Raw genomic sequence first — 55,208 nt, 5'->3', positions numbered from 1 at the left:
ACTGCCGGGCCAGTTCGTAGCCGATCCCGCTGGAGGCTCCGGTGACGACAGCGAATTCGTTCGTGGTTGTCATGGTCGACGGATGCCCCGCCGGGGCGCGGATAACCGCGCCCCGGCGGGTAGGTCACGCGACCGTCACCGGGAACCGTTCCCAGACCCGGTGCGAGGCCATCAGCTGCTGGACGGACTGGAAGACAGTCCCGTCCTCGGCGGCGACCACACCGGGGGTCCCGGCGACGCCGGCGGCCTCCAGCACGGCCGCGCCGCCGCCCCAGGCACCGATCGCCTTGGCGTGCCGCCAGCACTCCTGCACCATCAGGATCACGCGGGGATCGATCGCCGCGGTACCCGGCGCACCGGCCTTCTCGTCACGGCCGGGCAGGGCGTCCGGCGCGGGGACCGGCGCACCGGCCACGATGAGGGCGTCGAACTCCACCGAGCGGGCCGTCGCGAACGTGCGCTGCACCGGCATGCCGCCGACCGTGCCGCCGTGCGGTGCGATGAGCAGCGGGACCATGCCGGCGGCGAAGACCGCCTGGCGTACCTCGGCGAGGTCGCTGTCCAGGTGGTCCGGGTCGACGACGATGCCGACCATGCGGCCGTCACCGGGCCACTGCCTGCCGACCTGGGACAGCACCGGGCTCGGCGTGACCTCGGGCAGCGGCACCGTCGGCTGCGGCACGGGCAGGCCCAGGCCGGTGGCCACCTGCTCGCACAGCACCGGGTCGATGTTGGCCAGGCACTGCAGCTGCCGCTCCTTGATCGCCTGCTCGTAGCACTTGCCGAGCTCGAACGTGTACGCCCGGATGATGTGTTCCTTCTCGACCGGGCTCATGCTCTCCCAGAACAGGCGCACCTGGCTGTAGTGGTCGTCGAAGGAGACCGGGTTCGCCCGGATCTTCGGTGCCTCGGCGACCATCACCGGCACGTCGAGGAACGCGTTCTCCGCGTCGCCCGCCTCCGACGGGTTGCCGCCGTCGAGCGAGTTCGGGCGGTAGGGCGCGACACCCGCGTGCACCGCCTGCTGGTGGAAACCGTCGCGGAGCATGTCGTTGACCGGCGCGTGCGGGCGGTTGATCGGGATCTGGCCGAAGTTCGGCCCGGCCAGGCGGGTGAGCTGGGTGTCGAGGTACGAGAAGAGCCGTCCCTGCAACAGCGGGTCGTTCGTCACGTCGATGCCGGGCGGCAGGTGCCCGAGGTGGAACGCGACCTGCTCGACCTCGGCGAAGAAGTTCGTCGGCGTACGGTCGAGCACCAGCTTGCCGATCGCCTGGACCGGCGCCAGCTCCTCCGGCACGATCTTGGTCGGGTCCAGCAGGTCGATGCCCGCGAAGGTCTCCTCCGGGGTGTCCGGGAAGATCTGGATGCCCAGCTCCCACTCCGGGTACGCCCCCGCCTCGATGGCGTCGTAGAGGTCACGGCGGTGGAAGTCCGGGTCGATGCCGCCGAGCATCTGCGCCTCCTCCCACGTCAGGGAGTGCACGCCCAGCTTCGGCTTCCAGTGGAACTTGACCAGGACCGTCTCACCGGCCGCGTTCACCAGCCGGAACGTGTGGACGCCGAAGCCCTCCATGTGCCGGTACGAACGCGGGATCCCCCGGTCCGACATGTTCCAGATCGTGTGGTGCTGCGCCTCGGTGTGCAGCGAGACGAAGTCCCAGAACGTGTCGTGAGCGCTCTGCGCCTGCGGGATCTCCCGGTCCGGGTGCCACTTGGCGGCGTGGATGACGTCCGGGAACTTGATGGCGTCCTGGATGAAGAAGACCGGCATGTTGTTCGCGACCAGGTCGAACGTACCCTCGTCGGTGTAGAACTTGGTGGCGAAGCCGCGGGTGTCCCGGACCGTGTCGGCCGAGCCCCGCGACCCCAGCACGGTGGAGAACCGTACGAAAACCTGGGTTTCCTTGCCCTTGGCCAGGAACCCGGCCCGGGTGACGCCGTCGGCCGTGCCGTAACCGGTGAACGTGCCGTGCGCGCCGGCGCCGCGGGCGTGCACCACCCGCTCCGGGATCCGCTCGTGGTCGAAATGCATGATCTTCTCGCGGAAGTGGTGATCCTGCATCAGGATCGGGCCCCGCGGCCCCGCCTTCAGCGAGTGGTCGGTGTCGCGCAGCCGCGCACCCTGTGCGGTGGTCAGGTAGGCACCCTGCTGCGACTTCGCCGGAGCCGGCAGGCCGGTCTCGGCGCCGGTCGGGGTACGGGTGTCCGGCGTACCCTGCTCCCGCTTGGGCGGCAGCGGCTCGATGGGTGTTGTCGGCTCCTCGACGGTGGGAGTCCCACTGCCCGGGGAGCCCGGTACTCGGTCGGTCAGGCTGTCGGCGATCTCGGCGACCTTGTGAGCGGCCGCCTCCACCGCGTCCTTCACCACACGACCCGGCTTGCTGTCCATCTGTGTCAGGCCTCCTGTAGCGATCATCGGCAGTCGCCGACGAGTACCCCGCTCCGGCCCGGCATAACGTGCATCCCGCGACCAAACCGGCGTCAGCCCGCCGCCCTCTTGACCAGCTCGGCGATCCGGGCCTCGTTCTCCGCGGTCAACTCGGTCACGGCGAACGCCGTCGGCCACATCGAGCCGTCGTCGAGCAGCGCGTCCTCGTTGAAGCCGAACGTCGCGTACCGGGACTTGAACTTCTCGGCGCTCTGGAAGAAGCAGACGACCTTCCCGTTGTCGCCGGCGTAACCGGGCATGCCGTACCAGGTCTTCGGGGTCAGGCCCGGTGCGTTCTCCTTGACGATGGCGTGGATCCGCTCGGCCAGGACACGATCGGTACCGGACATCTCGGCGATCTTCGCGAGGACGTCGGCCTCTCCGTCCGCCTTCTTCCCACCACGGCGGGCGGCGGCGCGCACCTCCTTGGCACGCTCCTTCATCGCGGCCCGTTCCTCTTCGGTGAAGCTGGTGTCGGTCATCTCGGTTCCCCTTCGCCGTCGCTCGTTCCGTTTGCTGCTCCAGCATGGCGACCAGGCACCACGGAGCGCATCCGTACTCACCACGGAAAGAACTCCGTGGCCCAGCCCGCCGAACCAGCTGGCCCTCAGCGGTGCCCGAAGACCGAAAACACCCCGCTCACGCCCAGCCCACCGAACCAGCTGGCTCTCAGGGGTGCCCGAAGAGCGAAAACACCCCGCTCACGCCCAGCCCGCCGAACCAGCTGGCTCTCAGGGGTGCTCGAAGAGCGAAAACACCCCGCTCACGGCCAGCCGGGCGGCCAGACCGGGCGGCCAGACCGGGCGGCGGAACCGGGCGGCGGAACCGGGCGGCGGGACCCGGGCGGCGGGACCCGGGCGGGCTTGATCTTTTGCGGCGCCGGGGGGCTGTTTCGGGGAAGGCCGGTAGGGCATGCAGGCGGCATGACGACGCTGAAGGCACTTGTGCTTTGCTGCTCCCTCAAGCCCTCGCCCGCACCGTCGAGTTCGGAACTGCTCGGGCGTGAGGTGCTCACCGCCCTGGCCGACCACGACGTGGACGGGGAGGTCGTCCGCATCGTCGACCACGATGTGCGGTTCGGCGTGTCCACCGACGAGGGGGACGGTGACGAGTGGCCGGCGATCCGGGAGAAGATCCTGGCGGCGCAGATCCTGATCGTGTCGACGCCGATCTGGATGGGGCAGCCGTCGAGCGTCTGCAAGATGGTGCTGGAGCGGCTCGACGCGGAACTGTCCGAAACCGACGACCAGGGCCGGCTGCTCACCTACGGCAAGGCCGCAGCCGTGACGGTCGTCGGCAACGAGGACGGCGCGCACCACGTCACGGCCGAGGTCTTCCAGGCGCTCAACGACGTCGGTTTCACGATCCCGGCGGCGGCGTCGACCTACTGGGTGGGCGAGGCGATGGGGTCGGTCGACTACAGCGACGCCGGACCGAAACCTGACACCACCGGCAAGGCAACGGCCACTCTGGCCACGAACGTGGCACATGTAGCCCGCCTGATGGCCACGCAGCCTTACCCGGCCTAGTAGCGTGACGGGAATGGATCGTGTTCTGGTGATGGGCGGGCATGGCAAGGTCGCGCGGCTTCTTCTGCCGCTGCTCGTCGCGTCGGGGCGGGAGGTGACCGCGGTCTTCCGGAACCCCGACCATCTCGGGGACGTGGCGTCGACCGGCGCGGTGCCGCTTGTCGTCGACATCGAGCGGGCCGGCATCGACGAGCTGGCCGAGCTGCTCAACGGGCAGGACGCGGTCGTCTGGTCGGCCGGTGCGGGCGGCGGTGATCCTTCGCGGACCTATGCGGTCGACCGTGACGCCGCGATCCGTTCGATGGAGGCCGCGGCGGTGGTCGACGCCCGCCGCTACGTCATGGTCTCCTACTTCGGTGCCAGGCCCGACCACGGCGTTCCGCCGGACAATCCCTTCTTCGCGTACGCGGAAGCCAAAGCCGCCGCCGACCAGCACCTGACGTCCACGTCTCTGGACTGGACGATTCTCGGCCCGAGCCGGCTGACCGACGACCCGCCGACCGGCCGGATCGAGACCGCCGGGCAGGGCGCCACGGCCGGCTCGGTGAGCCGCGCGGACGTGGCCGCCGTGGTCCTGCAGGTCCTCGATGACCCGGCAACGATCGGCCACACGATCCGCTTCAACGCCGGCGCCACACCGATCCCCGAGGCCGTCCGCCCCTGAGATTCCGCTCATAGGATCGCCGCATGGCACTGCGACCTGTTCAGGTGAACATCAAGGCTCTTGACGCGCCGGCGATCGGCCGGTTCTGGGCGGCGGCGCTCGGCTGGACCGCGCACCAGCCCGGCGTCACCACCTATGTCGGACCCACCGCGGACCTCGTCTGGCCGGATCCGGTAGTCGTCGGCATCGACGTCGTCCCTGTCCCGGAAGCCAAGACACCTGTCCCGGGAGCCAAGACACCCGTCCCGGGAGCCAAGACACCCGTCCCGGGAGCCAAGACCGCAGCGAAGAACCGGGTGCACCTCGATCTCGCCACCACCTCGGCCGCCCATCAGGCCGAGTTGATCGAGCGCCTGAGGGATCTCGGCGCCACACGCGCCGACGTCGGCCAGGGCGACGTGCCGTGGACGGTCCTCGCCGACCCGGAGGGCAACGAGTTCTGCGTGCTGGAGCCGCGGGAGATCTACCAAGACACCGGGCCGATCGCCGCCATCGTCGTCGACTGTGCGGATCCGCGGGCGATGGCCCAGTTCTGGGGTAGGGCGATCGACTGGACCCCGCACGAAGCGACCGACGGCGCGGCGGTCTTCCGTTCCGCCAAGGGCTCCGGGCCGTACCTCGAATTCCTGCGCACGCCCGGCGCGAAGTCAGCGCCGGACCGGGTCCATCTCGACCTCCTGCCCTACCCCGGTGACGACAAGGAGGCCGAGGTGACCCGGCTGCGGGCCCTCGGCGCCGCAGACCTCGACCTGGGCCAGGGTGACGTCCCGTGGACGTGCCTGTCCGATCCGGACGGCCACGAGTTCTGCGTCCTGGGCCCGTCCTGATGATCGCCGCGGGCAGACTGACGCGACCGGATAGCCGGCTGCGTCAGACCTGACGCGGGAGATCACCCCACAGCGCCCGGGTGGCAATGGCCTGCCGCCACGGCCGGACAGCCTTGGGCGGCAGGCCGACGGCGAGAGCACCGACCAGCCGGCCGTCCCTGCGGTAAGCGGCAAGGAACCGCCGTGACCCCAGATCTCCCTCGACGATCTCCACCAGGTCGTGGTCGCGGAGGTGGCCGAACGCCTGGATCCGCAGGTCGTACTGGTCGGACCAGAAGTAGGGCACCGGCGCGAACGGCTTGCGCGCGTGCGGGTTGAGCAGGTTGCGGGCGGCGGCCATGCCCTGTTCGGCGGCGTTGGTGCGATGCTCGACGCGCATGTCCACACCGAACAGCGGGTTGTGCCAGCGGGCGACGTCGCCGGCGCCGTAGACACCCGGTGCCGCCTCGCTGTACCGGTTGCAGACGAGGCCGTCGTCGACGGTCAGGCCGCTCCCGGCCAGCCATTCCGTGTTGGGTCGCGACCCGATCGCCACCAGCACCTCGTCGGCGTCGGCCAGCACGGGGTCGCCGAGGTCGTGGACCATGACGCCGGTGCGCAGATCGACGCCGTTCTCCCGGTGTGCCGCGGCGAGCATGCTGCCGATCCGCGTGCCGACGGCGTGGGCGAGCGGCACCGCGGCGGGTTCGAGCAGGACGACCCGGCAGCCGAGACCGCGTGCGACGGCGGCGCATTCCGCGCCGAGGAACCCGGCCCCGACGATGGTCAACCTGGTGCCGGGACGCAGGCTCCTTCGCAGATCAAGAGCATCTTTGATCGTACGCAAGAAGTGCGCTCCTGACCCGGATAGTCGCCGCGGCCGAACTCCCGTCGCAACGATCAGCCCGTCGTAGGGCACCTCGGTCCCGTCATCAAGACGCACCACCCGACCGGCGAGGTCGAGCCCTGCCGCACGAACACCGAGACGCAGGTCCAGCCGGAGCGCGGTCAACTGCTCGAGGGTGCGCAGCGCCAGCCGCTCGGCGTCCCACGTCGACGCGAGTATCTGTTTGGAGAGCGGCGGACGGTCGTACGGAAGATCGATCTCCGCACCGATCAGCGTGACGGTGCCCGCGAAGCCCTCCCGGCGCAGGGTTTCGACGGCCGCGAGGCCGGCCGCCGACGCACCCACGACGACGATCCGGTTCACGGCTCCACCAGCCCAATGACCGCGGCCGGGCTCACTGCTCCACCAGGCGGATGGCCGCCGCCGGGCACACGGCTGCCGCCTCACGCACCGCCTCATGGTGCTCAGGGCCGGGAGCCTCGTCGAGGACGATCGCGACACCGTCGTCGTCACGCTGGTCGAAGACGTCCGGCGCGACCATCGCGCACTGGCCGGCGGCGACGCACTTCGGCTCGTCGAACTCGATCCGCATGATCGTCCCCTTCACCACGTGACCGGAAGTGATTTGAGCCCGTAGGCGACGCCTTCCATCGCGAACTCGACCTCCTCGAACGGCACAGCGAGGGCCAGCGCCGGAATCCGCCGGTAAAGGGTGCCGTAGACGACCTGCAGCTCGACCCGGGCGAGCGACTGACCGAGGCACTGATGGGCGCCGAACCCGAACGCGTGGTGCGATCGGGCGGGCCGCGCCAGGTCGAGGCGGCCGGGATCGGGGAACTCGGTGGCGTCCCAGTTCGCGCCGGAGAGGTCGAAGATGACGCCGTCGCCGGCCCGGATGACAGTGCCGTGCAGCTCGATGTCCTCCACCGCGATCCGGCGGATGCCGCTGTGCACGATCGTCAGGTAGCGCAGCAGTTCCTCGGCGGCACCCGCGACGAACCGGGAATCGTCGCTGCGCTCGCGGAGCAGGGCCAGCTGGTCGGGATGCCGCAGCAGCGCGAGCGTGCCGAGCGAGATCATGCTGGCGCTCGTCTCGTGCCCGGCGATCAGGATGGCGCTCGCCATCGTGACGGCCTCGGCGTGGGTCATCTCGCCGGCCCGCACCTTGGCGGCCATCTCGGAAAGGACGTCGTCGGCGGGGTCGCCCATCTTCTTGACGAGCAGGTCGCTGAGGTATTCGCCCAGTTCCTGGCCGGCCCGGGCGCCCTCCCGCGGGTCGGTCTCGTGGCTGATGGCGCGGTGGCTGGCCTCCTGGAAGAACAGATGATCCTGGTACGGTGCGCCGAGAATCTGGGTGATCACGAGCGTGGGCACCGGCAGTCCGATCGCCTGCACCAGGTCGGCCGGTTTCGGGCCGGCGAGCAGGTCGTCGATCAGGCCGTCGAGGATGTGCTGGATCCGGGGGCGTAACGCCTCGACCCGTTTGACCATGAAAGGCGCGTTCACCGTACGGCGTAGGCGGGTGTGCTCCGGCGGGTCGGTGTTCGTGATCAGCGCCGGGATGTGCGGTGCCATCGCGGCGCGGCTGCGGGTCATGTGCGGGTAGCCGGGCTTCTTCTCGTCGATGCTCAGCCGCGGGTCGTTCAGCAGGGCGCGCTGGTCGGCGTGTCCCGCGACGAACCACGGGGTGCTGCCGTCCCAGATCCGTACCTTGCCGACCGGCGGCATGTCGCGAACCTCGGGAGCGGGCGCGAACGGGCATCCGGCTTCCCGCTGCATCGGGTAATACGGCGTTTCAGGCATGAACCGATGCAAACAGAGGAACCTGACCACTGCCGGACGCGAACCTGACAGGAGCCTGACGTGGCCCAGGTCACACCAGCTGGTAGCCGTCACACCAGCTGGTAGCCGTCACACCAGCTGGTAGCCGAAGCCGCGGTGGGTCTGAATGAGCGCCGGCGGCGTCTCGTCGACCTTGTGCCGCAGCCGGGAGACCAGGCGCTCCACGGCGTTGACACCGCGGGCCTCGCCCCACACCTGCCAGGCCAGCTGCTCCTTGGACAGCACCTGACCGGCATTGATCATCAGATGGCGCAGCAGCCGGTACTCGGCGGGCGTCAGGTTCAGCGGCCGGTCACCCCGCCGGCCCCGGCACACGATCTCGTCGAGGAACAGTTCCCCGTGCCTGACAGCGGCGGGCCGGGCGGTCCGGTCACGCAGGAGCACCTGTACGCGGGCGAGCAACTCGGCACCGTGGAACGGCTTGGTGACATAGTCCTCGACCTCGGCGCCGAGCGCGGGAACCAGCGTCCCGAGAAACTCGCACGCCGTGACACAGAGGACCGGCGGCCGGTCGGCGAACGCCGGGCGATCCCGGGCCAGCGCCTGCAGGTCCGGGATCTCCACGTCGACGACGATCAGGTCCACATGGTGCTCACCGAGCAGCCGCACGGCAGCGGCGCCGGTGGCGGCGGAGGTGACCAGATAGCCGGCCGAGCTGAGTTGCGCCGTCAGCGAGCCGCGAACGTCAGGTTCGGGGGCGACCACGAGAAGACGCGACTCGTACGGCATCGCCCGACCCTCTCACAACGCGGGCGCGGCTCGCGTTCCCAGAAATGCCGCAGCCCAGTCAGCCGGCGTGACTCAGATTCTCGCGGCCCAGTCAGCGACCGTGACGACGTCCGCCTGCATCGGGAACACCTTCTCGGTCAGGACCCGGTGCACCTCCGGGTCGTTGTCGAGGCAGGCGTCGGACAGAACGGTGAGCCCGAAGTCCAGGTCAGCGGCCTGCCGCAGGGTGGACAGAACAACACCGCTGGTCGCGATGCCGGTCAGCACCAGATGATCGATGCCGCCCGCACGCAGCACCACGTCGAGATCGCTGCCGGCGAACCCGCTGACCCGGCGCTTGGTGACCACGATGTCTCCGTCGGTGGGCGCGACATCCGGGTGAATCCGCATACCCTCCTCGGCCGCGGGGTGAGCAGGCTGCCCGGCGAGCCTGCCGAACATCCGGTTGCGGGCACTGACCTCCGGCGCCCCCGGCCGGAACCCGACCACCACGTAGATCACCGTCAGCCCGCCGGCCCGCGCCGCATCGATCGCGGTCCGCAACGTGGGCAGGTAGCCGGGGTCGGCATAGCGCGCCACAACGGCCATCTGAACGTCCATCACAAGAAGTGCGCTTACGGGGGGACGCTCGTTGATCACCGTCTCCCCTGGTCCAGCCACTGTTTCCGAACTCACGGACACCTCCACTAGATCGCTTAGGTGCGACACTATGCCGCCCTACATCCAGGCCCTCGTCCACGGTGATCGTCCGCGCGACCTGAACCGTCTATTGTTCGATCATGAGCGATGCGGAGTGGGTGGTGATCCTGTCCAGCGCCGGCGACATGCCGCAGCGCGAGTGGCACCGGGCCTGGCAGGGTTGACTGCGAGGCTGGGGGATCGACTGGAGCCCCTTCGACGCCACTGAGATCCGCATCGACCAGTACCGCATCCGCAAGCCCGACGGAACCATCGGCTGCCATCGCGTCTGCCGAGTCCGGGCCACCGCCCTCCACCGCCTCGGCATCCACCCTCCGAGCCACCCGACCAACAGCTCCGGACACAAGGCGCGGTTGGGTACCTCACCGACGGCTGAGGCGACGCAGCCGTAGCCGCGACACGTAATCGCCGGCGCATTCGGTGCCTGAGCGACGGCCGGGGCCGGGCATTGGCGCCGTCAGCGGCGGAGGCGCCTAGCTGTCGACGCTGACGAGGCCTGGGTGGTCGACGAGGAAGGGGGCGATGCGGTCCTGGGCGACCGCGGCGAAGAACGGGCCGACGGCTGGGGGGAACTGCTCGCCGCGGTACCTGCCGTCTTCGAAGAGCGGCCCGCCCGGCAGGCCGATCGTCGTCATTTCCCTGACCCGGAGGTCGTTGAGTTCGGCAGCCCAGTCCACAGCGGTGCGCCCGCCGCCGACGAAGGTGAAGGAGCTGCCGGCGGAGGCCGTGACCTTCAGCAGGTAGCCCGGGTCGGAGCGCAGGGACCAGCGCAGTTTCTTCGCCATCGCCCTCACGAACTGCCTCTGGTGACGCTGGCGGTCGTAGTCGGACCGGGGCAGGCCGTAGCGCTGACGGACGAAGTCGAGGGCTTCCCAACCTTTCAGGCGTACGGGAGAAGTGCTCTTGGGGTAGGTCTTCTGAGGTCCGGTGTAGGGCCGGAGGCAGTCGCTGTGGACCGGACACTGCGGCAGGCGATCCCGGGGCGTGCCGTCGGGCTTGCGGTGCTCGGACACGACGTCCTGGTCGACGGCCACCTTGACGCCGCCCATCGTTTCGACGACCTTCTTGAAGCCGCCGAAGTTCAGGATCGCCCCGGCGTCGAACCGCGGGATCCCGGTCACCCCGCCGACCGTCCTGGCCAGCAGTTCGAAGCCTTGCGCGGCGCTGTACCGGCGGTCGCCGGTGCGGCTGCCGAGCGCCATCGCCGCGTTGATTTTGGCGCGCTGGGCGACCGTGCCGTTCGTCGCGAAGGCCGGGATGTGCACCACCAGGTCACGGGGCAGCGAGAACAGGTACGCGCCCTGCCGGTTCGCCGGGATGTGCGCCACGATGATCGTGTCGGCGAGCGGGGCGGTGTGTTCGTCGCGCGGATCGATGCCGACGAGCAGAATGTTGACCGGGCCGGTGGTGCCGGCCCGCACCGCCCGCTCGGCGACGAGGGTGCCGCCGGCCGGGATCAGCAGGAGGCATCCCGCGGCGACACCGAGCCGCGCCCACAGCGGCGCACGACGTTTTCCGGACCTGACCACTTGATCTCCACCCCCGCTACCAGCCGACGAAGCGGATGATCGCACGGTCGCGGGCGTTATCACCGCATAATAGACGGGAAGTACGCTGATGCCCGATCGCATCGTCGACTGGAACGCCGCCGAGCTGTCCGCCGCGATCCGCACCCGCGCGGTGAGCTGCGCCGAGGTGATGGCCGCCCATCTTGATCACATCGACCGGGTCAACCCCGAGGTCAACGCCATCGTCAGCTTGCGCCCGCGCGCCGATCTGCTCGCCGAGGCGACCGAAAAGGATCGCCTTTTGCGCGAGGGCACCCACCAGGGCTGGATGCACGGTTTCCCGCACGCGGTCAAGGACCTCGCCGACGTGGCCGGCCTGCCCACCACGGCCGGGCTGATCCCACTCACCGGTCTCGAGCCGGCCACGACCGACTCGCTCTTCGCCGAACGTCTCCGTGCGGCCGGCGCGATCTTCATCGGCAAGACCAACGTGCCGCAGCTGGGACTGGGTTCACACACCTACAACACCATCTTCGGTACGACCGGAAACGCCTACGTTCCGACCAGGTCGGCCGGTGGCAGCAGCGGCGGAGCGGCGGTGGCCACGGCCCTGCGGATGGTCCCGGTCGCCGACGGCAGCGACTTCATGGGCTCCCTGCGCAACCCGCCCGGCTGGAACAACGTGTACGGACTGCGCCCCTCCCCCGGCCGCGTGCCCTCGGACGGCGGCGAGCTGTTCGTATCCCAGGCCGGCGTCGCGGGCCCGATCGCGCGCACTGCCACCGACCTGGCCCTGCTCCTGCACACCATGGCCGGGTACGACGACCGCGCTCCCCTCTCCCTGCACGGCGCCCCGGCGTCCCCTCGCGGCAAGCGGATCGCCTGGTTCGGTGACCTCGGCGGTTACCTGCCGATGGAACCCGAGGTCCTCGACGTCACGACCCGGGCGCTCGGCCACTTCACCGCGCTCGGCATGACCGTGACGACCCTCGACGACCTGCCCTCATCCGGTGCCTTCACCGGCAAGCGGGATCTCTGGCCGGCCTGGCTGACCTACCGGCACTGGCTCGCCGGCTCCAGCATCAAGGCGGTCCACGACATCCCCGAGTTGCGCCCGCTGCTCAAACCGGAGGCGATCTACGAGTACGAGGGCCTGACCGGGCTCACCGCCGCCGACGTCTTCAAGGGGTCCGCGCTGCGCAGCGACATGTATCGCGCGTTCCGTGAGCTGTTCCGGGCGTACGACTTCGCGGTGCTGCCGACCGCCCAGGTCATGCCGTTCGACGCGAGCCTGCACTGGCCGGACCGGATCGGCGGCACCGCGATGTCGTCCTACCACCGGTGGATGGAGGTGACCGCGATCGGCACCCTGATCAACGCGCCGGTCCTGGCCGTCCCCGCCGGCTTCGGCGCGTCCGGCCTGCCGATCGGCCTGCAGGTCATCGGCCGCAACCACGACGACGAGGGGCTGCTCGACCTGGCCCGCGCCTGGGAGACGCAGACCGGCCACCTTCAGCGGATACTGCCACCGCTGCTGGGCCTCAGCTGACGGCGGCGCGCAGCCACTCCCCCGCCGGTGTTCGCACTTCGAGGCCCACCACCGCCTCGCCCTCGCGGACGAACCGCACGTCGGGGCAGCCGTCCACCACCGGCTGCCAGCCGCCGGCCGGGTCGTGCACCGCGTGGCGGCGGCAGTGCTCCTCGTCGACGTAGCCCCAGGCCATCAGCACCTCCCGCCCCCGGTAGGTGTAGTGGCCGACGGAGGCGATCCGCTCGCCGTCGGCACGGCGGTAGAAGTCGGCGCGCAGGCCGGGCACCGCCGTGCCCTCGAAGTCAGCGTCGGGGTTCGTGCGGTGCGGCGTGTACGCCGTGAGGTCGGGAAGGGACACCGTTGTTCCTTGTCAGCCGGGACTCGGATCGGCGCCGTCCGGCGGCGCCACTCGATCAAGTCGTCCGGCGGGCCCGGTTGGTTCCCAGGTTCACTCTGATCTCTGCTTCAGACGCGTCGGCGGACATCGCGGACATCGCCCGCCGATTGAGAGCCGAGTGAGAGCCGGGTGCGAGGCGGTGAGGCGCGCCGGGCGTCACCGTCGCACCGCTTACCCAGTTGAGCCGCGCTGAGGACGTCGCCGCAGATGAGCGGCATCGGCGATGGCGTACAGCGGCAGGTGCCTGCCATGATCGAGGTATCGGCGATAAAGCGGGGCTCGCGGCATTGGCGCGGGAAAACTGGGCAGAGAGTGCGGTCATGACGGGCTGGAGTATGCGGCGTCCGCCGAGCTTCGACGAGGAGCTCGCGCGCTGGACGCTGGGCGAGGCCCCCGAACTGCATGCGCTGCGCGCCGCACTGCAGAAGGTGGTGGCGGAGCGGCTGACCGATGCCGCCGACCGCCAGGACCTGACCGAACGGCTCACGATAGTCGCCACCGAACTCGCCGGGAACGCGCTGCGGCACGGCCGCCCGCCGGCGGTGGTGATGCTCCAGCGCTCGGACGGCAAGCTGGTCATCGACGTTCTCGACACCGGCCGTGAATCCACTCCGGCGGTCGACGACCGGCGGCCCGTCGGCGGCCTCGGGCTGGTCCTGGCCCAGCGTCTCGCCAAGGAGGTCGGCTGGTACCCCACCGAGGGTGGTAAGCGGGTCTGGGCGACGTTCGAGATGGCGTGATCCACGTGGGCTGAGTCACACCGCATGCCTATCCGATCGGGATTACCCGATCGGGTGGGTTTAGAACCCTGTCCACCGTGGCATTACTTGCCTCACAGCAAATTTGGCCTCAGCGCCGAGCCGGTAGCAAATGCAAGGAGCCCCATGACCGCCACTGCCGTTCCCGTCAGCCGTACGCAGGTCAAGCCCGACTCCACAGCGACCGCCGACCGGGCGAGCGAGCTGATCGCGGCGATGACGGCTCTGCCGGAAGGGCACCCGTCGCGGCCCGCGCTGCGGGACCAGGCGATCGAGGCGTGGCTCCCGCTCGCCCGCCACCTGGCCAACCGGTACGCCGGCCGCGGCGAGCCGTTCGACGACCTCCAGCAGGTCGCCGTGATGGGACTCATCAAGGCCGTCGACCGTTTCGACGCCGAGCGCGGCTTCGAGTTCGCCGGGTTCGCCATCCCCACCATCGTCGGTGAGCTGAAGCGGCACTTCCGCGACCGCACCTGGTCGATCCGGGTGCCGCGCCGCCTCCAGGAGCTGCGGCTGTCGATCACCGCGGCCAACAGCACCCTGCACCACACGCTGGGCCGCTCCCCCACGGTCGCCGACATCGCCACCCACCTGGAGATCTCCGAGGAAGAGGTGCTCGAGGGCCTCGAGGGTGCGCGGGCATACAACTCGACGAGCCTCTCCACGCCGGCCAACGCCGAGGGCAGCATGACGCTCGGCGACACGCTGGGCGAGGAGGACTACGGTTTCGCCCTCGCCGAGATGCGGTTGGCTCTCGGTCCCGCGATGGCCAGCCTCGACGAGCGCGAGCAGAAAATCGTCAGCCTGCGCTTCTACGGCAACCTGACGCAGACCGAAATCGCCGACCAGGTCGGAATCTCCCAGATGCACGTCTCCCGCCTGCTCACCAAGGCTCTGGCTAAACTGCGCAGGCAGATCGACGGCGTCGCGGCCTGACCCGTCGAGCAACCGAGCGATAACGAGGTGGCGGTCTTGGTGAGTGTCCGGGCTCTTGACGTTCTGGTCGTCGACGACGACGACGCGGACGCCTTGATGATCGAAGAGGCACTCGAGGGGTCCGCGGTTCCGCCCGTCGTGCACCGGGTTGCCGACGGCAGCCAGGCCCTGGAATACCTGCGGCGCGAAGGCGACTATGCCGGGGCGAAGCGGCCGGACCTGATCCTGCTCGACCTGAACATGCCCCGCATGGGTGGTCGCGAGGTGCTCCTCGAACTCAAGGGCGACGCCGAGCTGACGGCGATCCCGGTGGTCGTGCTGACCACCTCCAACGCCGTGCCGGACATCGTCTCCAGCTACGCCGGCCACGCCAGTGCCTTCGTCACGAAGCCGCTCGACCTGGTCGACTTCGAATCCGCCGTCCAGAAGATCAACAAGTTCTACGGCGACATCGCCACCCTCCCCTGAGCGGATCGGCACAGACAGGCGAAACGGCCGGGACCACATGGTCCCGGCCGTTTGCCGGCCTGAGGCGTGTTTCACCGGGGATGGCGCCTCAGAAGTCGTCGTCGAAGGTCACGGTTCCGGTTACGCCGACCTGGTAGGCGGAGACGCGGCGTTCGAAGAAGTTCGACAGCTCCTGGACGTCCTGCAGTTCCATGAAGGCGAACGGGTTGCTACTGCCGTAGACCGGTGCGATGCCGAGCGCCGTGAGCCGCCGGTCCGCCACATGCTGGAGGTATTCCCGCATATCGGCCGGCGACATTCCGCTGACGCCCTGGTCGAGCAGGTCGGCGGCGAACTGCACCTCACATTCGACAGCCTCGGCGAGCATGTCGCGCACCTGCTGTTCCATCTCGGCGTCGAACAGATCCGGCTCCTCGGCACGGACCTGGTCGACCACGTCGAAGGCGAAAGCCATGTGCATGGATTCGTCACGGAACACCCAGTTGGTCCCGGACGCCAAGCCTTGGAGAACACCGCGGGACCGCAGGAAGTACACGTAGGCGAAAGCGCCGTAGAAGAACAGCCCTTCGATGCACGCCGCGAAGCAGATCACGTTGAGCAGGAACGCCCGCCGGTCCTGTTTCGTCCGCAGGGCGCGCAGTTCGAACACCGAGTCGATCCACTTGAAGCAGAACTCGGCCTTGCGGGCGATCGACGGGATGTTCTCCACCGCCGCGAACGCCGCGAACCGTTCCGCCTCGTCGGGGACATAGGTGTCGAGCAGGTTCAGATAGAACTGGACGTGCACGGCCTCCTCGAACAGCTGCCGGGACAGATAGAGGCGGCCCTCCGGCGAGTTGATGTGCTGATAGAGGTTGAGCACGAGGTTGTTCGCCACGATGGTGTCACCGGTGGCGAAGAACGCGACGAGCCGCGACACCAGGTGCTGCTCGGCGGGGGTCAGCCTGGCCAGGTCGGCGAGGTCGGAGTGCAGGTCGACCTCCTCGACGGTCCAGGTGTTCTTGATGGCGTCCTTGAACCGGTCGAAGAAGTGCGGATACCTCATCGGCCGCAGGGTCAGGTCCATTCCGGGGTCGAGCAGCATCACTGGCAGGCCTCACACGATTCGGGGTTCTCCAGGGAGCAGACTTCGGCGGGTGTCATCGCGGGGATGAGCGACACCGTCGCCTGCTGAATGCGCGTCGCGGGGCGCGACCGCAGGTAGTACGAGGTCTTCAGGCCGGCTTTCCAGCCGTAGAGGTACATCGACGAGAGCTTGCCGATGGTGGGTGCGCTGAGGAACAGGTTCAGCGACTGCGACTGGTCGATGAACGGTGCCCGTGCGGCGGCCAGATCGATCAGAGCCTTCTGCGGCAGTTCCCAGGCGGTGCGGAACAACTCGCGCACCTCCGCGGGCAGTTCCGCGATCGCCTGCACCGAACCTTCGGCGCGCCTGATCTGCTCGCGAATGGCGGCGGTCCACAGATTTCGGGCCTTGAGTTCCCGTACCAGATAAGTGTTGATCTGAAGGAACTCGCCGGACATCGTCTCGCGCTTGAACAGGTTGGAGACCTGCGGCTCGATGCATTCGTAACAGCCGGCGATGGACGCGATCGTGGCCGTCGGCGCGATCGCGACGAGCAGCGAATTACGCAGACCGTAATCGGCGATCTTCGATCGCAGCGCATTCCAGCGCGCGTTCTGCGAGACCGTGGCACCCCACAGGTCCGGATGCAGGTCACCCTTGGCGGCACGGGTTTCGGCGTACGCGGGATGCGCCCCGAACCGTTCCGCGAGGGTGGCCGACGCCTCCAGGGCGGTGAGGAAGATCTCCTCCTGCACCCGGGTGGACAGCTCGCGCGCCGCCTCCGAGTCGAACGGCAGCCGCAGCGTGAAGAACGCGTCCTGCAATCCCATCAGCCCCAGGCCGACCGGCCGCCAGCGCGGGTTCGACGCTTCCGCCTGCCGCGACGGGTAGAAGTTGATGTCGATGACCCGGTCGAGGAAGGTCACCGCTGTGCGTACCGTTGCCCGCAGTTTCTCCCAGTCCACGCCGCCCGCGGTGACGTGCGCGCCCAGGTTGATCGAGCCGAGGTTGCACACCGCCGTCTCGTCGTCGGAGTTGACCTCGAGGATCTCGGTGCACAGGTTCGACAGGTGGATCACGTTGCCGGCCGCACCGGTCTGGTTCGAACACGCGTTGGAGCGGTCCTTGAACGTCATCCAGCCGTTGCCGGTCTGCGCGAGCGTGCGCATCATCCGGCCGTACAGGTCCCGGGCCTTGACGGTTTTGACCGCCTTCTTCTCGGCCAGCCGGTAGGCCTCGTCGAACGCCGCACCGTAGAGATCCGGCAGCTCCGGCGCGTCGGACGGATCGATGAGCGACCAGTCGCCGTCGGCCTCGACCCGGCGCATGAACTCGTCGGGGATCCAGTTCGCCAGGTTGAGGTTGTGGGTACGCCGGGACTCCTCCCCCGTGTTGTCCCGCAGCTCGAGGAACTCCTCGATGTCCGGGTGCCACGGCTCCAGGTAGACGCAGGCCGCACCCTTGCGCCGCCCGCCCTGGTTGACCGCCGCCACACCCGCGTCCAGGGTCTTCAGGAACGGGACGATGCCGTTCGACCTGCCGTTCGTGCCGCGGATCAGCGCACCCCGGCCACGCACCCGCGACCAGGAGATGCCGATGCCGCCGGAGAACTTCGACAGTCTCGCCACCTGGTGGTACCGCTCGTAGATCGAGTCCAGCTCGTCCTTCGGCGAGTCGACCAGGAAGCACGACGACATCTGGGTGTGCCTCGTGCCGGAGTTGAACAGGGTCGGTGAGCTCGGCAGGTAGGCGAGCGACGACATCAGGCGGTAGAAGCCGATCGCCTCGGCCGCGGTCTGCGACAGGCCGCAGGCGACGCGCAGCAGCCAGTACTGGGGTGTCTCCACGACGATCCGCTGCTGGGGGTGGCGCAGCAGGTAGCGGTCGGCGACCGTACGCAGGCCGAAGTATTCGAACCGCAGGTCACCGGAGACGTCGACGGCGTCGTCGAGCTTGCGGGCGTTGCCGGCCACGAAAGCGGCGGTCTCGTCTCCGATCAGGCCGAGCGCGTGGGCGTACCGGATCGACTGGCTGAAGCTCGCCACGCCCTGCCCGCGGACCTCCTTGTCGACGAAGGCCGCCAGCAGCCGGGCCGCCAGCCGCGAGTACTGCGGCTCCTCGCTGATCAGCTCGGCGGACGTCTGGATCGACAGCCGGTCCAGTTCGGCGGTGCTCGCGCCGTCGTAGAGCCCGCTGATCGTCTTCGTGGCGACCCGCAGCGGGTCCACCTCGTCCAGGTCGGCGACCCAGAGCTCGACCGCCCGTACGATCTTGTTGACGTCGACCGGTTCCAGGTCCCCGTTGCGTTTACGGACCTGCATCGCGTGCCGGCGTTGCTCCGGCACCGTGGTCTTCTCCGGTGTGACCGTCACGGCCCACTCCTCCATGCCCTCTCGACAGGGCCGAAAGACACGCGGGGTGACGCCACCGGCCCGCGCGGGGCGGCCGGTTCCGTGGCGTCAGCCGTCCCACGCGGCCTTCGACCGCCGCACGCGGTACGTGCGGCGCGCTGGCAGGTCTTCGGACTCGTGGGCGTCCCGCTCGCTCCTACTGGCCGTCGCTTCCCAGGCCGGGGCCCAGTGCTTCGTTGACGGCTGTCGTTCCCACTCACCGCTGCGGGGCAGTCCCGGTATCACACCGGGTTCCCTGTTGCCTCGGCCGGGCCCTTGAGCGGACCGGCCGAACCAGCTGCGGGGCACACCATATATGGACGGCAGAGACGAAGTCACACCCATATGGTGTGTCGGATAAAGATCACTCCCCAGAGCGCAGCGCGGCGGCCCAGGTGCGGAGCCGGGCCGGTTCGGGGGTCAGGACGCAGTCGCCGCACGTGCCGCCGCCGGGGATCCGGTAGTAGAGGCAGCAGTTGTTGCGGACCAGGAACCAGCGTGCCTTCGCCGGGTCGGGACGGATCAGCCGGGCGGTACCCCGCAGCGGCTCCAGGTCGAGCACAGCCTCCACAACGGACGCGGCGCGCTCGGCGCAGGAGGGTGCGGCGTCGGCGATCATGCCGGCGGCACCGCCCAGGGCTGACGCGACGTTGCCCCACAGCACCTGGGGCGACAGGGCGAACCGCTCGCGGAAGACGTCGAGCACCGGTTCGACCAGGCCCTGGATCGCGGTGCGGGCGAGCGTCGGCGCCGCGCCCACGCGGGTTTGTTGTGCCGTCAGACCGCGCGCGGCGATCGGCATCGGGCCGCCCTCAACCGGGCGCCACCACATCCGCTCCCGGTCGGGGATCGGCAGCGCACCGCCGACCGCCACTGCACCGAGCACGGGTGAGAGCAGCCGGGACGCGAGGCCGAGGAAGATGATCGAGGCGGCGGCGCGTTCCTCGATGTCGCGGGGCGCGAGGCCACCCATTCTCGCCAGGGTCCGCCGGCCGGCGCCGACCCGCTCCGCGATCACCGTGGGGTCGAGCAGTGTCCGCAATGGCCGCCAGCCGGGCCCGTCGTCATACGGTTCCCAGGTGAAGTAGGGCCCGAGCCGCGCCGCCGACCGCAGAGCGGAGGCGGCGGCATCGTCGTCAGGCACAACCTCGACGGTACGCGGGTGCTCAGAGGGACAGCAGGTCGGACACCTGTGGCGAGTAGGTGGCGTAGAGCACCAGGGCCGCCGCGCCCACCACCGCGGCGTCGGCGCCGAGCGGGGAGGACTCGACCTTCGCCGTCCGGATGTTGCGGGCCAGCGTACGGGTGGCCAGGGCGTGTTCGGTGGCGCGGCGGAAGCGGTCCTCGACGTGGCGCAGGCTGTGCCCGCCGAGGATGACCAGGTCGACGTCGAGGATGTTGACTATGTCGACCACCGCGGTGGCGAGCCAGCCGGCGGCGGTCTCGACCACCTCGATCGCGAGCTGGTCACCGGCGGCCGCGGCGAGGCGTACGGCGGTGTAGTCGACAGCGGCCGGATCGTTGCGGAACAACCTCTCCAGCTCGGAGCTCTGCCCGTCGGCGAGGCGCCGCCGGGCGTCGGCCGCCAGGGCGAGTGGGTTGATCAGGCTCTCCAGGCAGCCGGTGTTGCCGCAGTAGCACTGCGGCCCGTCCGCCTTCATCGACGTATGGCCGAACTCGCCCGCGTTCATCGAGCCGCCCCGATAGATCTGGTGGTTCAGCACCAGGCCGCCGCCGACACCGGCGCCGAAGAAGAAGTACGCGAAGTCCGCCACCCCCCGGCCGGCACCGGCCCACCGCTCCCCGATGGCGGCGGCGGTGGAGTCGTTGTCCAGCGTGACCGGCAGTCCGGTGGCCTCGGCCAGCATTTGTTTGAGCGGCACACGTTCCCATCGGGTGAGCTGTGGTGGCCCCACGAGGACACCGAGCGAGTGATCGATCGGCCCGGGTGTGGCCAGGCCCAGCCCGAGCACCTTGTCGCGCGGGACCCCGGAGGTCAGCAGAACCTCGTCGACGAGTTCGGCGATGGCCTCGGTGACCCGCTCCGGCCCGGCCAGAGGCGGGGTCGGCCGATGCATCGCGACCAGCGGTTTTCCGTTCAGGTCGACAACGACGCAGGACAGTTCGAACGGGTCGAAGTGCACGCCGACGGCGAGCCCGGCGCCGGCGTTGATGCGCAGCAGGGTGCGGGGCTTGCCACCGGTGGATGCCTGCGAGCCGTCCTCGCGGACGATGCCCTCGTCGATGAGCCGGCGGACGATGCCGGACACGCTCTGCGGGGTGAGCCCGGAGTGCTCCGCGATCTCGATGCGGCTGATCCCGTCGGCCAACTGGATCTGGTCGAGCACGACGGCACGGTTGTACAGGCCGACCTTGGGGAGATTTGTCCCTGTTCGTCGCACGTGATCAGCCCTCCATGGTTCCGTAACCTCAATGATGCGAAGATCGATTGACTTATTAAAACAATTAGATTTACAGTCCCAACACACGGGCGTTACATACGAGACTCATCGATTCGTCCCGGTTTGGAGGCGAACATGGAGGGTGCACCTCCACTGCTCGAGATGCGGGCGATCACCAAGGAATTTCCCGGCGTCAAGGCACTGTCGGACGTCAACCTGGCGGTCCGGGCCGGCGAGATCCACGCGATCTGCGGGGAGAACGGCGCCGGCAAGTCGACACTGATGAAGGTGCTGAGCGGGGTCTACCCGTACGGCACCTACGACGGGTCGATCATCTATCAGGGCTCGGAGGCTCGGTTCGCCGACATCCGGGCCAGTGAGCACGCCGGCATCGTGATCATCCACCAGGAGCTCGCGCTGGTACCCGGCATGTCGATCACCGAGAACATCTTCCTCGGCAACGAACCTCGCCGGTTCGGGCGCATCGACTGGAAGGCGGCGAACCATCAGGCTCTCGAGCTGATGGCCAGGGTCGGTCTCGACGAGGACCCGGACACGCTGATCAAGGACATCGGTGTCGGCAAGCAGCAGCTCGTCGAGATCGCCAAGGCGTTCGCCAAGGACGTCCGGCTCCTGATCCTCGACGAGCCGACGGCCGCTCTCAACGAGAACGACTCGCAGCACCTGCTGGACCTGCTGCGCGGGTTCAAGGGTCGCGGCATCACATCGATCATGATCTCGCACAAGCTCAACGAGATCGAGGCGATCGCCGACTCCATCACGATCCTTCGCGACGGCCGGTCGATCGAGACGATCGACGTCCAGGGCGAGGGTGCCGACGAGGACCGCATCGTGCGCGGCATGGTCGGCCGTGACCTGGAGAGCCGGTACCCGGATCACACCCCGAACATCGGCGATGTGTTCTTCGAGGTTCGCGACTGGACGGTGCGCCACCCGATCTCCGCGGAACGGCTGGTGTGCAAGAACTCCAGCTTCACCGTGCGGCGGGGCGAGATCGTCGGCTTCGCGGGCCTGATGGGCGCCGGCCGCACCGAACTGGCGATGAGCCTGTTCGGCAGGTCGTACGGCGTGTATCTCGGCGGCAAGATCTTCAAGGACGGCCGCGAGATCGAGCTGAAGTCGGTGGCCGACGCGATCCGGCACGGGCTGGCCTATGTCAGCGAGGACCGCAAGGCGATCGGCCTCAACCTGCTCGACGACATCAAGACCTCGGTGGTCGCGGCGAAGCTGTCGAAGATCACCAAGCGCGGTGTCGTCGACGAGACGGCCGAGTACCACGAGGCCGAGGCCTACCGGAAGAGCCTGCGTATCAAGACGCCCACGGTCGACGAGGGTGTCACCAAGCTCTCCGGTGGCAACCAGCAGAAGGTCGTGCTGGCGAAGTGGATGTTCACCGATCCCGACCTGCTCATCCTCGACGAGCCCACCCGTGGGATCGACGTGGGTGCCAAGTACGAGATCTACGGCATCATCCAGAAGCTCGCCGACGAGGGGAAGGGCGTCATCGTCATCTCCTCGGAACTGCCCGAGCTGATCGGTCTCTGTGACCGCATCTACACCGTTTTCGAAGGCACCATCACCGGCGAGATCGCGCGCAGCGAGGCCGAGCCGGAACTCCTCATGAAGCAGATGACCTCGACGAAGAAGACGCCGACACGATGAGCCGCATCAGAGACCTGCAGAAGAACCTCTTCGGAGGCTCGACGTCCAACGCCCGCCAGTTCGGAATGATCTTCACGCTGGTGGCGATCATCCTGTTCTTCCAGATCCGGACCGACGGGCTCACGCTCACCTCGGGCAACCTGATCGCACTGACCCAGCAGTACGCGTACATCTCGATCCTGTCCATCGGCATGCTGATGGTCATCGTCGCCGGCCACATCGACCTGTCGGTCGGCTCGGTGGCGGCGTTCGTCGGCATCGTGGTGGCCAAGGCGATCACCGAGCACGACGTGCCGTGGCCGCTGGGCATCCTGCTCGGCCTCGCCGTCGGCGCGCTGATCGGCGCCTGGCAGGGCTTCTGGGTCGCCTACGTCGGAATCCCGGCGTTCATCGTGACCCTGGCCGGCATGCTGCTGTTCCGCGGTGGCAACCAGTACATCGGCAACGCCGACACGGTCCCGGTGCCCGAGGGCTTCCGTGAGATCGGCGCCGGTTACCTGCCCGAGGTCGGCCCGAGCACCGGGTACAACAACCTCACCCTGCTGCTCGGCCTGGTCGCCTGCCTCGCGGTGATCTGGCGTGAGCTGCGCTCCCGGAAGGTCCGCCAGGAGATGGAGGGCGCCGAGCCCTCACCCCTGTGGGTCTCGATCCTGCGGCTCGCCGTGATGGTCGGCGTGATCGTCTTCGCCACGCTGCGCTTCGCCGGTGGCCGGGTCGGCACCAGCTTCCCGATCTCCGGCATCATCCTGGCCGTCCTGGTGATCGGGTACTCGTTCTACACCCGCAACACTGCCGGTGGCCGGCACATCTACGCGGTCGGCGGCAACGCCCGCGCCGCGGAGCTGTCCGGCGTCAAGCTCCGCCGGGTCAACTTCCTGGTCATGATGAACATGGCGGTGCTCTCCGCACTGGCCGGCATGATCTTCGTGGCGCGGTCCGCGGCCTCCGGCCCGCAGGACGGCCTGAGCTGGGAACTGGACGCCATCGCCGCGGTCTTCATCGGTGGCGCGGCGGTCTCCGGCGGCCTCGGCACGGTCAGCGGCGCCATCGTCGGCGGTCTGGTCATGGCAGTGCTGAACAACGGCCTCCAGCTGACCGGTACCGGCTCCGACATGGTCCAGATCATCAAGGGCCTGTTCCTGCTGGGCGCGGTCGCCCTGGACGTCTACAACAAGAAGCAGGGCCGTTTCTCGGTCATCGGATCGCTGATGCGACCTTTCAAGCGCGAACCGGCGGGTGACCCCGTCGCAGGCGCACAGGTCGGCACCGAGCAGGAGAAGACTCCCGCCTCGCGCTGACCGGTTTTCACCCCCCGAAAAGAAACCTGACAAGAAGGGTTCCATTCACCATGCGCAGTTTCCTCACCAAGGGGTTCGCGGCCGGTGCCGCTGCCGTGCTCGCGCTGAGCATCGGCGCCTGCGGCTCCAACGAGCGTGACGGCGAGACCGGTGGCGACGCCGCCGCTCCCGCCAAGGGCTTCGCCGCCGACTCGCTCATCGGCGTCGCGCTGCCGTCGAAGACCTCGGAGAACTGGGTGCTCGCCGGTGACCTGTTCACCAACGGGCTCAAGGAGGCCGGCTTCCAGGGCGACGTCCAGTACGCGGGCGCCTCGACCACGGTCGCCGACCAGCAGGCCCAGATCACCGCGATGGTCACCAAGGGTGCCAAGGTGATCGTGATCGGCGCGACCGACGCCGCTCAGCTCTCCACCCAGGTGAAGCAGGCCAAGGAGTCCGGCGCGGTCGTCATCGCCTACGACCGGCTGATCACCAACACCCCGGACCTGGACTACTACATCGCGTTCGACAACTTCAAGGTTGGCCAGCTCCAGGGCCAGGCCCTGCTGGACGGCATGAAGGCCAAGAAGGCGACCGGCCCGTGGACGATCGAGCTGTTCTCCGGCTCGCCGGACGACAACAACGCCGGTGTGTTCTTCAACGGTGCGATGGACGTCCTCAAGCCGGCCATCGAGAAGGGCGACGTGATCGTCGGCTCGAAGCAGACCGACGTCAAGCAGACCGCCACCCAGGGCTGGAAGGCGGAGAACGCCCAGAGCCGGATGGACTCGCTGCTGAACTCCACCTACACCGGTGACAAGACCATCGACGGCGTGCTCTCGCCGAACGACACGCTGGCCCGCGCGATCATCACCTCCGTCAAGGGTGCCGGCAAGCCGGTTCCGGTGGTCACCGGTCAGGACTCCGAGGTCGAGTCGGTCAAGTCGATCGTCGCCGGCGAGCAGTACTCCACGATCAACAAGGACACCCGCAAGCTCGTCGCCGAGACCATCACCATGGTCAAGGCCCTGCAGGCCGGTAACGACCCGCAGGTCAACGACACCAAGTCGTACAACAACGGCGTCAAGGTCGTCCCGGCCTACCTGCTGGAGCCGGTCATCGTGACCAAGGCCAACGCGGCCGAGGCGTACGCCAACGACCCGAAGCTCGCCCCGCTCACCAAGTAATCAAGCCCCACCGGTAAGCGACCCACAGTGACGAAATCGGGTGTCTCCGCCTTCGGCGGGGGCACCCGGTCGTCGCAGCGACGGAGGATCATGGCGTGGCACTCTCCCCGCAGGAGACGATCCACCGGCAGAACCTCGGCGCTCTCCTACGGTACGTACACCTGCGCGGCGGCACCTCCCGCGCCGAACTGACCGCCGGGCTCGGGCTCAACCGCAGCACCATCCGGGCACTGGCCACCGAGTTGGCCGCCGCCGGCCTGGTCCACGAGGACCTGCCGCCGGCCAACGGGCGGGCCGGTCGCCCGTCACCGGTGGTCCGCACCAACACCAGCCGCTGCTACGCCTACGCACTGACGATCGAGGTGGACCGCCTGCGGGCCGCCTGCGTCGGCCTCGGCGGGCAGGTCCTGGACAGTTTCACCGTACGGCCCTCCCCCGGCACCGGCCCCGAGGCTACCGTCGACATCCTGGGCCGCCTCGTGCGCCGATTACACACGCAGGCCCCGGACAGCGGCACGCTGCTGGGGTACGGCGTGGCTGTCGCCGGCACCGCCCGGGATGCTTGGACCGACCCGGGCGTCGAAGCGGCCCTCGTCGAAGCGCTTCCCCACGACCGCCCGCTGCTGGTCGGTAACCTCGCCGACCTCGCCGCCCGGGCCGAACACGTCCGCGGCGCGGCCCGCGGCCTCGACAACGTCGTCTTCCTGCACGGGGACACCGGCATCAGCGCCGGCATCATCACCGGCGGCCGGGCCGCGACCGGGCACGGCGGCTTCGGCGGGCAGGTCGGGCACATGGTCGTCGACCCGGACGGGCACCGCTGCCGCTGCGGCTCGCGCGGCTGCTGGGAGACCGAGGCGGGCGAGGCGGCGCTGCTGCGGACCTCCGAGGCGGGCGAGGCGGCGCTGCTGCGGACCTCCGAGGCGGGCGCCCTGGCGGTGGTCGCGGCAGCGCGATCCGGTGACGACAAAGCCCAGAGCACGGTACGGGAGGTCGCGCGCTGGCTCGGCCACGGTGTCGCGAACCTGGTCAACATCCTCGACCCCGAGATCGTGCTGTTCGGCGGCGTCCTGCGCGAAATCTACCTCGCGGCGGCGGACGACGTCCGGGAGCGCGTGTCCGGCATGGTGCTGCCCGCGTTCCGCGAAGGCGTGCGCCTGGGTGTCCCGCTGCTCGGCGCCGACGCTCCCCTGGTGGGCGCGGCCGAGCTGGCGTTCGAACATCTGCTCGCCGATCCACTGAGCGCCACCCAGCCCGCCTGATCCGCGCCGAGCGGCGGTGCGCCGCCCCGCGGGTCAGTCGTCGCTGTCCTTCTTCACCGTCGCGGTGATGAAGGAGCCCGCGTCCACCATCGCGCCCGCCTCCGGGTCCTGTGACACCACGATCCAGTTCGCGTCGAGCACCGGTATCCGGTTCTCGCCCGTCGCATCCTTCGCCGGCGCCACGTGCAGTCCCGCAGCGCGCCAGAGGTCCTGTGCCGACTGATAGTCCAGGCCGACCCCGCGCGGCACCTCGATCTTGGCGGCCTTCGGCACCTGTGTCGGGGAACTCGCTACCGCCGCTGTGGAGGGCTCGGCGGCCGGCCCGGGAGCCGACCCGGAAGCAGCGTCAGACCCACCGCAGGCCGCCGTCGCCAGCAGGGTCGATGTCATGACCGTCGCGGAAATCGCCAACTGCAAACCGTGCGTGAAGCGTCGACCACTCACGTTTCCTCCATACGGTGGACGGGACTGCCGTGACGGGACTTTGGCGCGGTTAGAGTCTCGGCCTACCGCCCGGGTCCGCCGACGCACACGGGGTCCGTCCTCATAGCGCGGCGTGCCGCGGTGAGCCGCTTCCGGATACCGATGGTTGCTGTCCGCGGGCGAGTGCGCGGGATGCGCTCGAGCCCGTTGTGCAGGGTGGCCGGGTGCGGTTCTGGCCGGGCGGGCGGCGCGCTGGCAAGGCCTGTTGGGATCGAGGGACATCGGTGTGGTCAGAACCGCACCGACGTTCCGCACAACGGCATACGGCCGAGCTCGTGCTCACCATGAGTGGTCCGGCGCCCGGCGCGTCGCGTCGGGCGGTGCCGGGCCATCGATTGCTGTCCGACCCGGGAGTCCCGCGGCATCAGCCTCGGGCCATGGCCGTGACCTACGCCGTCACGATGACACGGCTCACCGAGATGCCGCCGGCTCGGTCGCGGGATCGTCTGCTGACAGCACTTCCGGGCAGTGAGCGTCAGAGGTGAGGGGGCCGCCGCTCGCCCGAGCCCCGCGTGACCAGGGCGGTGGGGATCACCACGGTGCGTGGCGGGCCGGTGTAGCCGCCGATTCGGGCGTATGCGAGCCGCGCCGCCTCCCGTCCCATCGCCGTCATGTCGTGCGCCACCACGGTGGTACCGACGAGGTCGGCCAGGTCGAAGTCGTCGAAACCGACGAGGGCCGGAGGCCGCGGCCGCCCGGTCAGCGCCCGCATCGCCCCGGTGGTCAGCCGGTTGTTCGTGGTGAAGAACGCGGTCGGCGGCCGGTCCAGCGCCAGCAGTTCGCCGACCGTGCGCTCCGCGGTGACCGCGTCGTGGACGTCGGTGCGCAGGTACGGTTCCCAGTCCGCGTTGCCCGCTGCCCGCATCGCCGCGGTGAAGCCCTCGATCCGGGCCTGCTGCGACGCCGTCCGGACCAGGTCGGCGACGAGGGCGATCCGGCGGTGCCCGCCGGCGAGCAGGTGTTCGGCCGCCGAACGCGCTCCGCCGTCGTTGTCGATCAGCACGCTGTCGGCGGCCAGGCCCCGGGGCGGCCGGTCGAGGAAGACCAGCGGGACCCCGGCGGGCAGCTGCGGGCCGGCGCCGCTCGGGACGATCAGCAGGGCGCGCACCCGGCGTTCGAGCAGGGCGCCGACGAGTTCGTGCTCGCGTTCGGCGTCCTCGTCGTTGTTCGCGGTCACCAGCAGCAGGCCGTGCCGGCGCAGCTCACGCTCGGCGCCGCTGGCCACCGCCGAGTAGAACGGGTTGGCCAGGTCGCCGCTGATCAGGCCGACCAGCGCTGACGTCCCGCCGCGGCGCAGCTCGCGGGCGAGGCCGTTCAGCCGGTAGCCCAGCTGGTCGGCGGCCTCGCGCACCCGCCGCCCGGTGCCGACGGCCACGTTGGGCTCGTCGTTGAGGGCGCGGGACGCGGTCTTGAGGCTCACGCCGGCGCGAGCCGCCACCTGGCTCAGGGTTGGCGGCCGGGCGGCCGGATCCTCCTCGGACATGCGGCCCAGTATGGCGGATCTTCGATTCATAAGGTTTCGGAACAGTAAACCGTTGACACGTCCACACCGTGCTGCAAGCGTACTGACAACGATGTCATAGACGACTCTGGATGCCCGGGAGCGGCCCATGAAGATCCGTGCGCTGATCGGCGTGACGACCCTGCTCGCCGGTCTGATGACCGTCATTCCCGGTAGCCCGGCGGCCGCCGCGCCGGGCGACTTCAGCTCCGGCTTCGAGACCGGGCAGACGCAGCCGACCTGGACGAACAGCACCGAGTCGAGCGCCGGCGTCGGCGGGTACTGCTGCGCGCTGACCGGGATGGAGAGCGGCGTACGCAACGAGACCGCGATCGGCTCGGCGGCGCTGATGTACTCCGGTAACGACCAGAGCACCACCTCGTCGTACTCGTACCAGCGGATCTTCGATGTGGACCTGCCGGTCAGCGCGGCCACCACGCTGTCGTACTGGGTGTATCCGCAGTCCGGCGGCCACCTGGACGTCGCCCTCGACCTGGCCTTCACCGACGGCACGTTCCTGCGCGACTCCGGCGCGGTCGACCAGCACGGCGTCCGGGTGCACCCGACATTCCAGGGCAGCGGGTCGGTGCTCAACTTCGACACCTGGAACCCGGTCACCTCGGCGATCGGCGGTTACGTCGCCGGCAAGACGATCGACCGGATCCTGATCGGCTACGACCAGCCGGCGAGCACCGGAACGTTCCGGGGCTACTTCGACGACATCAAGATCTCCCAGGACGCCGTCACGGCGCGGCTCAGCGACTACGTGGAGACCCGGCGCGGCTCCGATTCCACCAGCGGGTACTCGCTGGGCAACACGTTCCCCGGCGCCACCGTGCCGCACGGCTTCAACTTCTGGACGCCGATGACGAACGGTAACAGCGACAACTGGCTCTACGAGTGGGACGACACCACAGTGCAGGGCTTCGGCGTCAGCCACGAGCCCAGCCCGTGGATCGCCGACTACGCACAGCTCCAGGTCATGCCGATGACCGGCGCGGTCAAATCCACACCGGACGCCCGTAAGTCGGCCTTCAGCCACGCCAACGAGGTGGCCAAGGCGCACTACTACAAGACCCGGCTCGACACCTACGGCATCACCGCGGAGATCGCGCCCACCGACCACGCCGGTGTGATGCGCTTCGCGTTCCCCGCCACCAGCGAAGCGGTGATCCTTTTCGACACCGTGGACAGCGGCAGCGGGTCGCTGGCGGTCGACACCGCGGCCCGGACGATCTCCGGCGAGATCACCCACCGGGGCCAGCGGATGTTCGTGCACGCCACCGTGGACAAGCCGATCACCGCCTCCGGCACGATCACCGGGCAGGGCGCGACGAGCTGGGTCCGGTTCGCCACCGGCGCGGGCGAGCAGGTCACGCTCCGGATGGCCACCAGCTTCATCAGCGTGGCGCAGGCTCGCAGCAACCTCACGCAGGAGGTGGGTGACAAAAACCTGGATACCGTACGGGAGGAAGCCGCCGCCCTGTGGGACACCAAACTCGGTGTCCTGAACATCGAGGGTGCCTCCGCCGACCGGCTGATCACGTTCTACTCCAACCTGTACCGGGCGTTCATGTACCCGAACAATCGCTCGGAGATGGTCGGCGGGGTGCGCCGCCACCACAGCCCGTACGACAACCAGGTCCACGACGGGCAGATGTACGTCAACAACGGCTTCTGGGACACGTCGCGCGCCGCCTGGCCGCTCTACACGCTGCTGGAACCGACCAGAACCGGCGAGATGCTCGACGGGTTCGTCAACGCGTACAAGCAGAGCGGATGGACGCCGCGCTGGTCCGGGCCGCACAGCGTCGGCCTGATGGTCGGCAGCAACCAGGATCTGGCGTTCGCCGACGCGTACCTGAAGGGCATCCGCAACTTCGACGCCGCGGCGGCGTACGCGTCGATGGTGAAGAACGCGTCGGTCTGGGCTCCGGCGTCGCGCGACGGCCGGATCGGCAACCAGGTGTCGCTGTTCAAGGGATACGTGCCCACCGACACGGCCGGCGAGTCGGCGGCGTGGACGCTCGAGGACGCGACGAACGACTTCGGCATCTCGCAGATGGCCACGGCGCTCGGCAAGGGTGAGGACGCCGCGTACTTCCGCAACCGGTCGCTCGACTACGCCAACCTCTACTCCCCCTCGGTCGGCTTCTTCCGCGGCAAGCAGAGCAACGGGAACTGGCGTACCAGCGACGCCGACTTCAAGCCGAACAACTGGGGCTGCGAGTTCACCGAGGGCGCCGCCTGGCACTACGCGACGCCGGCGCCGCACGACCCGCAGGGCATGGCCAACCTGTACGGCGGCCGCGCCCAGCTCGCCGCGAAGATCGACTCGGTGTTCGCCGCGTCCCGCGACTACCTGCCCGGCTGCTACGGCGGTGTCATCCACGAGATGCGGGAGGCCTACGACGCGAACATGGGCCAGTACGCGCACTCCAACGAGCCGATCCACCACATGCTCTGGATGTACAACTACGCGGGCACCCCGTCCAAGACCCAGGACCGGGTCCGCCACGTGCTGACCACCCAGTACGGTCCCGGCCCGGGCAGCGGCTACCTCGGCGACGAGGACAACGGCCAGATGTCGGCGTGGTACGTGTTCGCCGCGCTCGGCTTCTACCCGGCCCGGATGGGCAGCACCGACTACACCATCGGCGCTCCGCTGCACCCGCGGGCGACGGTCAAGCTGGAGAACGGGCGCACCTTCACGGTCTCGGCGCCCGGGGTCAGCGACACGAACCGCTATGTGCAGAGCGTGAAGCTGAACGGCGTGGCGTACGCAAAGAATTTCTTGACCCACAATGACCTGCTCGGCGGCGGCACGCTGGAGTTCGTCATGGGCCCGAACCCGTCGTCGTGGGGCAGCGCCGCCGCCGACCTGCCGCCCTCGCTCACCACCGGCACCGGCCGACCGGCCCAGCTCACCGACCGGGCCACCGGCGGCACGCTGACCGTGACCGGTGAGAACCCGCCGAACGAGACCAAGGCCGCGCTCGTCGACGACAACTCGGCGACGAAGTGGCTCACCACGGCGGCCACCGCGACCCTGACCGATCGGCTCGCCGGCGCGGTCGCGGTCAAGCAGTACACGCTCACCTCGGGCAACGACGCCCCGGAACGGGACCCGCGAAGCTGGACGCTGCAGGGGTCGGCCGACGGCACGACCTGGGTCACGCTGGACACCCGCACCGGCCTCGACTTCGCGGACCGGCGGCAGACCCGGGCGTTCGTCATCCCGGGGAATCCGGGTGCCTACCAGCACTACCGGTTGCAGATAACCGCGAACCACGGTGCGCCGATGACCCAACTCGCGGAGTGGCAGCTACTGGGCTGACCCTACGAGGCCACCACCAGGGTGATCATGAGTGGGCTCCACCACACTGTTAGGTTAGGCAAGCCTAAACAGTAGAAGTGGAGCCCCCCACCATGCGCGCAAACCGGTTCCTCGCGGGAATCGTCGCCCTTGCCACCGCCGTCACGCTGACCGCGTGCGGCGACTCGTCCGACAGCGAGCCCGCCACCGCGGAGTCGGGTGCCGCCTCGGCGGCCTTCCCGGTCACGGTCACCCACGCGTTCGGCACCACGACCATCGCGAAGAAGCCCGAGCGGGTCGCCACCGTCAACTGGGCCAATCACGAGGTGCCGCTGGCGCTCGGGATCGTCCCGGTCGGTTACGCCAAGGCCAACTTCGGTGACGAGGACGGCGACGGCCTGCTGCCCTGGGACGCCGCGAAGCTCAAGGAGCTGGGCGCCGCCACCCCGGTGCTCTTCGACGAGACCGACGGTGTCGACTTCGAGGCGGTGGCGAACACCAAGCCGGACGTCATCCTGGCCGCCTACTCCGGGCTGACCAAGCAGGACTACGACACCCTGACGAAGATCGCGCCGGTTGTCGCGTACCCGAAGGCGCCCTGGGCCACCTCCTGGCGCGACAGCATCAAGCTGGAGAGCCAGGCCCTCGGCCTCGCCTCGCGGGGTGACGCGCTGATCGCGACGATCGAGAAGCAGATGACCGACTCGGCCGCGCGGTACCCGAAGCTGGCCGGCAAGTCGGTGATGTTCCTGACCCACATCGATCCGACCGACCTCAGCAAGGTCAGCTTCTACACCACCCACGACACCCGCGCCCAGTTCTTCACCGACCTCGGCATGAAGCACCCGGCGAGCATCGAGAAGGCCTCGGCCTCGACCGACGAGTTCAGCCTCACGCAGAGCGCCGAGCAGGTGCAGAACCTCAGCGACGTCGACATCATCGTGACCTACGGCGACGCGCAGGGCACCACCCTCGCGACCCTCCAGAAGGACCCGCTGCTCTCCAAGATCCCGGCGATCGCCCGCGGCTCGTTCGTCTCGCTGCCCGGCAGCACGCCGGTGGCCACCGCCGCCAACCCGACGCCGCTGGCCATCTCGTTCGTGCTCAACGATTACGTGGACCTGCTCGGCAAGGCCGCCGACAAGCTCTGATGACACAGCTCGCCATTCCGTCCGGGCCGGGCGTCGCCGCCGTGCGGCGCCCGGGCCGGGTACGCCTGATGTGGTTGCTCGCCGTCCTCGCGGTCCTGGCACTCATCCTGCTGGCGTCGGTCGCCTTCGGCTCCCGCGTCGTCGGCTGGTCCGACATCACCGCCGCGCTCGGCGGCACCGACGACACGCTCGACCAGGCGGCGGTGGTCAAGCGCATCCCGCGGACCGTGCTGGCGGCGCTCGTCGGCGCGGCCCTCGCACTGTCCGGCACGGTCATGCAGGGCGTCACCCGCAACCCGCTCGCCGACCCCGGCATCCTCGGCGTGAACATGGGCGCCATGCTCGCGATCGCCGTCGCCATGACGACCATCGGGCTGTCCACCGCCACCGAGTACATCTGGGTCGCCATCGCCGGCGCCGGGCTCTCCGCCGTGTTCGTCTACGCGGTCGGCTCGCTCGGCCGCGGCGGCGCCACCCCGCTCAAGATCGCGCTGGCCGGTGCCGCCACCTCCGCCGCGCTGGCCTCCCTCGTTGTCGCCGTCGTGCTCCCCCGCGGCGACGTGGCCGAGAACTTCCAGTCCTGGCAGGTCGGCGGGGTCGGCGGCGCGAGCTGGGCGTCGATCGCCAACGTCGCGCCCTTCCTGGCCGCCGGGCTGGCCGTCTGCCTGCTGTGCTCGCGGTCGCTGAACTCGCTCGCGCTCGGCGACGACCTGGCCGCCGGACTCGGCGAACGGGTCGCCGTGGCCCGGGGCGTCGCCGCCCTCGGCGCGGTGGTGCTGTGCGGCGCGGCCACCGCTGTCGCCGGCCCGATCTACTTCGTCGGCCTGATCGTCCCGCACATGTGCCGCCTGCTCGTCGGGCTCGACCACCGCTGGCTGCTGCCGTTCTCCACGCTCGTCGGCGCCGCGCTGCTGACCGCCGCGGACGTCGTCGGCCGGGTCCTGAACCGGCCCGACGAGATCGCCGCGGGCATCATCACCGCCCTGATCGGGGCACCGTTCTTCATCTGGATCGTCCGCCGGCAGAAGGTACGCGAGCTGTGAGCACCACGACCCTGGCGGCCGTCACCCGCGGCCGGGTACGGCGTAACCGGCGGCGGCAGACCGTCCTGTCGGTGCTCGCCGTGGCCGTGACCGCGATCTTCGCCGTCTCGCTGATGGCCGGGCAGACCTTCTACCCGCCCGGCGAGGTGCTGCGGGTGATCCTCGGCGAGACCGTGCCCGGCGCGTCCTTCACCGTCGGCGAGCTGCGGCTGCCCCGGGCGGTGCTCGCGCTGCTCACCGGGCTGTGCTTCGGCATGGGCGGCGTCACCTTCCAGACCATGCTGCGCAACCCCCTCGCCAGCCCCGACATCATCGGCATCAGCTCCGGCGCGAGCGCCGCGGCGGCCTTCGCCATCGTCGTGCTCGGGCTCGGCGACACCGGCGTGTCCGCCTTCGCGATCGCCGCCGGCCTGGGCGTCGCGCTCGTCATCTATCTGCTGTCGTTCAAGGACGGCGTGGCGGGCACCCGGCTGGTGCTGATCGGCATCGGCATCGCCGCGATGCTCAACAGCGCCACCTCCTACATCCTCGACCAGGCCGGCCTGTGGGATCTGCAGGCCGCGACCCGATGGCTCAACGGCAGCCTCAACGGTTCCACCTGGGACGAGGCCGTTCCGGTGCTGCTCGCCGTGCTGGTGCTCGGGCCGGTCCTGCTGACCCAGGCCCGCAACCTGACCATGCTCCAGCTCGGTGACGACACCGCGGCCGCCCTCGGCACCCGCCTGGAGCGCACCCGGCTGGTGGCGATCGTCGCCGCCGTCGGGCTGATCGCGTTCGCGACCTCGGCGACCGGGCCGATCGCCTTCGTGGCGTTCCTCGCCGGCCCGATCGCGGCCCGCCTGGCCGGCCCCGGCGGCTCCCTGCTGATCCCGTCCGCCCTGGTCGGATCGCTGCTGGTGCTGCTCGCCGACTTCCTCGGCCAGTTCGCCTTCGACACCCGCTTCCCGGTGGGCGTGATCACCGGGGTGCTCGGCGCCCCGTACCTCATCTATCTGCTCGTTCGCACGAACCGCGCGGGAGGCTCGCTGTGACCACCAACCACTCGCTGACGGTGGAGAGACTGACCGTCGGTTATGCCGACCGGGTCGTTCTCGACTCCCTCGACCTGCTCGTGCCGCCCGGCGCGATCACCGCGATCGTCGGCGCGAACGCCTGCGGCAAGTCGACGCTGCTGCGCTCGATGTCGCGGCTGCTCGCCCCGCGCGCCGGGCACGTCCTGCTGGACGGCCGCGAGGTGCACCGGATGCCGGCCAGGGAACTGGCCCGCACGCTCGGCCTGCTCCCCCAGTCGCCGATCGCGCCGGACGGCATCACCGTCACCGACCTCGTCGGCCGCGGCCGCAACCCGCACCAGCGCTTGCTCTCCCGCTGGAGCCGGGACGACGACCAGGCTGTCGCCGACGCCCTGGACGCCACCCGGACCGCCGACCTGGCCGACCGCTCGGTCGACGAGCTCTCCGGCGGCCAGCGCCAGCGGGTGTGGATCGCGATGGCCCTGGCCCAGCAGACCGAACTGCTGCTGCTCGACGAGCCCACCACGTTCCTCGACGTCAGCCACCAGGTCGAGGTGCTCGACCTGCTCACCGATCTGAACGCCGGCCGCGGCACCACGGTCGTCATGGTCCTGCACGACCTGAACATGGCCGCCCGGTACGCCGACCACCTCATCGCCCTGGCCGACGGCGCCGTGCACGCGGCGGGCAAGCCCGCCGAGGTGCTCACCGAGGACTGCGTCCGCGCGGTCTTCGGCCTCGACAGCCAGGTGATCACCGACCCGGTCTCCGGCGCACCGCTGATGCTGCCGATCGGCCGCCATCACGTCCGGCCGGCGGCCGCCGGCGTCTGACGCGTTCCTTGCACGCTGTGCATGTATGCACGGCGTGCAAGCGGCGGTAGGTTTCCTCCAGTGACGTCCGTCGATGGAGGGATGGCTGATGACAACCCCCGACCAAGCCCGGATGAACGCCTCCACCACCGCACTGCGCCAGCTGCTGCCGTCCGACACGGTGGAGCGGGGCGGCTGCCCGTTCGATCCACCCGCCGGGCTCCGGCAGCGGCGCGCCCAGGGCGCGGTGCAACAGCTCAAGCTGGCGAACGGGGCCACCGCGTGGCTGATCCTCGGTGCGGAGGAGGCCCGCGCCGTCCTCGGCGACGTCCGGTTCAGCTCCGACCGGCTGCGCCATCCCGACGTCACCCAGGCGAACACGGCACCGCCGCAGGTCGAGAGCCGCAGCGACGGCATGTTCCTGTTCATGGATCCGCCCGAGCACACCCGGCTGCGGCGTCTTCTCACAGGCCAGTTCACCGTACGGAGGATGCGTGCCCTGGAATCGCACATCCGGGACATCGCGGGGCGGCACATCGACGCGATGCTGGCGGCCGGGACCGAGGCAGATCTCGTTCCCGCGTACGCGATGCCCATTCCCTCGCTCGTGATCTGCGAGTTGCTGGGCGTCGACTATGCCGACCGGGCGGTGTTCCAGGAGCGGACCGCGCTGGCGCTCAACAGCACCACGCCGCCGGAGGAACGCCTGCGCGCGAGCGGGGAACTCTACGGCTTCATCCGGGAACTGGTGGCGGCGAAACGCACCGCGCCGGGCGAGGACCTGCTGTCCGGGCTGGCCCGGGACGCCGACCCGCCGCTGACCGACGCGGAACTTGTCGACATCGCCCTGGTCCTGCTCGGCGCCGGTCATGAGACCACCGCCAACATGCTGGGCCTGAGCACGTTCCTGCTGCTGGAGAACCCCGGTCAGCTCGCCGCTCTGCGCAACGACCCGGGCCTGCTGGACAACGCGGTCGAGGAACTCCTGCGATACCTGTCGATCATTCAGATGGGCGTCAGCCGGGTCGCCACCGAGAGCATCACGGTCGGGGAAACGGAGATCCCCGCCGGCTCCACGGTCATCATCGGTACGCCCGAGGTGAACCGCGACCCGCGCCTGTGGGACGACCCCGACCAGCTCGACGTGCGCCGCGACCGTACGTCGCACCTGGCCTTCGGACACGGTGTTCACCAGTGCCTCGGCCAGCAGCTGGCCCGGGTGGAGATGAAGGTCGGCCTCGGGGAGCTGTTCTCCCGGCTGCCCGGGCTGCGGCTGGCCGTCCCGGCCGAGCGGGTGCCGCTGCGCGACGAGATGCTCATCTTCGGCGTGCACTCCCTGCCGGTGACCTGGGCCTGAGCACCACCTGACGCCGGGCGGCAGTGGAGACCAGTGCCGGCCGGCGCGCAACGGTGGGTCAGAGCTGGGCATTCGTCATCGAGTACCAGGTCGGAACGATCATGGTAAGTACCACTACCAGGAGCACCGCAAGCGCCGTGAGGGCCCGGCGGCGGGTGAGCGGCGCCGCCGTGATGGGGCGCCGGCGGGAACGGCCCACGGCGATGAACGCGGCGACTCCGCCCAGGACGAGGTTCACCGGGACCAGGGCGTATTCGCCGCGCAGGAGGTGGAAGCAGGTGGCCAGGACCATTGTGACGGTCAGGCCGGCGGCGGCGAGCGGGGTCAGTCTCGGCCTGACCCGGGTGATGGCCGGCAGGATCAGGCCCAGGCCGCCGAGCAGCTCGCACACACCGATGAAGAAGATGAGCGGTTGCGGCACCGCGGCGAACCAGGCCACCGACTGGGGCGCTTGCGCATAGAGATCCGCGTCGGCCAGCAGCACCTTGCCGAAACCGTTGCCGGCGAAGAAGAAACCCCACAGGATCTGAAGCGCCCACAGTACGCCGTTGAGGGTCACCCTCAGTTCGCGCCGTTGATTGGTGACGGCGAGCTGGTCCAGGCTGGTTTGCGAGTTCATGGCTTGTCTCCCGTTCGAGTGGCTGAGGAGCTCAGCGTCTCGTTCGGGACCACGGGTCCACATCCGTGCTCACCACGGAAGCGGCTACTGAATCGGCGCGGCCGGTCGGATATGCACCATATTGGTCGTTCAGTGGCCTTTAATAGTGGAATATGAACAGCTCACGTTTCGCGGCACTCACGCTCGCCGCTCTTATCACGCCCTCGTCCTCGCTGCTCGGCGCCCGTCCGGCGCTGGCCTCGACCAGCGCCGTCGTGGATTCTTCGCGGGAAAGTGTCCTGGTGACCGGGACGGGCCGGGTGTTCGGGGAACCGGACACTCTGGCCGCTGAGTTCGGGGTGGAGACGACGGCTTCCACGGTCGGGGAAGCCCTGAAAGGCGCCAATACGGCGGCCACCCGGATGCGGGACGCGCTGGTTCGCGCCGGGATCACCAAGGCCGACCTCCAGACGTCGAACGTGAGCATCAACACGAAGCAGGACGACGATCAGAAGGTCACCGGGTACACCGTTGTTCAGGGGCTCACCGCGAAGATTCGAGAGCTGCCCCGGGCCGGGGAAGTGATCTCCGCGGCCACCGCGGCGGGCGGTGATGCGGCACGGCTGAACGGGGTGTCGTACGCGATCGAAGACGACGCCGCGCTGCTCACCGACGCACGCAAGAAGGCGTTCGCCGATGCCCGCGGGAAGGCCGAACTGTATGCCCGTGAGGCCGGCCGGACGCTTGGCCGGGTGGTCAAGGTGAGCGAGGGAAACCCCACCTACGGCGGGCCGGGTGACCGGGACAAGATGGTCGCGGCGATGCCCATGGCGGACTCGTCCGTTCCGATCGAGCCTGGTAGGCAGGCGTTGACGGTGAGCGTCACCGTGGAGTGGGCCTTCACACCTTCGTGACTTGGCCTCCCCTATCCGGATTCCGGCGCGCCTTGATCGGGTAACTGTGGGATACGTGATTCGAGGAGGAACCACCATGGCAACACTCGCCCAACGTGTCCGCACCTTCCTGCAGGGCCCGCAGGGCCGGCGGCTGGTGGACCAGGGCCGCCGGCAGCTGGCCAAGCCGGAGAACCAGCGCCGCCTGCGCGGCCTGTTCAGCAGGATGCAGAGCCGGCGCCGCTACTGACCCGGTAGTTGTGCGGCGCGCGATTCGAGGTAGCGCTGTTCGGGCCGGCTGAGCGTGAGCCGCGCCGCGCGCCGGTATTGCTCGCGCGCCGCGGCCCGGTCGCCGGTCAGCTCCAGGAGATGGGCCCGCACCGCCGCGGTTCGGTGGTGCCGGGCCAGGACCGGATCGTCGGCGACCTGTTCCAGGGCGGCGAGGCCGGCTTGCGGGCCGTCGACCATGGCGCGTGCCACGATCCGGTTCAGCGTGACCATCGGGTTCGGGGCGAGGGCGTGCAGCATCCCGTACAGGGCAAGGATCTGTGGCCAATCGGTGTCCTCGGCGCGCGCCGCCTCGTCGTGCACCGCCGCGATCGCGGCCTGTAGCTGGAGCGGTCCGATCGGTGCCCGCGTCAGCGTGTGGGTGATGATCGCGACGCCCTCCGCGATCGCGGCCACGTCCCAGCGGCGCCGGTCCTGCTCGGCCAGCGGGACCAGAGTGCCGTCCGGGCCGGTACGCGCGGGCCGGCGCGCGTCGGTGAGCAGCATCAACGCGAGCAGGCCGGCCACCTCGCCGTCGTCCGGCAGGCGCCGGTGCAGCTGCCGGGTCAGCCGGATCGCCTCCCGGGTCAGCTCCACCCGGTTCAGGGCGTCGCCGGAACTTGCCGTGTAGCCCTCGTTGAAGATCAGATAGAGCACGTGGCGGACCGCGGTGAGGCGCTCGCCGAGCTCGCCGGGCGCGGGCATCTCGAACCGGGTGCCGGTGTCGCGGATCCGCTGCTTGGCCCGGCTGATCCGCTGGCCGACGGTGGCCTCCGGCAGCAGCAGCGCCCGGGCGATCTCGGCGGTGGTGAGCCCGCCGACCGCCCGCAGGGTGAGCGTGACCTGAGCCGGCACGCTCAGCGCGGGATGGCAGCAGAGCAGCAGCAGCGCCAGCTCGTCGTCGCCGCGGACCTGCGGCGCGGGCTCGTGCTGGACCGCCTCCTCGCGGCGCCGGCGCGCCGTCTCGTTGCGCAGCAGCTCCACCCGCCGGCGGCTCGCCACGGTGATCAGCCAGTTCCGCGGCTGCTCGGGGACACCGGTCTCCGGCCACTGTCCGGCGGCCGCGATCAGAGCCTCCTGCACCGCGTCCTCGCAGGCCTCGAAGTCGCCGTAGCGGCGCACGACGGCGGCCAGGACCTGCGGCGCGCATTCACGCAGCAGGTCCGGCAGGCCGGTCACCGCTCCCATGCGCTCATGTCTCCCATGCGCTCAGATCTCCCGCGCGCTCAGATCTCCCATGTGCTCATGTCGAGGATCGGGCGGACTTCGACCCGGGTGTACGCGGCGTCCGGCGCCTTCGCGGCCCAGGCGACCGCCTCGTCGAGATCCGCGACGTCGATCAGGTAGAAGCCGGCCAGGTGCTCCTTGACCTCGGCGTACGGGCCGTCGGAGGTGATCGTCCTGCCGTCGCGCACCGAGACCTGGGTGGCCAGGGCCGGATCGCCGAGCCCTTCACTGGCCACCAGCACGCCGGCTCCCCGCATCTCCTCGGTCAGGCGCAGGTGACCGAGGCCGAAGTCGGTCCGCTGCTCATCGGTCAGCGTCTCCCAGACGGCGAGCGACTGCGGGTTGGACTGGATCAGGATCAGGTATTTCATGACTCTCTCTTCCCCGGCCAAGTTTCTTGCTTCTCTCGGCCTTCTTGCCTTCTCTCGGCTTCTCTCGCTGGAACGTCGAAACCGGGCGGTCCGGTTTCGACATCCCGGGCAAGAGAGAAAGGTAGGTCCTGTCATGGACGAGATCCGGGAAGCCATCGAGGGCAAGGCCGCACTGCTGCAGACGGGTGACGCCAAGGCCATCCTGTCGTACTACGCCCCCAGCTTCGTCGAGTACACGCTCGCCCCGCCCCTGCGCCAGCCCGGCGACGCCCAGAACCCAGCGGCGCTGGAGGCTTGGATGGCCACCTTCGAGGCGCCGCCGCGCCGGCAGGTCACCCAGTTGGAGATCACCACGGACGGCGACGTGGCGTTCGCGACAAGCATCGACTGCCTGAGCGCTGTGCCGCGCGGCTCGACCGAGGGCTTCAGCCTGTGGTTCCGGGTGACGCTGGGGCTACGCCGCATCGACGGGCGCTGGCTGGTGACCCACGAGCACGAGTCGGTGCCGTTCGAGATGGACGGCTCGATGCGCGCCTCCACCGGCCTGACCCCCACCGGCTGAGGCAACTCGTGCGCCCGGGCTCGGCAACGGCTCGGGTTGGACGTGAGCGGTGCCCGCAACACCCCGGAGCACCGCTGAGAGCCAGCCGGGCCGCTCGGCTGAGCGTGAGACGGCGCGGTGGGTGTCGCCCACGACGAGGGATGGCCTCTCTACCTGGCCCGTTACGCGGCGCTGTTCAGCCGGGACCGGGGCCGGGACTGACCCGGGAGCGAAGCCGGCGGGTGGCCAGGACGCCGCCGATGCCGGGGATGAGCGAGAGCAGCCGCGCTGTGCGGTCGGCCGCCGCGTCGGACAGGGTCAGGATCACGACGAAGAGGTAGGCGCAGCCGTGTACCGGGCCGCCGAGGGAGGTGATCGGGGGCAGGTGCACGGTTACCAGGTTGATCAGCAGGACGAGCAGGGAGAGCAGTTCGGCAGCGGCGGCGATGTCCAGGGGGCGGCGCACGGTCAGGCTCCCGTCGTGGAGCCGGGGCGGACGATCATCAGCACGACGACGGTGGCCCACAGCAGGTTGAAGACGCCGGTGAGCATGCCGAGCCTGCGCGGCGCCACTGCGGCCCCGGCCAGCACCCGCTGCTGGCCGGGAAGGATCAGTAGGCCGAGCATCGCAGCGGCGATCGCGGTGAGGGCGATCGAGGTGAGCAGCCACGCGTCGCCGAGGACGCCGAGGCTGATGGCGGTGGCGAGGCCGAAGACCGGCACGGTGATGCCGAGGAGGGCGTACACGCGGCAGATCCGGTGCAGCAGGCGCAGGCCGGCGTGGTCACGCTCGGTGGCGGCCGGTGCCAGGGCGCGGCGGGTCAGGGCGGGGAACATGCTGGCGGCGACGGTCACCGGGCCGATCGCGATGATGGCGGCCAGGACGTGCAGGCTGAGGAGGAGCTTTGTCACGCCAGGAACGCTAGTGAGGCTCGGTGGGTGCGGGAACTGGCTGGATTGCCCACCATCAACGGATTCTGGCCACCGGCGGCGGTAGGGTGCCGGGGTGCATGTCGTTGCCGTCCTGGCTCTCGATCAGGTGATCCCGTTCGACCTGGCCACCCCGATCGAGGTGTTCAGCCGGGTGCGGCTGGCCGACGGGAGTGTGCCCTACGAGGTGCGGGTCTGCGCGATGACCGAAACCGTCGATGCTGGCGCGTTCGAACTGCGAGCGCCGTGGGGGCTGGAGGCTCTGCTCGGCGCCGACACGATCATCCTGCCGGGGTGTGCTGAGCCCGCGTCCGCCGTACCCGAAGAGGTTTCGGATCATCTGCGCAAAGCCGCCGCCGGCGGCACTCGGCTGGCGTCCCTCTGTGCCGGCGCGTTCGTCCTGGCCGCGACCGGGTTGCTGGATGGTCTGCGTGCGACGACGCACTGGGTCGCGGCGCCGGCGCTGGCCGAGCGGTGGCCGGCGGTGGAGGTGGACCCGCAGGTGCTCTACGTGGACAACGGGCAGTTCCTGACGTCGGCGGGTGCGGCTGCGGGCCTTGACCTCTGTCTGCATCTGATCAGGCGTGACCATGGCTCGGCGGTGGCCGCCGACGCGGCGCGGCTGTCGGTGATGCCGCTGGAGCGCGAGGGAGGGCAGGCGCAGTTCATCGTGCCGGAGCAGCCGCCGGCTCCGCGCGGCGCCACCCTGGAGCCGCTGCTGCGCTGGATGCAGGAGAACACCGCAGTGGATCTCACCCTGAGTGACTTGGCCGCGGAGGGCGGGATGAGCATCCGTACGCTGAACCGGCGCTTCCGCGAGCAGACCGGCACGACCCCGCTCCAGTGGCTGTTGCGCGCTCGCATCCGGCGGGCACAGCACCTGCTGGAGGCCGGCGACCAGCCGGTGGAGCTGATCGCCGGGCAGGTCGGGTTCGGATCGCCGACCGCTTTCCGTGACCGATTCAGACAGGTCGTCGGCACTAGCCCGCGGGCCTACCGGGCGGCGTTCCGCAGCAGTTCGGAGAAATGAGAGGGCCGCGTTCCGCAGTAGTTCGGGTGAGTGAGTCACACCGGGGCGGCCGTGATGCGACCGTGGGAGGGTGACCGGACAGACTTTTCGATGGCTGACGGACCGGCGCGTCGGCACGAAGATCATGTTCGCGGTGCTCGTCGTCGCCGTGGTGAGCGTGGCGGACGGCCTGTTCGCGACCAACCGCCTCGGCGTGATCAACAACCAGGTCAAGGCCGGCTATCAGCACAGCCTGGAGCTGGAGACGATCGGCAACCTGCGCAGCGCGGTGAACCGGACCTGGCTGGCGGTCGGCGACGACCTCCTCGCACCGGACAGCGACGCCCGGGAGCCCTCGAAGGAGGCCCTCACCACCGCGCGCGGGCAGGTCGAGGAGTACGCCGACGACTTCCAGGCTTTTCCGCTCGGCGCCGGCACCGCCGCCTCCCTGACGGCCTTCCGCACAGCGTGGACCCGGTATGTCGAGGCGCTCGACGACACCCTGCTCCCGGCGGCCGAGAACGGCACCCGCGCCCAGGTCACCACCATCCGCACCGAGCAGGTGGCCCCGCTGATGACCGACGTCCGCACCGAGCTGACCCAGCTCGCCGACCTGACCGTGCGGGCCACCGCCGATCAGGAGGCGGTCTCGGAGGACCGGTATCAGTCGACCAAGTTGTGGGTGCTGACGCTGCTCTTCCTCAGCGCGATCCTCGGGGTGACGCTCGCCGTGGTGACCAGCCGGATGATCGTGGGCCCGCTGTCGCGCTGCGTGGCGGTGCTCGGCCGGATCCGCGACGGTGACCTGACCGCCCGCGCGACGGTCGGCAGCCGCGACGAGGTCGGCCAGATGGCCGGCGCCCTCAACGACACCGCCGAGGCGATGGCCGGCATGGTCGGCCGGGTGCACACCAGCGCCGACGTGCTCGCGTCGGCTTCCGAGGAGCTGTCCGCGGTGTCGGCGGAGCTGTCGATCTCCGCCGAGGAGACCTCCGCCCAGGTCAGTACGGTCTCCGCCTCGGCGGGCCGGGTCTCCGACGGTGTGCAGGCGGTCTCCGCCGGCGCCGAGCAGATGGGCGTGTCGATCCGGGAGATCGCGAACAGCGCCAACGAGGCGGCCGGGGTGGCGGCCGAGGCCGCCCGGACCGCGGAGACGACGAACACCAGCGTGGGCCGGCTCGGCGAGGCGTCCAGCCAGATCAGTACGGTGGTCGCTCTGATCACCTCGATCGCCGAGCAGACCAACCTGCTCGCGCTCAACGCGACGATCGAGGCGGCCCGGGCCGGCGAGATGGGCAAGGGCTTCGCGGTGGTGGCGGCGGAGGTCAAGGACCTGGCCCAGGAGACCGCCCGGGCCACCAGCGAGATCACCGCTCAGGTCAGCTCGATCCAGACGGAGACGGCCGGGGCGGTGCACGCCATCGGGCAGATCGCCGGCGTGATCGCCACCATCAACGACTACACGACGACGATCGCGGCGGCGGTGGAGGAACAGACGGCGACCACGGCGGAGATCGCGCGCAGCGTGGGGCAGGCAGCGGAGGGGTCGAGCGCTATCGCGGGCACGATCGCCGGGGTGGCGGACGCGGCGCAACAGGTCACGGACGGGGCGACGGAGACGCAGAAGACCGCCGCCGAGCTGGCCAGGACGGCGGCGGATCTGCAGGCCACGGTGGCGGCCTATCGCACGTGAGAGCCCTTCACTCGATGCGGGGTGAGGCGTGGTAGTGGGCGATGCGCCAGCCGTCAGCGGTCCGGCGCAGCACCACAGTGAGGTTGACCGGTACGGGTGCGCGTTCCGGGCCGGCGAAGGTGAAGTCGGCTGTCGCCCAGCCGAGCAGGACGTCGCCGGCGAGGCGGCGGGTCTCCAGGAGGCGGTAGGTGACTGTCATGCCGGCCGGCTGGCCCGCGTAGTAGGTGGCCACCCCGGGCCGGCCGACGCTGAACGGCCGCAAGCCCTGGAAGACGGCATCCTCGGTGAAGAGGGCGGCCACCCGTTCGGGCTGGTGTGCGTCGATCGCCAGCTGCCAGGCGTCAAGCACGTCGCCCAGCGGGGAAAGCTCAGTGGCCGGCACTCTGACCTCCGTCGACGTGCAGGATCTCACCGGTGACGAACGCGGCGTTCTCCAGGTAGACGATCGCGTCGGTGACCTCGTCCATCTCGCCGAGGCGGCCGACCGGGTGCAGCGCCGCGAGGAAGTCGTGGGTCTCGGCCGGGTGCATGGGTGTGCGGATGACGCCCGGCGACACGGCGTTGAAGCGGATGCCGCGTGTCGCGTACTCGATGGCCAGGGCCTTTGTCGCCGCGTTGAGGCCACCCTTGGTGAGGGAGGCGAACGCGGACGGCAGCGTGCTGTTGGCGTGGTCGGTGAGGCTCGTGGTGATGGTGACGACGTGCCCGCCGCCACCCTTCAGCATCGCCGCGACCGCGTGCTGGGTGACCGTGACGAAGCCCCGCAGGTTGATGCCGGTGGCGGCGTCGAAGTCCTCGGCGGTGTAGTCGGTGAACGGCTTGGCGATGAAGATGCCGGCGTTGTTGACGAGCGTGTCGATGCGGCCGAACTCGGCCAGACCGGCTTCGATCAGCCGGGCACCGACCGCCGGATCGGCGATGTCGCCCTGCACCGCGAGGACGCCCGGATCGCCGGACGGGTTGATCTGCCGCGAGTTGGCGACGACCGTCCAGCCCAGCTTGCGGTAGGCGGCGACGGTGGCGGCGCCGATGCCCTGCGAGGCTCCGGTGACGACTGCGACCTTTGACATGACGGCTCCTGCGGTTCGAGCTGGTGGGACCGGCCGGACGACCGGTCTGACAAGAGCGTGCGCCGCGGGGCCGCCCACCGGCACGACCGACTTCCTCCCGGCTGGGAGACTGCGCCTATCAGGCACCTATGCTCGTCGGATGGAGCTACGCCAGCTGCGCTACTTCGTCGCGGTTGCCGAGGAGCTGAGCTACGCGCGGGCCGCCGAGCGGCTGCGGATCGCCGGGCCGTCGCTGTCGCAGCAGATCAAGGCGCTGGAGCGGGATCTCGGTACGCGGCTCTTCGACCGGGATCGGCGTACGGTCACGCTGACACCGGCCGGCACGCTCCTTCTCCCCCGTACGAAGGAACTGCTCGACCAGGCCGACGACCTGCGGCGGACAGCTCTCGGGCTGTCCGGCTCCGAGCCGGTACGCCTGGGATACGTCAACTGGCGGCCACCCGATCTCGAACAGCGGGCCGCGGGCGTCGCCCGGCTGCTGGTGGACGCCTGGGTGCTCCCGTCGCACGCGCAGGCCGCCCGGGTCGCCGACGGCGGCCTCGACCTCGCGATCTGCTGGGTGCCCGCGACCACCCTCGGCGACGACCAGCTCGAGGCGCGGCTGCTCGCCGCGGACCGGCTGTTCGCGATCAGCACCGGCACCGATCCGGGGCCGGTCGCGGCCCGGGACACGACGGTCCTGATCGACGCGGACGAGACCAGCTGGTCGTCGTGGAACCGCTGGGCGGCGGCGATGGCCCGGGAGACGGGCGCCGCCGTGGTGCCGGTCGCCGAGGGCGGGTCCACCGGCGAGGCGTTCTTCCATCACGTGCGGCGCCTGCGCCGGCCGGTGGTCAACAACCCGAAGAGCCAGACCGCACCGGTGCCGCCGGACCTGGTCGCCCGGCAGATCCACCGGCCGGCACCCTATTGGACGTGGTCGCTGGTCTCCCGTCGCGGCGAGCCGCGGCCGGTGGTGCGTGCGGTCGCCGAGGCGCTGACCCGGTCGGTGGACCGGATGTGCCTCGACGACCCGAACGCCTGGCTGTCACCGGAGGACCCGCACCGTACGAGAATCGTTCACCCGCGTGCTGCCACCGAGCCGCGGTCCGGTACGCCGTAGCGGGTGATCGCCGCCTCGTCGTGGTTGAGGATCGCCAGATGGAGCCGGCGCAGTTCCGGCGACGTGTCCACGCCGAAGGACTCGGACAGCGTGGTGGTGGCCCGCTGGAACGCGGCGAGGGCGCTGACCTGGTCGCCGCTCAGGTACGAGACCTGCATGAGACGGCCCCACGCGCGTTCGTGGTGTGAGAAGAGAGCGGCGTGGCGGCGCAGCTCGGGCAGCAGCCCGTCGGTGTCGTTGAGCAGGAGCCGCGCCACGTGCAGGTCGTCGCGGGCCTGGATCATCACGTCGGTCAGCTGTTCGAGTTCCGAGATCATCCAGCTGCTGTTCGGCAGCGTGTCGTAGGAGGGCTCCCGCCAGATCCGCAGGGCCTCACGAAGTCTGTTCACCGCGTCAGTGAGGTGACCGTTCCTGAGGTGCTGGTGACCGCTGCGGGACAGTGCGCCGAAGACGTGGGCGTCGCACTCGCCGGCGCCCACCTCCAGGCGGTAACCGCCGGTCGAGTGCCGCAGTGATTGGCAGAGCGAACTTCCGCCGAGTTGCTTGCGCAGTTCGGCGGTGTGCGAGCGCAGGTTCGCCATGGCTGATTTGGGCGGTTGGTCCCAGAGCATCTGCGTGAGCCGGTCTCCACTGACCGCCACGTCCAGGTGGAACGCGAGCGCGACCAGCAGGCCGCGGACCATTCTCCTGTGGATGTGAACCTGCCCGCCGTCGACGAGCACCTCGCCCAGAACATGCAAGCGAAACATCTCACCCCCGTGATCATGTTGTCACTCATCGTGGCGCGGGAATCATATACGATCCTGGATGCCGCGCAGTTGGCCGATCATCCTTTGTCGATGAATTGACAGCGATCTCCGCACACCTTCATGGACGCACGTCGATATGCGTTCCGTGTGCTGTGGTTCTGCCAGAGTGGACCCGCCACCGAGAGTGGCGATGCGGCGACCGTCAGGCCACCGCATCTCCGTGTGGCGTCGGTAGTGGTGGGACCCGCGAGCCGACGCCCGTCACGCCAGGGAGCTTACACATGCGGATGCGCACCATCCTCAAGAGCGCGATTGCGGCCGGCTTCGCCGCGGGCGCGCTCGCCGTGCCCAGTGCGGCGCTCGCCGACGACAACGGCGACGGCAACGAGCCCTGCAACTACACCGAGATCTGCTTCCAGTACATCTTCGGGAACAACCAGTACGGCAAGCAGTTCTACAACGGCGCCAACCACTACGCGAACGGGGCGCACGGCGCCTACCGCTGGTGGGACTCGGTCAACGACGTCCGGCTCGGCATCAACGTGATGGACGAGGCGCAGGGCTTCCGCAACCGCGACAGCGCCTGCACCGCCTGGCTCTGGGACGTCGACGGCTCCGGCAACTGGTACACGTACCACAGCCAGCCGAAGAACTACGGCAGCTTCCTGAACACCGGTGGTGACCGCAACAACGGCCACTCCCGGTGCAACGCGAACAGCCCGGCCAACCTGTAAACGACACAGTGATCCGGCCGGGTGGGTTCCTGACCCACCCGGCCCCACCACGGGAGCGAAGATGAACTGGAGACTCGGGCTGGTCGCCGGCACCGTCCTACTCGCACTGCCCCTGACCGGGTGCTCGTTCACCGGGGACGAGGAGCCGAGCACGCCCAGGGCTGCGGCCCAGGCATCGGCCGCGGCGCGGGCCAAGCCGTCCCAGCCCTTCGACATCCTCCAGGGCGAGAAGGTCGGGCTCGTCGAACACGCCCAGGCCAAGATCCAGTTCAAATGCATGGCCGACAGCGGCTACCCGCAGAACCAGGAGATCGGTGTGCCGCCACCGATCAACCCGTTCGAAGGGCTCACCATCGGCGCCGGATCTCTCGGGCCGATGACCGAGGCGGAGGCTCGCCGCACCGGCTTCGGCATCGACGCGGTGGCCGAGCGGCCCGCGCTCGTCAGCAGCGACTCCAACTACGACAAGGCCGCCGAGCGCTGCGACGAGAAGGCCTGGGACACCCTGGGCGCCGGTGCCAGGGAGACCGTCTGGGCGTACTACGAGCTGACCAACCAGCTCGGGCCGTACCGCAAGGAGCTGGACCGCAAGCTGCCCAAGGACCTCCCCGCGAAGCTGCTCGACTGCATCACCGGCGAGGGCTACCGGGCCAAGGACCGCAACGAGTTCCTCAAGACCCCGAACCCCGACCAGCTCGGCGTCGCCTTCGGTGAGCTGGAACCGGCCACCGCCCGCGACTGGGAACCGAAACGGAGATCCGGCACCGTCGACGTCGGGCCGGCCGTGCCCGCCCGGCGCTACCTGCCGACACCGGAGGAGTCCGAACTCGCCGTGGCGTGGTACCGCTGCCGGCAGAAGACCGACATGCTGAACGCGTACCTGTCGGCCGCCCGGCCCGTGCAACAGGCCTACGTCGACCGATACGAATCGCAGATCACCGAGCTGAACGCGAAGGTGGAGGAGCTGTCCCGCAAGGCCGCGGCCCTGGCGGCCAACTGATGGCCGGCACCCGTCGCCGCTGGATCATCGGCCTGTCCGGTGCCGCCCTCGCGATGCTGCTGGTGAGCGGCGGCGTGGTCGCCGGCCGGCAGTTCCGGTCACCCCAGCAGGCCGCCGCCGACGCCGAGCCCCCGCCGCCGTCGCTGATCACCGTGGCGGCCGAGCAGCGCGTGCTGTCGGAACCCGTCGTGCTGCGCGGCCAGGTCAAGCCGGGCCCGAAGGTCACGCTCGCCGTACCGGCGGCGGCCGCGGGCCCGGAGAGCGTCGTCACCAGCGTCGCCGTGCGCGCCGGCGACCGGCTGCACGAGGGCATGCTGGTCCTGGACGTCTCCGGCGAGCCGATGTTCACCCTGGACCTGCGCTTCCCGCTCTACCGCGACATCGCCGGCGGCATGAAGGGACCGGACGTCGCCGAGATCCAGCGCGCGCTGCGCAGGCTCGGCTACTATGTGCCGCGATCCTCCACGGTGGACGACCCCACCCAGCGGGCACTGGCCCGGTTCTACCGGCGGCTCGGCTACGACCCCGTCGGCGGTGACCGCACCGCGGCCAAGCAGCTGCCGGCGGCCACCCGGGAACTCGGCGAGGCCGAGACCGCGCTGGCCGCCGCACCGGACGCCGCGGCCAGAACCGCGGCCCAGGCGAGGGTGACGGCCGCGCGCCGGGCACTCGCGGCCCTGCGCCTCGCCGCCGGCGCCGGACTCCCCCGCTCCGGCGTGCTGCGGCTCGACCGGGCCGGTCGCAAGGTGACCAAGGTGAACGCCAAGGTCGGCACGGTGCTGACCGACGTCACCAAGCCGATCCTCGAGCTCGACGGCCAGACCGGCTTCATCAGCGCCTCCGCCACCGCGCGGCAGGCGAAGCTCGTCACGGCCGGGCAGGCGGTGACGATCACCGACGAGGGCAGCGAGAAGGAGATCGCCGGCACCGTGCTCTCCGTCGCGGACGCCGTCGACACCGACGCCACCGAGAACGAGGACAAACAGCCGGGGTACGAGGTACGCGTCAAAGCCGCCGGCGGCTCCCTCGACAAGGCGGTCGGCCGGTCGTTGCGCATCGACGTGGCGGTGACCGACTCCGACGCCGAGGTGCTCGCCGTGCCGGTGACCGCCATCTACTCCCGCCCGGACGGCAGTACGTTCGCCGCGATCGCCCGGCCGGACGGCACCACCGGCGAGGTCACCGTCCGGACCGGCAAGACCGCCGGCGGCTGGGTGGAGGTCCGCCCCGACACCGAGGGAGACCTGTCCGAGGGCACACCGGTCGTGGTCGGCAGCGACGGCCTCGCCGCGCTCGAAGTCGAATCCGCGGCGCATGACTGAGCCGATGCTCGCGCTGCACGCCGCGACCAAGACCTACCACGACGGGCTCCCGGTGCACGCGCTGCGCGAAACCGACCTGGTCATCAACGAGGGCGACTACATCACCGTCACCGGCGCCTCCGGCTCGGGCAAGTCGACACTGCTCAACCTGCTCGGGCTGCTCGACGTGCCCACCACCGGGGCGTACCACGTGCTGGGCACCCCGGTGAACGAACTCGGCGAGGTCTACCGGGGTGCCGTACGCGGGCAGGTGTTCGGTTTCATCTTCCAGAACTTCCACCTCCTGGCCGGCCGCAGCGCCCTGGAGAACGTCGAGATGGGCATGCTCTACGGCCCGTACGGCCGCCGCGACCGCCGCCGGATGGCGTGGTCGACTGTGGAACGCCTCGGCCTGGCGCACCGGGCGCACGCCGACCCGCGCATGATGTCCGGCGGTGAACGGCAGCGCGTCGCCGTGGCCCGCGCCGTCGCCGGCCGCCCCCGCGTGCTGTTCTGCGACGAGCCGACCGGCAACCTCGACTCGGCGAACACCGCCAACGTGCTGGAGGCCCTCCGGCAGCTCAACACCGACGGGCTCACCGTGGTGGTGGTGACCCACGACCCGGTCGTCGCGGCCGAGGGCCGGCGCCGCATCGAGGTCGCCGACGGGACGGTGGTCGAACGTGATCAGGTTGCCTAGAGTGCCGCGCCGCACGCCTGTACCGGCCGGCCTCGGCGTGTCCCGGCCCCGGTTCCGGCTCGGCGACTTCTGCCGTGAGTCGCTGGTGGCGGTGATCCGGCATCCGGGCCGGTCGCTGCTGACCGCCGTCGGCACGGTGCTCAGCGCCGCCGCGTTCGTCTGCACGCTGGGCCTGAGCTCGACTCTCAACCACCAGGTCACGAACTCGTTCGACGTGCGCCGGGCGACCGAGGTCGTGGTCCGGCCCGAGCACGTGACGATGGATCCCGGGTGGCAGGACAAGGACTCGCTGGACCGGCTGAACCGGGTCCGCGGGGTCGTCTCGGCCGGCCGCCGGATCTCCCTGGACGGCGAGCGGGAGGTGCACCGGTCGACACGCGGCGACGACGCCGACATCCGCACGTCGATCGTCGGTGCCGACAGCGGCGCGATCCGGGTGATGGCTCCGGCGCTGACCGTCGGCCGCTACTACGACGACTTCGTCGAGAGCGCGGCGCAGCGGGTGGTGATGCTTCCGGAAGGGCTGGCACGGCAGTTGGGGATCACGCGTACGCAAGTCGCGGTCTTCATCGAGGACGAGCCGTACACCGTGATCGGCATCTATCGCGATGTGGCCCGCCGCCCGGAGGTCCTGCAATCGGTCGTGATGCCCCTCGCCACGGCGGAACAACTGGTCAAGCCGGGTACCGACAACGAACGTGACGTGGTGATCGAAACCGCGCCCGGCGCGGCGCAGGTCGTCGGCGGTCAGGCCGCCCTCGCACTGCACCCCGAGGAACCGCAGGGCCTGCGGGTGATCGCACCACCGGACCCGCGCCAGCTGCGGCAGGAGATCGAGGGGAACGTGGCGCAATCCAGCCTGATGATCAGCGTCATCGCGCTGGTCATCGGCGCCGTGTCGATCGCCAACGCGGCGACGGCGGGCATCGCCGCCCGGACCCAGGAGATCGGCCTGCGCCGGGCCATCGGCGCGCGGCGGCGGCACGTCTTCCTCCAGCTGCTCGGCGAGACCACGACGCTGGGCACGCTCGGCGGGATGCTCGGTGCCTTCCTCGGCATCTGCCTGACGCTGGTGATCTCCCTGCTCAACCGGTGGGTGCCGATCATCGACATCCGTACGGCGCTGGTGGCCTCAGCCGTCTGCGCGGCGGCCGGGCTGTTCGCCGGGTTCTTCCCCGCCTTCCGGGCACTGCGCATCCAGCCCGTGGCGGCCCTGCAACGGTGACTCTTCGTCAGTACGCCAGCAGGGCGACAGCCAGCGAATACAGCCCACCGGCGAGAAGCGGCACGCCGGCACCCACACCGACCACAGCACTCGGCGTCACCGATCGGGCCCGGGCGATCGGCATCGCCACCACCGACGCGAGCGTGATCAGCGCACCGACGACGTGGATCATCGGGTAGTGCAGCACCGCGGCGACCGGGAACAGGTGCACACCGACCACGAACGCGATCCAGATCGGGGTCCACTCGGCCCGCTTGAGCACGGCGAGCACCACCGCACCGAGCGCCGCCGCGCCGAACTCGATGCCGACGATGATGCCGAACGCCCGGCCGGTGTCCTCGTCGAAAACCGTCCCGGCCGTCCAGTTGGGCACGGCCACCAGGACGCCGCCGACAAGCGTGAGACCGCCGGCGATCACGCCGCCGATCAGATACTTACGCCAGGCGGGCGGTGGTGCCTCCTGCGCCCAGCCGAACCAGACAGTGGTGAAGAACCCGAAGATGGCCGCGGTCATGGCCGCGTCCCGCACATACTCGGCGATCATTACGCTCCCCCGCCGGCACGCACACCCCTCGATGCGTCCCGGATGGCCGAGACCGTATCAGCCCGGAGCCCCTGTCCGTTCGTCGTGGGTCACCGACGCCATCGCCGACGCCACCCCGTTAAATGATCTTGTACGTTACGCAGCGTGCGATCACCCCTGCTGCGAACGGCACCGGCCGCCCTGTTCCTGTCGATGGCCGCCTCCTGCGGTGTCGCCTCCGAGCCGGAACAACCGGGCGCACCTGCCCAGGCGGTCTGCGCCGACCCGCTCAACGACGACGACGGCCACTGTGCACTGCAATTAAAAGACAGCCTTCAGCGTACGGGCGCACCCGCCATCGGCCAGGACGAGACGCTGGACGAGGCCGCCGTCGCCATGCACCGCTTCGCCAGGGACGCCGGCTGCCTGGAGCCCGAACTCGGCAGCGACGGCCACTGCGCCGGAACGTCCGAGCTGGCCGCCACGGAGGCGTACGTCACGAAGGTGCGCCGCTCCCTGACCGCGGGCGGATACTCCGGCGCCACCGTCCGGCTCGCCCGCGACAGCGACCCGACGGCACCGGGCGCCCTGATCTACGCGGTCCGGATCGGCGACGTCTGCGTCCTCGGCGACGTGACTCCCCCACCGGCCGAACGCTGGCACGAGTGGTACGCGGGCCTGCTCCCGGACGGAACCTGTTTGACCCCCTGAGCGGCGGCCTTCGGGGCGTTCTGACCGTCGCCGGCGCCGGCAGAAGCGACTTCGTGAGCTCAGGCGCGTCCGACCAGGATGAAACGCTGGGTGAGGACCAAGGTGTCGCCGGTGAGGTCGGGGGTGTGGCCGAGGAAACCGGTGACGATGTCGCTGCGGAAGAACTCCTCGTGGGCGGCTCGCCAGGCAGTGGTGCCGGAGTAGCCGCGGCCCTCGGCGTGGGCGTAGGCGTCGGTGACCGAGCCGATCGGCTCGGTCGCGACGCGGGTCATCTCGATGACGGCGGCGGGATCACCGTTCGAGTCGACCACGCAGAAGCGGTCGCCGGCCGCGGGCAGGGACTCGTGGAGGGCGGGCAGGCCGGTCATCGCCGTCTTGGTGCCGTCGAGGATGGCGGCGACGCCGGAGTCGCGGAGGTGGCCGGGGGCGGCGAGCTCCAGCACCGGGAGCCCGTCGGTCGGGACAATGGGGGCGAACAGCTTCCAGTGGCCCTCGGTGATGACGTCGACGGCGCCGTCGACGACTCGGATGGCGGTGTCGTCGTCGATGGCGTAGGCCGGGTTGTGCAGGCCGGCTGCCCAGCGTTCGGCCGCGGCCATGGTGTTCTCCGACAGGTCGGGGTGGTCGACGTGCGGGAATATCGAGAAGCCGACGATGCCCAGGGCCTCGTCGGCGCCGGACGGCGGCTTCCAGCCGATGAAGTCGTCGCCGACGCAGGGTGCCATCGCCATGCTGCTGCCGCTGAAGCTGAGCCACACCTTGTCGCGCAGCGAGGGCAGCATGGCGGCCAGGCCGGACTCGCGCATCCAATGGGCCATGAAGAGGGCGTCGCCGCCGCCGGCCAGCAGCACGTCGGCCTGTTCGACCCAGGACACCCAGCGGTCGCGGTCGATGCTGGGCAGCGCGGTCAGCTCCAGTACGCCCATCGACTTCCAGCCCAGCTCGGTCATCGGCTGCCCGGACTTACCGGCGATGAACTCCCACGCGCCCGCCGGCTTGACCCAGGGGTGCCCGTACATGCCGGTGGGGATACAGAGGGCGGTCGCCTCGGCGATCGGTTTGCCCAGCAGGCCGAGCAGCGCCTCGTGGATGCTCGCGTTCTTGACGCCGGCCGAGGTGAGAAGAAGCTTCATCGTTCCTCCAGTGCCGATTGCATACCGCAAGTGGTTGCGGAAGGCTATCACCTCAATGCCGGCCAGCCGCAGCCGGCTCATCGCGCCCGGGGCGAGGCTGGGGTGACGGTGAAGGGTCACCAGGTTTGCAGCGTCAGCCATCAGCGATGGCATGGGGGCCGGGTGCGATCTTGTGGATCTGTTGAACCCCGTGACGGTGCGACGTCACAAGATCCGGGGTGGTTGGCGTTGCCGGCGGCAGGAATATGCCTAGCGTGGGTACCCATGGGATACACGGTGTTTCCGTCGGGCCGTCTGCACCTGCCGGCGACGGACGACGTCGCTGCCGTCACCGCCGCCAAGGCGG

Annotated in this window: 56 protein-coding genes and 1 riboswitch (1 of these 57 running past the window's edge); of the genes, 30 read left to right on the top strand and 26 right to left on the bottom strand. The window is 69.8% G+C overall.

Features of this window, described 5'->3' with window-relative positions:
• From ACFQV6_RS35690 to ACFQV6_RS35680, 3 genes are all read right to left on the bottom strand, one after another.
• Positions 1 to 73, bottom strand: the start of a protein-coding gene (locus ACFQV6_RS35690) for an SDR family NAD(P)-dependent oxidoreductase (RefSeq protein WP_378032096.1). It extends 728 nt beyond the left edge of the window; the window shows 73 of its 801 coding nt (coding positions 1-73); the start codon lies at positions 71 to 73; the stop codon falls past the left edge of the window.
• 51 nt (positions 74 to 124) lie between these two features.
• The gene (locus ACFQV6_RS35685; RefSeq protein ID WP_378032095.1) at positions 125 to 2,389 is read right to left on the bottom strand and encodes a catalase; all 2,265 of its coding nucleotides are present in this window, start codon (positions 2,387 to 2,389) and stop codon (positions 125 to 127) included.
• A 92-nt stretch (positions 2,390 to 2,481) separates the two neighbouring features.
• Positions 2,482 to 2,910: an iron chaperone gene (locus ACFQV6_RS35680; RefSeq protein ID WP_378032094.1), complete on the bottom strand. Its 429-nt coding sequence runs from the start codon at positions 2,908 to 2,910 to the stop codon at positions 2,482 to 2,484.
• Between the two features lie 441 nt (positions 2,911 to 3,351).
• Between ACFQV6_RS35680 and ACFQV6_RS35675 the strand changes: the two genes are divergently transcribed.
• The 3 genes from ACFQV6_RS35675 to ACFQV6_RS35665 are packed head-to-tail and all read left to right on the top strand — an operon-like array spanning position 3,352 to position 5,448.
• Positions 3,352 to 3,957, top strand: coding sequence for a flavodoxin family protein (locus ACFQV6_RS35675; protein ID WP_378032093.1), 606 nt, complete (start codon positions 3,352 to 3,354; stop codon positions 3,955 to 3,957).
• Between the two features lie 13 nt (positions 3,958 to 3,970).
• Positions 3,971 to 4,621, top strand: coding sequence for an SDR family oxidoreductase (locus ACFQV6_RS35670; protein ID WP_378032092.1), 651 nt, complete (start codon positions 3,971 to 3,973; stop codon positions 4,619 to 4,621).
• A 23-nt stretch (positions 4,622 to 4,644) separates the two neighbouring features.
• Positions 4,645 to 5,448, top strand: a complete 804-nt coding sequence (locus tag ACFQV6_RS35665) for a VOC family protein (protein ID WP_378032091.1) — start codon at positions 4,645 to 4,647, stop codon at positions 5,446 to 5,448.
• Between the two features lie 43 nt (positions 5,449 to 5,491).
• On the opposite strand, the gene ACFQV6_RS35660 is transcribed toward ACFQV6_RS35665, so the two are convergent.
• The 6 genes from ACFQV6_RS35660 to ACFQV6_RS35635 all read right to left on the bottom strand — a co-directional run bounded on the left by ACFQV6_RS35660 (position 5,492) and on the right by ACFQV6_RS35635 (position 11,073).
• A complete protein-coding gene (locus ACFQV6_RS35660; protein WP_378032090.1) occupies positions 5,492 to 6,637 on the bottom strand; it encodes an NAD(P)/FAD-dependent oxidoreductase in 1,146 nt (381 codons plus the stop codon).
• A 31-nt stretch (positions 6,638 to 6,668) separates the two neighbouring features.
• Positions 6,669 to 6,866 carry a ferredoxin gene (locus ACFQV6_RS35655; protein WP_378032089.1) on the bottom strand — a complete coding sequence of 66 codons (198 nt, stop codon included), beginning with the start codon at positions 6,864 to 6,866 and terminating at the stop codon, positions 6,669 to 6,671.
• An 11-nt stretch (positions 6,867 to 6,877) separates the two neighbouring features.
• On the bottom strand, positions 6,878 to 8,077 hold the full coding sequence (locus ACFQV6_RS35650; protein WP_378032088.1) for a cytochrome P450: 1,200 nt from the start codon (positions 8,075 to 8,077) through the stop codon (positions 6,878 to 6,880).
• 108 nt (positions 8,078 to 8,185) lie between these two features.
• A complete protein-coding gene (locus ACFQV6_RS35645) occupies positions 8,186 to 8,845 on the bottom strand; it encodes a response regulator transcription factor (protein ID WP_378032087.1) in 660 nt (219 codons plus the stop codon).
• 72 nt (positions 8,846 to 8,917) lie between these two features.
• Positions 8,918 to 9,448, bottom strand: a complete 531-nt coding sequence (locus tag ACFQV6_RS35640) for a cysteine hydrolase family protein (protein ID WP_378032086.1) — start codon at positions 9,446 to 9,448, stop codon at positions 8,918 to 8,920.
• 569 nt (positions 9,449 to 10,017) lie between these two features.
• Positions 10,018 to 11,073 (bottom strand): LCP family protein, encoded by a 1,056-nt coding sequence (locus tag ACFQV6_RS35635; RefSeq protein ID WP_378032085.1) that lies wholly within the window; start codon positions 11,071 to 11,073, stop codon positions 10,018 to 10,020.
• Positions 11,074 to 11,161: 88 nt separating this feature from the next.
• On the opposite strand from ACFQV6_RS35635, the gene ACFQV6_RS35630 reads away from it, so the two are divergent.
• Positions 11,162 to 12,601: an amidase gene (locus ACFQV6_RS35630; protein WP_378032084.1), complete on the top strand. Its 1,440-nt coding sequence runs from the start codon at positions 11,162 to 11,164 to the stop codon at positions 12,599 to 12,601.
• Here the strand turns inward: ACFQV6_RS35630 and ACFQV6_RS35625 are convergent.
• Positions 12,594 to 12,941, bottom strand: coding sequence for a hypothetical protein (locus ACFQV6_RS35625; RefSeq protein WP_378032083.1), 348 nt, complete (start codon positions 12,939 to 12,941; stop codon positions 12,594 to 12,596). The genes ACFQV6_RS35630 and ACFQV6_RS35625 overlap by 8 nt on opposite strands.
• 359 nt (positions 12,942 to 13,300) lie before the next feature.
• Here ACFQV6_RS35625 and ACFQV6_RS35620 point away from each other — a divergent pair, with 359 nt between their 5' ends.
• The 3 genes from ACFQV6_RS35620 to ACFQV6_RS35610 all read left to right on the top strand — a co-directional run bounded on the left by ACFQV6_RS35620 (position 13,301) and on the right by ACFQV6_RS35610 (position 15,142).
• Positions 13,301 to 13,720 carry an ATP-binding protein gene (locus ACFQV6_RS35620; protein WP_378032082.1) on the top strand — a complete coding sequence of 140 codons (420 nt, stop codon included), beginning with the start codon at positions 13,301 to 13,303 and terminating at the stop codon, positions 13,718 to 13,720.
• Between the two features lie 144 nt (positions 13,721 to 13,864).
• Positions 13,865 to 14,674, top strand: coding sequence for a SigB/SigF/SigG family RNA polymerase sigma factor (locus ACFQV6_RS35615; RefSeq protein WP_378032081.1), 810 nt, complete (start codon positions 13,865 to 13,867; stop codon positions 14,672 to 14,674).
• 36 nt (positions 14,675 to 14,710) lie between these two features.
• Complete coding sequence (locus ACFQV6_RS35610) at positions 14,711 to 15,142, top strand: response regulator (RefSeq protein WP_378032080.1); 432 nt, start codon at positions 14,711 to 14,713, stop codon at positions 15,140 to 15,142.
• Positions 15,143 to 15,230: 88 nt separating this feature from the next.
• Here the strand turns inward: ACFQV6_RS35610 and ACFQV6_RS35605 are convergent, their stop codons facing one another.
• The 4 genes from ACFQV6_RS35605 to ACFQV6_RS35590 all read right to left on the bottom strand — a co-directional run bounded on the left by ACFQV6_RS35605 (position 15,231) and on the right by ACFQV6_RS35590 (position 21,000).
• Complete coding sequence (locus tag ACFQV6_RS35605) at positions 15,231 to 16,226, bottom strand: ribonucleotide-diphosphate reductase subunit beta (RefSeq protein ID WP_378032079.1); 996 nt, start codon at positions 16,224 to 16,226, stop codon at positions 15,231 to 15,233.
• Positions 16,226 to 18,595: a ribonucleoside-diphosphate reductase subunit alpha gene (locus ACFQV6_RS35600; RefSeq protein WP_378032078.1), complete on the bottom strand. Its 2,370-nt coding sequence runs from the start codon at positions 18,593 to 18,595 to the stop codon at positions 16,226 to 16,228. The genes ACFQV6_RS35605 and ACFQV6_RS35600 overlap by 1 nt, the downstream gene beginning before the upstream one ends.
• Before the next feature lie 106 nt (positions 18,596 to 18,701).
• Positions 18,702 to 18,912, bottom strand: a riboswitch (cobalamin riboswitch).
• 50 nt (positions 18,913 to 18,962) lie between these two features.
• Complete coding sequence (locus tag ACFQV6_RS35595; protein ID WP_378032077.1) at positions 18,963 to 19,742, bottom strand: (2Fe-2S)-binding protein; 780 nt, start codon at positions 19,740 to 19,742, stop codon at positions 18,963 to 18,965.
• 22 nt (positions 19,743 to 19,764) lie between these two features.
• Positions 19,765 to 21,000, bottom strand: a complete 1,236-nt coding sequence (locus ACFQV6_RS35590) for an ROK family transcriptional regulator (RefSeq protein WP_378032076.1) — start codon at positions 20,998 to 21,000, stop codon at positions 19,765 to 19,767.
• A 135-nt stretch (positions 21,001 to 21,135) separates the two neighbouring features.
• On the opposite strand from ACFQV6_RS35590, the gene mmsA reads away from it, so the two are divergent.
• The 4 genes from mmsA to ACFQV6_RS35570 all read left to right on the top strand — a co-directional run bounded on the left by mmsA (position 21,136) and on the right by ACFQV6_RS35570 (position 26,409).
• Positions 21,136 to 22,683, top strand: a complete 1,548-nt coding sequence (gene mmsA, locus ACFQV6_RS35585) for a multiple monosaccharide ABC transporter ATP-binding protein (protein WP_378032075.1) — start codon at positions 21,136 to 21,138, stop codon at positions 22,681 to 22,683.
• Positions 22,680 to 23,981, top strand: a complete 1,302-nt coding sequence (gene mmsB / locus ACFQV6_RS35580) for a multiple monosaccharide ABC transporter permease (protein WP_378032074.1) — start codon at positions 22,680 to 22,682, stop codon at positions 23,979 to 23,981. The genes mmsA and mmsB overlap by 4 nt, the downstream gene beginning before the upstream one ends.
• A 50-nt stretch (positions 23,982 to 24,031) precedes the next feature.
• The gene (locus tag ACFQV6_RS35575; RefSeq protein WP_378032073.1) at positions 24,032 to 25,147 is read left to right on the top strand and encodes a substrate-binding domain-containing protein; all 1,116 of its coding nucleotides are present in this window, start codon (positions 24,032 to 24,034) and stop codon (positions 25,145 to 25,147) included.
• 95 nt (positions 25,148 to 25,242) lie between these two features.
• Positions 25,243 to 26,409, top strand: coding sequence for an ROK family protein (locus ACFQV6_RS35570; RefSeq protein WP_378032072.1), 1,167 nt, complete (start codon positions 25,243 to 25,245; stop codon positions 26,407 to 26,409).
• Between the two features lie 33 nt (positions 26,410 to 26,442).
• Here the strand turns inward: ACFQV6_RS35570 and ACFQV6_RS35565 are convergent, their stop codons facing one another.
• Together ACFQV6_RS35565 and ACFQV6_RS35560 are read right to left on the bottom strand one after the other, a co-directional pair.
• On the bottom strand, positions 26,443 to 26,853 hold the full coding sequence (locus tag ACFQV6_RS35565) for a PASTA domain-containing protein (RefSeq protein ID WP_378032071.1): 411 nt from the start codon (positions 26,851 to 26,853) through the stop codon (positions 26,443 to 26,445).
• 514 nt (positions 26,854 to 27,367) lie between these two features.
• Positions 27,368 to 28,375 (bottom strand): LacI family DNA-binding transcriptional regulator, encoded by a 1,008-nt coding sequence (locus ACFQV6_RS35560; protein ID WP_378032070.1) that lies wholly within the window; start codon positions 28,373 to 28,375, stop codon positions 27,368 to 27,370.
• 127 nt (positions 28,376 to 28,502) lie between these two features.
• Here ACFQV6_RS35560 and ACFQV6_RS35555 point away from each other — a divergent pair, with 127 nt between their 5' ends.
• The 6 genes from ACFQV6_RS35555 (at position 28,503) to ACFQV6_RS35530 (ending at position 37,085) form a co-directional block, all read left to right on the top strand.
• Positions 28,503 to 31,730, top strand: a complete 3,228-nt coding sequence (locus ACFQV6_RS35555; RefSeq protein WP_378032069.1) for a GH92 family glycosyl hydrolase — start codon at positions 28,503 to 28,505, stop codon at positions 31,728 to 31,730.
• Between the two features lie 92 nt (positions 31,731 to 31,822).
• Positions 31,823 to 32,860 (top strand): iron-siderophore ABC transporter substrate-binding protein, encoded by a 1,038-nt coding sequence (locus ACFQV6_RS35550; protein ID WP_378032068.1) that lies wholly within the window; start codon positions 31,823 to 31,825, stop codon positions 32,858 to 32,860.
• The gene (locus ACFQV6_RS35545) at positions 32,860 to 33,903 is read left to right on the top strand and encodes a FecCD family ABC transporter permease (RefSeq protein WP_378032067.1); all 1,044 of its coding nucleotides are present in this window, start codon (positions 32,860 to 32,862) and stop codon (positions 33,901 to 33,903) included. The genes ACFQV6_RS35550 and ACFQV6_RS35545 overlap by 1 nt, the downstream gene beginning before the upstream one ends.
• A complete protein-coding gene (locus ACFQV6_RS35540; protein WP_378032066.1) occupies positions 33,900 to 34,934 on the top strand; it encodes a FecCD family ABC transporter permease in 1,035 nt (344 codons plus the stop codon). Before ACFQV6_RS35545 ends, ACFQV6_RS35540 begins: the two co-directional genes overlap by 4 nt.
• Positions 34,931 to 35,749: an ABC transporter ATP-binding protein gene (locus ACFQV6_RS35535; RefSeq protein ID WP_378032065.1), complete on the top strand. Its 819-nt coding sequence runs from the start codon at positions 34,931 to 34,933 to the stop codon at positions 35,747 to 35,749. Before ACFQV6_RS35540 ends, ACFQV6_RS35535 begins: the two co-directional genes overlap by 4 nt.
• Before the next feature lie 88 nt (positions 35,750 to 35,837).
• The gene (locus ACFQV6_RS35530; protein WP_378032064.1) at positions 35,838 to 37,085 is read left to right on the top strand and encodes a cytochrome P450; all 1,248 of its coding nucleotides are present in this window, start codon (positions 35,838 to 35,840) and stop codon (positions 37,083 to 37,085) included.
• 58 nt (positions 37,086 to 37,143) lie between these two features.
• Here the strand turns inward: ACFQV6_RS35530 and ACFQV6_RS35525 are convergent, their stop codons facing one another.
• Positions 37,144 to 37,704 (bottom strand): DoxX family protein, encoded by a 561-nt coding sequence (locus ACFQV6_RS35525; RefSeq protein ID WP_378032063.1) that lies wholly within the window; start codon positions 37,702 to 37,704, stop codon positions 37,144 to 37,146.
• 152 nt (positions 37,705 to 37,856) lie between these two features.
• On the opposite strand from ACFQV6_RS35525, the gene ACFQV6_RS35520 reads away from it, so the two are divergent.
• Both ACFQV6_RS35520 and ACFQV6_RS35515 read left to right on the top strand, forming a co-directional pair.
• The gene (locus ACFQV6_RS35520; protein ID WP_378032062.1) at positions 37,857 to 38,597 is read left to right on the top strand and encodes an SIMPL domain-containing protein; all 741 of its coding nucleotides are present in this window, start codon (positions 37,857 to 37,859) and stop codon (positions 38,595 to 38,597) included.
• Between the two features lie 76 nt (positions 38,598 to 38,673).
• On the top strand, positions 38,674 to 38,826 hold the full coding sequence (locus ACFQV6_RS35515) for a hypothetical protein (RefSeq protein ID WP_378032061.1): 153 nt from the start codon (positions 38,674 to 38,676) through the stop codon (positions 38,824 to 38,826).
• Here ACFQV6_RS35515 and ACFQV6_RS35510 read toward each other — a convergent pair.
• Complete coding sequence (locus tag ACFQV6_RS35510; RefSeq protein WP_378032060.1) at positions 38,820 to 40,031, bottom strand: RNA polymerase sigma factor; 1,212 nt, start codon at positions 40,029 to 40,031, stop codon at positions 38,820 to 38,822. The genes ACFQV6_RS35515 and ACFQV6_RS35510 overlap by 7 nt on opposite strands.
• A gap of 38 nt (positions 40,032 to 40,069) precedes the next feature.
• Positions 40,070 to 40,441, bottom strand: a complete 372-nt coding sequence (locus tag ACFQV6_RS35505; RefSeq protein ID WP_378032059.1) for a YciI family protein — start codon at positions 40,439 to 40,441, stop codon at positions 40,070 to 40,072.
• A 133-nt stretch (positions 40,442 to 40,574) separates the two neighbouring features.
• Here ACFQV6_RS35505 and ACFQV6_RS35500 point away from each other — a divergent pair, with 133 nt between their 5' ends.
• Positions 40,575 to 41,003 carry a YybH family protein gene (locus ACFQV6_RS35500; RefSeq protein WP_378032058.1) on the top strand — a complete coding sequence of 143 codons (429 nt, stop codon included), beginning with the start codon at positions 40,575 to 40,577 and terminating at the stop codon, positions 41,001 to 41,003.
• Between the two features lie 175 nt (positions 41,004 to 41,178).
• Here ACFQV6_RS35500 and ACFQV6_RS35495 read toward each other — a convergent pair whose 3' ends face one another.
• Positions 41,179 to 41,448: a DUF3817 domain-containing protein gene (locus tag ACFQV6_RS35495; RefSeq protein ID WP_378032057.1), complete on the bottom strand. Its 270-nt coding sequence runs from the start codon at positions 41,446 to 41,448 to the stop codon at positions 41,179 to 41,181.
• Between the two features lie 2 nt (positions 41,449 to 41,450).
• Positions 41,451 to 41,894, bottom strand: coding sequence for a hypothetical protein (locus ACFQV6_RS35490; RefSeq protein WP_378032056.1), 444 nt, complete (start codon positions 41,892 to 41,894; stop codon positions 41,451 to 41,453).
• Between the two features lie 94 nt (positions 41,895 to 41,988).
• On the opposite strand from ACFQV6_RS35490, the gene ACFQV6_RS35485 reads away from it, so the two are divergent.
• The gene (locus tag ACFQV6_RS35485; RefSeq protein WP_378032055.1) at positions 41,989 to 42,942 is read left to right on the top strand and encodes a GlxA family transcriptional regulator; all 954 of its coding nucleotides are present in this window, start codon (positions 41,989 to 41,991) and stop codon (positions 42,940 to 42,942) included.
• Positions 42,943 to 43,012: 70 nt separating this feature from the next.
• Positions 43,013 to 44,614 carry a methyl-accepting chemotaxis protein gene (locus ACFQV6_RS35480; RefSeq protein ID WP_378032054.1) on the top strand — a complete coding sequence of 534 codons (1,602 nt, stop codon included), beginning with the start codon at positions 43,013 to 43,015 and terminating at the stop codon, positions 44,612 to 44,614.
• Positions 44,615 to 44,621: 7 nt separating this feature from the next.
• Here ACFQV6_RS35480 and ACFQV6_RS35475 read toward each other — a convergent pair whose 3' ends face one another.
• Together ACFQV6_RS35475 and ACFQV6_RS35470 are read right to left on the bottom strand one after the other, a co-directional pair.
• Positions 44,622 to 44,996: an SgcJ/EcaC family oxidoreductase gene (locus ACFQV6_RS35475; protein ID WP_378032053.1), complete on the bottom strand. Its 375-nt coding sequence runs from the start codon at positions 44,994 to 44,996 to the stop codon at positions 44,622 to 44,624.
• Positions 44,983 to 45,684 (bottom strand): SDR family NAD(P)-dependent oxidoreductase, encoded by a 702-nt coding sequence (locus tag ACFQV6_RS35470; protein WP_378032052.1) that lies wholly within the window; start codon positions 45,682 to 45,684, stop codon positions 44,983 to 44,985. The genes ACFQV6_RS35475 and ACFQV6_RS35470 overlap by 14 nt, the downstream gene beginning before the upstream one ends.
• Before the next feature lie 139 nt (positions 45,685 to 45,823).
• Here ACFQV6_RS35470 and ACFQV6_RS35465 point away from each other — a divergent pair, with 139 nt between their 5' ends.
• The gene (locus ACFQV6_RS35465; RefSeq protein ID WP_378032051.1) at positions 45,824 to 46,786 is read left to right on the top strand and encodes a LysR family transcriptional regulator; all 963 of its coding nucleotides are present in this window, start codon (positions 45,824 to 45,826) and stop codon (positions 46,784 to 46,786) included.
• Here the strand turns inward: ACFQV6_RS35465 and ACFQV6_RS35460 are convergent.
• A complete protein-coding gene (locus ACFQV6_RS35460; protein WP_378032050.1) occupies positions 46,744 to 47,469 on the bottom strand; it encodes a BTAD domain-containing putative transcriptional regulator in 726 nt (241 codons plus the stop codon). The two genes, ACFQV6_RS35465 and ACFQV6_RS35460, sit on opposite strands and share 43 nt — an antisense overlap.
• Before the next feature lie 6 nt (positions 47,470 to 47,475).
• Here ACFQV6_RS35460 and ACFQV6_RS35455 point away from each other — a divergent pair, with 6 nt between their 5' ends.
• The 6 genes from ACFQV6_RS35455 to ACFQV6_RS35430 all read left to right on the top strand — a co-directional run bounded on the left by ACFQV6_RS35455 (position 47,476) and on the right by ACFQV6_RS35430 (position 52,495).
• Positions 47,476 to 47,634 (top strand): hypothetical protein, encoded by a 159-nt coding sequence (locus ACFQV6_RS35455; protein WP_378032049.1) that lies wholly within the window; start codon positions 47,476 to 47,478, stop codon positions 47,632 to 47,634.
• Positions 47,635 to 47,816: 182 nt separating this feature from the next.
• Positions 47,817 to 48,269: a hypothetical protein gene (locus tag ACFQV6_RS35450; RefSeq protein ID WP_378032048.1), complete on the top strand. Its 453-nt coding sequence runs from the start codon at positions 47,817 to 47,819 to the stop codon at positions 48,267 to 48,269.
• Positions 48,270 to 48,330: 61 nt separating this feature from the next.
• Positions 48,331 to 49,269: a hypothetical protein gene (locus ACFQV6_RS35445; protein WP_378032047.1), complete on the top strand. Its 939-nt coding sequence runs from the start codon at positions 48,331 to 48,333 to the stop codon at positions 49,267 to 49,269.
• Positions 49,269 to 50,591 carry a peptidoglycan-binding protein gene (locus tag ACFQV6_RS35440; protein ID WP_378032046.1) on the top strand — a complete coding sequence of 441 codons (1,323 nt, stop codon included), beginning with the start codon at positions 49,269 to 49,271 and terminating at the stop codon, positions 50,589 to 50,591. Before ACFQV6_RS35445 ends, ACFQV6_RS35440 begins: the two co-directional genes overlap by 1 nt.
• On the top strand, positions 50,584 to 51,270 hold the full coding sequence (locus ACFQV6_RS35435) for an ABC transporter ATP-binding protein (RefSeq protein ID WP_378032045.1): 687 nt from the start codon (positions 50,584 to 50,586) through the stop codon (positions 51,268 to 51,270). Before ACFQV6_RS35440 ends, ACFQV6_RS35435 begins: the two co-directional genes overlap by 8 nt.
• Before the next feature lies 1 nt (position 51,271).
• Entirely contained in the window at positions 51,272 to 52,495 is a 1,224-nt protein-coding gene (locus ACFQV6_RS35430; protein WP_378032044.1) for an ABC transporter permease, read from the top strand.
• Positions 52,496 to 52,502: 7 nt separating this feature from the next.
• Here ACFQV6_RS35430 and ACFQV6_RS35425 read toward each other — a convergent pair whose 3' ends face one another.
• Positions 52,503 to 53,039: a hypothetical protein gene (locus ACFQV6_RS35425; protein WP_378032043.1), complete on the bottom strand. Its 537-nt coding sequence runs from the start codon at positions 53,037 to 53,039 to the stop codon at positions 52,503 to 52,505.
• A gap of 144 nt (positions 53,040 to 53,183) precedes the next feature.
• On the opposite strand from ACFQV6_RS35425, the gene ACFQV6_RS35420 reads away from it, so the two are divergent.
• Positions 53,184 to 53,729, top strand: coding sequence for a hypothetical protein (locus ACFQV6_RS35420; RefSeq protein ID WP_378032042.1), 546 nt, complete (start codon positions 53,184 to 53,186; stop codon positions 53,727 to 53,729).
• 59 nt (positions 53,730 to 53,788) lie between these two features.
• Here the strand turns inward: ACFQV6_RS35420 and ACFQV6_RS35415 are convergent, their stop codons facing one another.
• Positions 53,789 to 54,862 carry a Type 1 glutamine amidotransferase-like domain-containing protein gene (locus ACFQV6_RS35415; RefSeq protein WP_378032041.1) on the bottom strand — a complete coding sequence of 358 codons (1,074 nt, stop codon included), beginning with the start codon at positions 54,860 to 54,862 and terminating at the stop codon, positions 53,789 to 53,791.
• Between the last annotated feature and the right edge of the window lie 346 nt (positions 54,863 to 55,208).

This window comes from Actinoplanes sp. GCM10030250, assembly GCF_042666575.1.
Classification (GTDB): domain Bacteria; phylum Actinomycetota; class Actinomycetes; order Mycobacteriales; family Micromonosporaceae; genus Actinoplanes.
This window is presented reverse-complemented; position numbering and strand designations above follow the sequence as displayed.

What these genes read in the sequence shown, in the direction of transcription:
- ACFQV6_RS35505 (WP_378032059.1), bottom strand. Translation starts at nt 40,441, where the DNA reads ATGAAATACCTGATCCTGATCCAGTCCAACCCGCAGTCGCTCGCCGTC.
- ACFQV6_RS35605 (WP_378032079.1), bottom strand. Translation starts at nt 16,226, where the DNA reads ATGCTGCTCGACCCCGGAATGGACCTGACCCTGCGGCCGATGAGGTAT.
- ACFQV6_RS35575 (WP_378032073.1), top strand. Translation starts at nt 24,032, where the DNA reads ATGCGCAGTTTCCTCACCAAGGGGTTCGCGGCCGGTGCCGCTGCCGTG.
- mmsA (WP_378032075.1), top strand. Translation starts at nt 21,136, where the DNA reads ATGGAGGGTGCACCTCCACTGCTCGAGATGCGGGCGATCACCAAGGAA.
- ACFQV6_RS35465 (WP_378032051.1), top strand. Translation starts at nt 45,824, where the DNA reads ATGGAGCTACGCCAGCTGCGCTACTTCGTCGCGGTTGCCGAGGAGCTG.
- ACFQV6_RS35445 (WP_378032047.1), top strand. Translation starts at nt 48,331, where the DNA reads ATGAACTGGAGACTCGGGCTGGTCGCCGGCACCGTCCTACTCGCACTG.
- ACFQV6_RS35460 (WP_378032050.1), bottom strand. Translation starts at nt 47,469, where the DNA reads ATGGTCCGCGGCCTGCTGGTCGCGCTCGCGTTCCACCTGGACGTGGCG.
- ACFQV6_RS35645 (WP_378032087.1), bottom strand. Translation starts at nt 8,845, where the DNA reads ATGCCGTACGAGTCGCGTCTTCTCGTGGTCGCCCCCGAACCTGACGTT.
- ACFQV6_RS35555 (WP_378032069.1), top strand. Translation starts at nt 28,503, where the DNA reads ATGAAGATCCGTGCGCTGATCGGCGTGACGACCCTGCTCGCCGGTCTG.
- ACFQV6_RS35680 (WP_378032094.1), bottom strand. Translation starts at nt 2,910, where the DNA reads ATGACCGACACCAGCTTCACCGAAGAGGAACGGGCCGCGATGAAGGAG.
- ACFQV6_RS35560 (WP_378032070.1), bottom strand. Translation starts at nt 28,375, where the DNA reads ATGTCCGAGGAGGATCCGGCCGCCCGGCCGCCAACCCTGAGCCAGGTG.
- ACFQV6_RS35520 (WP_378032062.1), top strand. Translation starts at nt 37,857, where the DNA reads ATGAACAGCTCACGTTTCGCGGCACTCACGCTCGCCGCTCTTATCACG.
- ACFQV6_RS35450 (WP_378032048.1), top strand. Translation starts at nt 47,817, where the DNA reads ATGCGGATGCGCACCATCCTCAAGAGCGCGATTGCGGCCGGCTTCGCC.
- ACFQV6_RS35630 (WP_378032084.1), top strand. Translation starts at nt 11,162, where the DNA reads ATGCCCGATCGCATCGTCGACTGGAACGCCGCCGAGCTGTCCGCCGCG.
- ACFQV6_RS35665 (WP_378032091.1), top strand. Translation starts at nt 4,645, where the DNA reads ATGGCACTGCGACCTGTTCAGGTGAACATCAAGGCTCTTGACGCGCCG.
- ACFQV6_RS35675 (WP_378032093.1), top strand. Translation starts at nt 3,352, where the DNA reads ATGACGACGCTGAAGGCACTTGTGCTTTGCTGCTCCCTCAAGCCCTCG.
- ACFQV6_RS35670 (WP_378032092.1), top strand. Translation starts at nt 3,971, where the DNA reads ATGGATCGTGTTCTGGTGATGGGCGGGCATGGCAAGGTCGCGCGGCTT.
- ACFQV6_RS35470 (WP_378032052.1), bottom strand. Translation starts at nt 45,684, where the DNA reads ATGTCAAAGGTCGCAGTCGTCACCGGAGCCTCGCAGGGCATCGGCGCC.
- ACFQV6_RS35425 (WP_378032043.1), bottom strand. Translation starts at nt 53,039, where the DNA reads ATGATCGCCGAGTATGTGCGGGACGCGGCCATGACCGCGGCCATCTTC.
- ACFQV6_RS35530 (WP_378032064.1), top strand. Translation starts at nt 35,838, where the DNA reads ATGACAACCCCCGACCAAGCCCGGATGAACGCCTCCACCACCGCACTG.
- ACFQV6_RS35545 (WP_378032067.1), top strand. Translation starts at nt 32,860, where the DNA reads ATGACACAGCTCGCCATTCCGTCCGGGCCGGGCGTCGCCGCCGTGCGG.
- ACFQV6_RS35685 (WP_378032095.1), bottom strand. Translation starts at nt 2,389, where the DNA reads ATGGACAGCAAGCCGGGTCGTGTGGTGAAGGACGCGGTGGAGGCGGCC.
- ACFQV6_RS35600 (WP_378032078.1), bottom strand. Translation starts at nt 18,595, where the DNA reads ATGGAGGAGTGGGCCGTGACGGTCACACCGGAGAAGACCACGGTGCCG.
- ACFQV6_RS35440 (WP_378032046.1), top strand. Translation starts at nt 49,269, where the DNA reads ATGGCCGGCACCCGTCGCCGCTGGATCATCGGCCTGTCCGGTGCCGCC.
- ACFQV6_RS35515 (WP_378032061.1), top strand. Translation starts at nt 38,674, where the DNA reads ATGGCAACACTCGCCCAACGTGTCCGCACCTTCCTGCAGGGCCCGCAG.
- ACFQV6_RS35650 (WP_378032088.1), bottom strand. Translation starts at nt 8,077, where the DNA reads ATGCCTGAAACGCCGTATTACCCGATGCAGCGGGAAGCCGGATGCCCG.
- ACFQV6_RS35525 (WP_378032063.1), bottom strand. Translation starts at nt 37,704, where the DNA reads ATGAACTCGCAAACCAGCCTGGACCAGCTCGCCGTCACCAATCAACGG.
- ACFQV6_RS35620 (WP_378032082.1), top strand. Translation starts at nt 13,301, where the DNA reads ATGACGGGCTGGAGTATGCGGCGTCCGCCGAGCTTCGACGAGGAGCTC.
- ACFQV6_RS35510 (WP_378032060.1), bottom strand. Translation starts at nt 40,031, where the DNA reads ATGGGAGCGGTGACCGGCCTGCCGGACCTGCTGCGTGAATGCGCGCCG.
- ACFQV6_RS35655 (WP_378032089.1), bottom strand. Translation starts at nt 6,866, where the DNA reads ATGCGGATCGAGTTCGACGAGCCGAAGTGCGTCGCCGCCGGCCAGTGC.
- ACFQV6_RS35615 (WP_378032081.1), top strand. Translation starts at nt 13,865, where the DNA reads ATGACCGCCACTGCCGTTCCCGTCAGCCGTACGCAGGTCAAGCCCGAC.
- mmsB (WP_378032074.1), top strand. Translation starts at nt 22,680, where the DNA reads ATGAGCCGCATCAGAGACCTGCAGAAGAACCTCTTCGGAGGCTCGACG.
- ACFQV6_RS35500 (WP_378032058.1), top strand. Translation starts at nt 40,575, where the DNA reads ATGGACGAGATCCGGGAAGCCATCGAGGGCAAGGCCGCACTGCTGCAG.
- ACFQV6_RS35550 (WP_378032068.1), top strand. Translation starts at nt 31,823, where the DNA reads ATGCGCGCAAACCGGTTCCTCGCGGGAATCGTCGCCCTTGCCACCGCC.
- ACFQV6_RS35435 (WP_378032045.1), top strand. Translation starts at nt 50,584, where the DNA reads ATGACTGAGCCGATGCTCGCGCTGCACGCCGCGACCAAGACCTACCAC.
- ACFQV6_RS35415 (WP_378032041.1), bottom strand. Translation starts at nt 54,862, where the DNA reads ATGAAGCTTCTTCTCACCTCGGCCGGCGTCAAGAACGCGAGCATCCAC.